General features: G+C 68.7%; 64 protein-coding genes and 1 pseudogene (1 of these 65 cut by a window edge). 23 read left to right on the top strand and 42 right to left on the bottom strand.

Going from position 1 to position 52,822, the window contains the following annotated elements; genetic code table 11:
* Positions 1 to 986: the 5' portion of an FAD-dependent oxidoreductase gene (locus tag FHR20_RS19350; protein ID WP_167301261.1), read on the bottom strand. It extends 676 nt beyond the left edge of the window; the window shows 986 of its 1,662 coding nt (coding positions 1-986); its start codon is at positions 984 to 986; its stop codon lies beyond the left edge, outside the window.
* A gap of 50 nt (positions 987 to 1,036) precedes the next feature.
* On the bottom strand, positions 1,037 to 1,408 hold the full coding sequence (locus FHR20_RS19345) for a hypothetical protein (protein ID WP_167301260.1): 372 nt from the start codon (positions 1,406 to 1,408) through the stop codon (positions 1,037 to 1,039).
* Between the two features lie 143 nt (positions 1,409 to 1,551).
* Between FHR20_RS19345 and FHR20_RS19340 the strand changes: the two genes are divergently transcribed.
* Entirely contained in the window at positions 1,552 to 1,953 is a 402-nt protein-coding gene (locus FHR20_RS19340) for an EVE domain-containing protein (protein ID WP_167301259.1), read from the top strand.
* A 19-nt stretch (positions 1,954 to 1,972) separates the two neighbouring features.
* On the opposite strand, the gene FHR20_RS19335 is transcribed toward FHR20_RS19340, so the two are convergent.
* The 4 genes from FHR20_RS19335 to typA form a co-directional block, all read right to left on the bottom strand.
* Entirely contained in the window at positions 1,973 to 2,830 is an 858-nt protein-coding gene (locus FHR20_RS19335) for a rhamnogalacturonan acetylesterase (protein WP_167301258.1), read from the bottom strand.
* 56 nt (positions 2,831 to 2,886) lie between these two features.
* The gene (locus FHR20_RS19330; protein ID WP_167301257.1) at positions 2,887 to 3,450 is read right to left on the bottom strand and encodes a hypothetical protein; all 564 of its coding nucleotides are present in this window, start codon (positions 3,448 to 3,450) and stop codon (positions 2,887 to 2,889) included.
* A gap of 80 nt (positions 3,451 to 3,530) precedes the next feature.
* On the bottom strand, positions 3,531 to 3,866 hold the full coding sequence (locus FHR20_RS19325; RefSeq protein WP_167301256.1) for a DUF805 domain-containing protein: 336 nt from the start codon (positions 3,864 to 3,866) through the stop codon (positions 3,531 to 3,533).
* A 28-nt stretch (positions 3,867 to 3,894) separates the two neighbouring features.
* Entirely contained in the window at positions 3,895 to 5,736 is a 1,842-nt protein-coding gene (gene typA / locus FHR20_RS19320; RefSeq protein ID WP_167301255.1) for a translational GTPase TypA, read from the bottom strand.
* A 311-nt stretch (positions 5,737 to 6,047) separates the two neighbouring features.
* Here typA and FHR20_RS19315 point away from each other — a divergent pair, with 311 nt between their 5' ends.
* Positions 6,048 to 6,623, top strand: a complete 576-nt coding sequence (locus FHR20_RS19315) for an NADPH-dependent FMN reductase (protein WP_167301254.1) — start codon at positions 6,048 to 6,050, stop codon at positions 6,621 to 6,623.
* 60 nt (positions 6,624 to 6,683) lie between these two features.
* On the opposite strand, the pseudogene FHR20_RS23245 reads toward FHR20_RS19315, so the two are convergent.
* A pseudogene (locus FHR20_RS23245) lies at positions 6,684 to 7,367 on the bottom strand (AraC family transcriptional regulator); the annotation flags it as partial.
* Between the two features lie 84 nt (positions 7,368 to 7,451).
* On the opposite strand from FHR20_RS23245, the gene FHR20_RS19300 reads away from it, so the two are divergent.
* The gene (locus FHR20_RS19300) at positions 7,452 to 7,838 is read left to right on the top strand and encodes a VOC family protein (protein ID WP_208413772.1); all 387 of its coding nucleotides are present in this window, start codon (positions 7,452 to 7,454) and stop codon (positions 7,836 to 7,838) included.
* 13 nt (positions 7,839 to 7,851) lie between these two features.
* Here FHR20_RS19300 and FHR20_RS19295 read toward each other — a convergent pair whose 3' ends face one another.
* Positions 7,852 to 9,567 (bottom strand): M61 family metallopeptidase, encoded by a 1,716-nt coding sequence (locus FHR20_RS19295; RefSeq protein WP_167301252.1) that lies wholly within the window; start codon positions 9,565 to 9,567, stop codon positions 7,852 to 7,854.
* Positions 9,568 to 9,706: 139 nt separating this feature from the next.
* On the opposite strand from FHR20_RS19295, the gene FHR20_RS19290 reads away from it, so the two are divergent.
* From FHR20_RS19290 to FHR20_RS19280, 3 genes are all read left to right on the top strand, one after another.
* A complete protein-coding gene (locus FHR20_RS19290; protein WP_144034393.1) occupies positions 9,707 to 10,054 on the top strand; it encodes a hypothetical protein in 348 nt (115 codons plus the stop codon).
* A 112-nt stretch (positions 10,055 to 10,166) separates the two neighbouring features.
* Positions 10,167 to 11,366, top strand: coding sequence for a toxic anion resistance protein (locus FHR20_RS19285; RefSeq protein ID WP_167301251.1), 1,200 nt, complete (start codon positions 10,167 to 10,169; stop codon positions 11,364 to 11,366).
* A gap of 3 nt (positions 11,367 to 11,369) precedes the next feature.
* Positions 11,370 to 12,080: a hypothetical protein gene (locus FHR20_RS19280; protein WP_167301250.1), complete on the top strand. Its 711-nt coding sequence runs from the start codon at positions 11,370 to 11,372 to the stop codon at positions 12,078 to 12,080.
* An 85-nt stretch (positions 12,081 to 12,165) separates the two neighbouring features.
* Here FHR20_RS19280 and FHR20_RS19275 read toward each other — a convergent pair whose 3' ends face one another.
* Entirely contained in the window at positions 12,166 to 12,636 is a 471-nt protein-coding gene (locus FHR20_RS19275) for an Rrf2 family transcriptional regulator (protein ID WP_167301249.1), read from the bottom strand.
* 87 nt (positions 12,637 to 12,723) lie between these two features.
* On the opposite strand from FHR20_RS19275, the gene FHR20_RS19270 reads away from it, so the two are divergent.
* Positions 12,724 to 13,512, top strand: coding sequence for a class I SAM-dependent methyltransferase (locus FHR20_RS19270; RefSeq protein ID WP_208413771.1), 789 nt, complete (start codon positions 12,724 to 12,726; stop codon positions 13,510 to 13,512).
* Here FHR20_RS19270 and FHR20_RS19265 read toward each other — a convergent pair.
* From FHR20_RS19265 to ubiA, 3 genes are read right to left on the bottom strand one after another with little or no spacing between them, the layout of a single operon-like run.
* Complete coding sequence (locus FHR20_RS19265) at positions 13,509 to 14,291, bottom strand: inositol monophosphatase family protein (RefSeq protein ID WP_167301247.1); 783 nt, start codon at positions 14,289 to 14,291, stop codon at positions 13,509 to 13,511. The two genes, FHR20_RS19270 and FHR20_RS19265, sit on opposite strands and share 4 nt — an antisense overlap.
* On the bottom strand, positions 14,284 to 15,630 hold the full coding sequence (locus tag FHR20_RS19260; protein ID WP_167301246.1) for a TldD/PmbA family protein: 1,347 nt from the start codon (positions 15,628 to 15,630) through the stop codon (positions 14,284 to 14,286). The genes FHR20_RS19265 and FHR20_RS19260 overlap by 8 nt, the downstream gene beginning before the upstream one ends.
* Positions 15,631 to 15,661: 31 nt before the next feature.
* Positions 15,662 to 16,579 (bottom strand): 4-hydroxybenzoate octaprenyltransferase, encoded by a 918-nt coding sequence (gene ubiA, locus FHR20_RS19255; RefSeq protein ID WP_167301245.1) that lies wholly within the window; start codon positions 16,577 to 16,579, stop codon positions 15,662 to 15,664.
* Between the two features lie 113 nt (positions 16,580 to 16,692).
* Between ubiA and FHR20_RS19250 the strand changes: the two genes are divergently transcribed.
* Together FHR20_RS19250 and FHR20_RS19240 are read left to right on the top strand one after the other, a co-directional pair.
* Positions 16,693 to 17,382, top strand: a complete 690-nt coding sequence (locus tag FHR20_RS19250; RefSeq protein WP_243857663.1) for an EF-hand domain-containing protein — start codon at positions 16,693 to 16,695, stop codon at positions 17,380 to 17,382.
* A gap of 32 nt (positions 17,383 to 17,414) precedes the next feature.
* Entirely contained in the window at positions 17,415 to 18,155 is a 741-nt protein-coding gene (locus FHR20_RS19240; protein WP_167301244.1) for a 16S rRNA (uracil(1498)-N(3))-methyltransferase, read from the top strand.
* Between the two features lie 12 nt (positions 18,156 to 18,167).
* Here FHR20_RS19240 and FHR20_RS19235 read toward each other — a convergent pair whose 3' ends face one another.
* A complete protein-coding gene (locus tag FHR20_RS19235; RefSeq protein ID WP_167301243.1) occupies positions 18,168 to 19,469 on the bottom strand; it encodes a methyltransferase family protein in 1,302 nt (433 codons plus the stop codon).
* Between the two features lie 208 nt (positions 19,470 to 19,677).
* Here FHR20_RS19235 and FHR20_RS19230 point away from each other — a divergent pair, with 208 nt between their 5' ends.
* From FHR20_RS19230 to FHR20_RS19210, 5 genes are all read left to right on the top strand, one after another.
* On the top strand, positions 19,678 to 21,585 hold the full coding sequence (locus FHR20_RS19230; protein WP_167301242.1) for a M61 family metallopeptidase: 1,908 nt from the start codon (positions 19,678 to 19,680) through the stop codon (positions 21,583 to 21,585).
* Positions 21,586 to 21,627: 42 nt separating this feature from the next.
* Positions 21,628 to 22,176 carry an inorganic diphosphatase gene (gene ppa, locus FHR20_RS19225; RefSeq protein ID WP_167301241.1) on the top strand — a complete coding sequence of 183 codons (549 nt, stop codon included), beginning with the start codon at positions 21,628 to 21,630 and terminating at the stop codon, positions 22,174 to 22,176.
* A 29-nt stretch (positions 22,177 to 22,205) separates the two neighbouring features.
* Positions 22,206 to 22,847, top strand: coding sequence for a hypothetical protein (locus tag FHR20_RS19220; protein ID WP_167301240.1), 642 nt, complete (start codon positions 22,206 to 22,208; stop codon positions 22,845 to 22,847).
* Positions 22,844 to 23,497 (top strand): DUF1345 domain-containing protein, encoded by a 654-nt coding sequence (locus FHR20_RS19215; protein ID WP_208413770.1) that lies wholly within the window; start codon positions 22,844 to 22,846, stop codon positions 23,495 to 23,497. The genes FHR20_RS19220 and FHR20_RS19215 overlap by 4 nt, the downstream gene beginning before the upstream one ends.
* Positions 23,498 to 23,658: 161 nt before the next feature.
* The gene (locus FHR20_RS19210; RefSeq protein WP_167301239.1) at positions 23,659 to 24,210 is read left to right on the top strand and encodes a hypothetical protein; all 552 of its coding nucleotides are present in this window, start codon (positions 23,659 to 23,661) and stop codon (positions 24,208 to 24,210) included.
* A gap of 60 nt (positions 24,211 to 24,270) precedes the next feature.
* Here FHR20_RS19210 and FHR20_RS19205 read toward each other — a convergent pair whose 3' ends face one another.
* From FHR20_RS19205 to ispG, 6 genes are read right to left on the bottom strand one after another with little or no spacing between them, the layout of a single operon-like run.
* Complete coding sequence (locus FHR20_RS19205) at positions 24,271 to 24,627, bottom strand: TfoX/Sxy family protein (RefSeq protein WP_167301238.1); 357 nt, start codon at positions 24,625 to 24,627, stop codon at positions 24,271 to 24,273.
* Positions 24,628 to 24,681: 54 nt separating this feature from the next.
* The gene (locus FHR20_RS19200; protein ID WP_167301237.1) at positions 24,682 to 25,155 is read right to left on the bottom strand and encodes a GNAT family N-acetyltransferase; all 474 of its coding nucleotides are present in this window, start codon (positions 25,153 to 25,155) and stop codon (positions 24,682 to 24,684) included.
* Complete coding sequence (locus FHR20_RS19195) at positions 25,152 to 26,054, bottom strand: DMT family transporter (RefSeq protein WP_167301236.1); 903 nt, start codon at positions 26,052 to 26,054, stop codon at positions 25,152 to 25,154. Before FHR20_RS19195 ends, FHR20_RS19200 begins: the two co-directional genes overlap by 4 nt.
* Before the next feature lie 2 nt (positions 26,055 to 26,056).
* A complete protein-coding gene (locus FHR20_RS19190; RefSeq protein WP_208413769.1) occupies positions 26,057 to 26,434 on the bottom strand; it encodes a type II toxin-antitoxin system VapC family toxin in 378 nt (125 codons plus the stop codon).
* Positions 26,434 to 26,679, bottom strand: coding sequence for an AbrB/MazE/SpoVT family DNA-binding domain-containing protein (locus tag FHR20_RS19185; RefSeq protein ID WP_167301235.1), 246 nt, complete (start codon positions 26,677 to 26,679; stop codon positions 26,434 to 26,436). Before FHR20_RS19185 ends, FHR20_RS19190 begins: the two co-directional genes overlap by 1 nt.
* 36 nt (positions 26,680 to 26,715) lie before the next feature.
* Entirely contained in the window at positions 26,716 to 27,840 is a 1,125-nt protein-coding gene (gene ispG, locus FHR20_RS19180) for a flavodoxin-dependent (E)-4-hydroxy-3-methylbut-2-enyl-diphosphate synthase (RefSeq protein ID WP_167301234.1), read from the bottom strand.
* Between the two features lie 112 nt (positions 27,841 to 27,952).
* On the opposite strand from ispG, the gene FHR20_RS19175 reads away from it, so the two are divergent.
* Entirely contained in the window at positions 27,953 to 29,173 is a 1,221-nt protein-coding gene (locus FHR20_RS19175) for an acyltransferase family protein (protein ID WP_167301233.1), read from the top strand.
* A complete protein-coding gene (locus FHR20_RS19170) occupies positions 29,173 to 30,009 on the top strand; it encodes a S1/P1 nuclease (RefSeq protein WP_167301232.1) in 837 nt (278 codons plus the stop codon). Before FHR20_RS19175 ends, FHR20_RS19170 begins: the two co-directional genes overlap by 1 nt.
* On the opposite strand, the gene FHR20_RS19165 is transcribed toward FHR20_RS19170, so the two are convergent.
* From FHR20_RS19165 to FHR20_RS19150, 4 genes are all read right to left on the bottom strand, one after another.
* Positions 30,006 to 30,968, bottom strand: coding sequence for an alpha/beta hydrolase (locus tag FHR20_RS19165; RefSeq protein WP_167301231.1), 963 nt, complete (start codon positions 30,966 to 30,968; stop codon positions 30,006 to 30,008). The two genes, FHR20_RS19170 and FHR20_RS19165, sit on opposite strands and share 4 nt — an antisense overlap.
* Positions 30,968 to 31,240, bottom strand: coding sequence for a hypothetical protein (locus tag FHR20_RS19160; RefSeq protein ID WP_208413768.1), 273 nt, complete (start codon positions 31,238 to 31,240; stop codon positions 30,968 to 30,970). Before FHR20_RS19160 ends, FHR20_RS19165 begins: the two co-directional genes overlap by 1 nt.
* Positions 31,241 to 31,463: 223 nt before the next feature.
* Positions 31,464 to 31,679 (bottom strand): type II toxin-antitoxin system antitoxin, encoded by a 216-nt coding sequence (locus tag FHR20_RS19155; protein ID WP_167301230.1) that lies wholly within the window; start codon positions 31,677 to 31,679, stop codon positions 31,464 to 31,466.
* A 17-nt stretch (positions 31,680 to 31,696) separates the two neighbouring features.
* A complete protein-coding gene (locus FHR20_RS19150; protein ID WP_167301229.1) occupies positions 31,697 to 32,602 on the bottom strand; it encodes an SPFH domain-containing protein in 906 nt (301 codons plus the stop codon).
* A gap of 131 nt (positions 32,603 to 32,733) precedes the next feature.
* On the opposite strand from FHR20_RS19150, the gene FHR20_RS19145 reads away from it, so the two are divergent.
* Positions 32,734 to 34,101: a serine hydrolase domain-containing protein gene (locus FHR20_RS19145; protein WP_167301228.1), complete on the top strand. Its 1,368-nt coding sequence runs from the start codon at positions 32,734 to 32,736 to the stop codon at positions 34,099 to 34,101.
* Positions 34,102 to 34,165: 64 nt separating this feature from the next.
* Here the strand turns inward: FHR20_RS19145 and pal are convergent, their stop codons facing one another.
* The 9 genes from pal to FHR20_RS19100 all read right to left on the bottom strand — a co-directional run bounded on the left by pal (position 34,166) and on the right by FHR20_RS19100 (position 40,525).
* A complete protein-coding gene (gene pal / locus FHR20_RS19140; protein ID WP_167301227.1) occupies positions 34,166 to 34,678 on the bottom strand; it encodes a peptidoglycan-associated lipoprotein Pal in 513 nt (170 codons plus the stop codon).
* 68 nt (positions 34,679 to 34,746) lie between these two features.
* Complete coding sequence (gene tolB, locus FHR20_RS19135; protein WP_167301226.1) at positions 34,747 to 36,120, bottom strand: Tol-Pal system beta propeller repeat protein TolB; 1,374 nt, start codon at positions 36,118 to 36,120, stop codon at positions 34,747 to 34,749.
* 2 nt (positions 36,121 to 36,122) lie between these two features.
* Positions 36,123 to 36,914, bottom strand: coding sequence for a TonB C-terminal domain-containing protein (locus FHR20_RS19130; RefSeq protein WP_167301225.1), 792 nt, complete (start codon positions 36,912 to 36,914; stop codon positions 36,123 to 36,125).
* Complete coding sequence (tolR, locus tag FHR20_RS19125) at positions 36,914 to 37,357, bottom strand: protein TolR (RefSeq protein ID WP_167301224.1); 444 nt, start codon at positions 37,355 to 37,357, stop codon at positions 36,914 to 36,916. The genes FHR20_RS19130 and tolR overlap by 1 nt, the downstream gene beginning before the upstream one ends.
* Before the next feature lie 4 nt (positions 37,358 to 37,361).
* On the bottom strand, positions 37,362 to 38,051 hold the full coding sequence (gene tolQ, locus FHR20_RS19120) for a protein TolQ (protein ID WP_167301223.1): 690 nt from the start codon (positions 38,049 to 38,051) through the stop codon (positions 37,362 to 37,364).
* Positions 38,052 to 38,058: 7 nt separating this feature from the next.
* Positions 38,059 to 38,505 carry a YbgC/FadM family acyl-CoA thioesterase gene (locus tag FHR20_RS19115; RefSeq protein ID WP_167301222.1) on the bottom strand — a complete coding sequence of 149 codons (447 nt, stop codon included), beginning with the start codon at positions 38,503 to 38,505 and terminating at the stop codon, positions 38,059 to 38,061.
* A 45-nt stretch (positions 38,506 to 38,550) separates the two neighbouring features.
* Positions 38,551 to 39,573, bottom strand: a complete 1,023-nt coding sequence (ruvB, locus tag FHR20_RS19110; RefSeq protein WP_167301221.1) for a Holliday junction branch migration DNA helicase RuvB — start codon at positions 39,571 to 39,573, stop codon at positions 38,551 to 38,553.
* Positions 39,570 to 39,974, bottom strand: coding sequence for a hypothetical protein (locus FHR20_RS19105; RefSeq protein WP_167301220.1), 405 nt, complete (start codon positions 39,972 to 39,974; stop codon positions 39,570 to 39,572). Before FHR20_RS19105 ends, ruvB begins: the two co-directional genes overlap by 4 nt.
* The gene (locus FHR20_RS19100) at positions 39,971 to 40,525 is read right to left on the bottom strand and encodes a DUF4337 domain-containing protein (protein ID WP_167301219.1); all 555 of its coding nucleotides are present in this window, start codon (positions 40,523 to 40,525) and stop codon (positions 39,971 to 39,973) included. Before FHR20_RS19100 ends, FHR20_RS19105 begins: the two co-directional genes overlap by 4 nt.
* A gap of 46 nt (positions 40,526 to 40,571) precedes the next feature.
* On the opposite strand from FHR20_RS19100, the gene FHR20_RS19095 reads away from it, so the two are divergent.
* Positions 40,572 to 41,501: a 2-hydroxyacid dehydrogenase gene (locus FHR20_RS19095; RefSeq protein ID WP_167301218.1), complete on the top strand. Its 930-nt coding sequence runs from the start codon at positions 40,572 to 40,574 to the stop codon at positions 41,499 to 41,501.
* Here the strand turns inward: FHR20_RS19095 and FHR20_RS19090 are convergent.
* From FHR20_RS19090 to FHR20_RS19065, 6 genes are all read right to left on the bottom strand, one after another.
* Entirely contained in the window at positions 41,473 to 41,871 is a 399-nt protein-coding gene (locus FHR20_RS19090; RefSeq protein ID WP_167301217.1) for a GFA family protein, read from the bottom strand. The genes FHR20_RS19095 and FHR20_RS19090 overlap by 29 nt on opposite strands.
* Positions 41,868 to 42,467 (bottom strand): Holliday junction branch migration protein RuvA, encoded by a 600-nt coding sequence (gene ruvA / locus FHR20_RS19085; RefSeq protein WP_167301216.1) that lies wholly within the window; start codon positions 42,465 to 42,467, stop codon positions 41,868 to 41,870. Before ruvA ends, FHR20_RS19090 begins: the two co-directional genes overlap by 4 nt.
* Before the next feature lie 242 nt (positions 42,468 to 42,709).
* Entirely contained in the window at positions 42,710 to 43,198 is a 489-nt protein-coding gene (gene ruvC, locus FHR20_RS19080) for a crossover junction endodeoxyribonuclease RuvC (protein WP_167301215.1), read from the bottom strand.
* 247 nt (positions 43,199 to 43,445) lie between these two features.
* Entirely contained in the window at positions 43,446 to 44,189 is a 744-nt protein-coding gene (locus FHR20_RS19075; protein ID WP_167301214.1) for a YebC/PmpR family DNA-binding transcriptional regulator, read from the bottom strand.
* A gap of 125 nt (positions 44,190 to 44,314) precedes the next feature.
* On the bottom strand, positions 44,315 to 44,551 hold the full coding sequence (locus FHR20_RS19070) for a DUF2312 domain-containing protein (RefSeq protein ID WP_167301213.1): 237 nt from the start codon (positions 44,549 to 44,551) through the stop codon (positions 44,315 to 44,317).
* Between the two features lie 64 nt (positions 44,552 to 44,615).
* The gene (locus FHR20_RS19065; protein WP_167301212.1) at positions 44,616 to 46,286 is read right to left on the bottom strand and encodes a serine hydrolase domain-containing protein; all 1,671 of its coding nucleotides are present in this window, start codon (positions 46,284 to 46,286) and stop codon (positions 44,616 to 44,618) included.
* Between the two features lie 164 nt (positions 46,287 to 46,450).
* On the opposite strand from FHR20_RS19065, the gene FHR20_RS19060 reads away from it, so the two are divergent.
* On the top strand, positions 46,451 to 47,260 hold the full coding sequence (locus FHR20_RS19060; RefSeq protein WP_208413766.1) for an SGNH/GDSL hydrolase family protein: 810 nt from the start codon (positions 46,451 to 46,453) through the stop codon (positions 47,258 to 47,260).
* Here FHR20_RS19060 and FHR20_RS19055 read toward each other — a convergent pair.
* Positions 47,223 to 47,585 (bottom strand): DUF1244 domain-containing protein, encoded by a 363-nt coding sequence (locus FHR20_RS19055; protein ID WP_167301210.1) that lies wholly within the window; start codon positions 47,583 to 47,585, stop codon positions 47,223 to 47,225. The two genes, FHR20_RS19060 and FHR20_RS19055, sit on opposite strands and share 38 nt — an antisense overlap.
* A 75-nt stretch (positions 47,586 to 47,660) precedes the next feature.
* Here FHR20_RS19055 and pyk point away from each other — a divergent pair, with 75 nt between their 5' ends.
* Positions 47,661 to 49,139, top strand: a complete 1,479-nt coding sequence (gene pyk, locus FHR20_RS19050) for a pyruvate kinase (RefSeq protein WP_167301209.1) — start codon at positions 47,661 to 47,663, stop codon at positions 49,137 to 49,139.
* Positions 49,140 to 49,175: 36 nt separating this feature from the next.
* On the opposite strand, the gene FHR20_RS19045 is transcribed toward pyk, so the two are convergent.
* Both FHR20_RS19045 and ykgO read right to left on the bottom strand, forming a co-directional pair.
* Positions 49,176 to 49,787 (bottom strand): HAD family hydrolase, encoded by a 612-nt coding sequence (locus FHR20_RS19045; protein WP_167301208.1) that lies wholly within the window; start codon positions 49,785 to 49,787, stop codon positions 49,176 to 49,178.
* A 5-nt stretch (positions 49,788 to 49,792) separates the two neighbouring features.
* The gene (ykgO, locus tag FHR20_RS19040; RefSeq protein ID WP_086130464.1) at positions 49,793 to 49,918 is read right to left on the bottom strand and encodes a type B 50S ribosomal protein L36; all 126 of its coding nucleotides are present in this window, start codon (positions 49,916 to 49,918) and stop codon (positions 49,793 to 49,795) included.
* A gap of 172 nt (positions 49,919 to 50,090) precedes the next feature.
* Between ykgO and FHR20_RS19035 the strand changes: the two genes are divergently transcribed.
* Genes FHR20_RS19035 through FHR20_RS19025 form a run of 3 tightly spaced genes read left to right on the top strand, consistent with a single transcriptional unit; the run spans position 50,091 to position 52,293 of the window.
* On the top strand, positions 50,091 to 50,690 hold the full coding sequence (locus tag FHR20_RS19035; RefSeq protein ID WP_167301207.1) for a DUF4136 domain-containing protein: 600 nt from the start codon (positions 50,091 to 50,093) through the stop codon (positions 50,688 to 50,690).
* Positions 50,687 to 51,805 carry a M14 family metallopeptidase gene (locus FHR20_RS19030; RefSeq protein ID WP_167301206.1) on the top strand — a complete coding sequence of 373 codons (1,119 nt, stop codon included), beginning with the start codon at positions 50,687 to 50,689 and terminating at the stop codon, positions 51,803 to 51,805. The genes FHR20_RS19035 and FHR20_RS19030 overlap by 4 nt, the downstream gene beginning before the upstream one ends.
* Before the next feature lie 32 nt (positions 51,806 to 51,837).
* Positions 51,838 to 52,293, top strand: a complete 456-nt coding sequence (locus tag FHR20_RS19025) for a GNAT family N-acetyltransferase (protein WP_167301205.1) — start codon at positions 51,838 to 51,840, stop codon at positions 52,291 to 52,293.
* A 4-nt stretch (positions 52,294 to 52,297) separates the two neighbouring features.
* Here FHR20_RS19025 and FHR20_RS19020 read toward each other — a convergent pair.
* Positions 52,298 to 52,822 (bottom strand): sigma factor-like helix-turn-helix DNA-binding protein (locus tag FHR20_RS19020; protein ID WP_279589466.1); only part of this gene is annotated, 525 nt, incomplete at its 5' end.

The raw sequence follows: 52,822 nt of genomic DNA, 5'->3' as shown, positions 1-52,822 counted from the left end.
GTTGCGGCGCAATCGAGCCCCACCGCGCCGCGCGAGACCAGCAGGCGCGCGCCGAACTTCTGCGCCTGCACCTGGGCCCGTCCGGCCAGCGCCTGGCCCGAGATGCCGGTGGGGAAGCCGAGATAATTCTCGATCTTGGAGCTGGTCCCCGCCTGCCCGCCCGGCGCGATCGATTCGACGACGATCGTGTCGAGCCCCTCCGAGGCGGCATAGACGGCGGAGGCAAGCCCGGCGGGGCCGGCACCGACCACGGCGACGTCATGGACATGGGCGGGATCGAGCTCGACGGTGAGGCCAAGCGCGTCCGCCACCTGGCCGTTGCTCGGCCGCCGCAGCGCCTGGCCCCGGACCACCACCACGGGCAGGTCCTCCGGTGCGAGCCGGAAGCATTCGAGGAAGCCGCCGGCATCGGCATCGGTCTCGGTGTCGATCTGGCGATGGGGCAGCCCGTTGCGGCGCAGGAAGCTCTCGATCCGGACAGTGGCCGCGCCGTGCGCGGGACCGATCAGCGCGATGCCTGCCTCGCCGTGCAGCATCATGCCCACCCGGCGCAGGATGAAGGCGCGCATCACGACCTCGCCGATGTCCGGCTCGGCGGCGATCAGGCGGCGAAACGCCAGCCGCTCGACCCGCACGAGGCGCGTGCCGGGCAGCACCCGGGCGGAGACGAGGATCTTGCGGTCGTTGAACAGATCGAGCTCGCCGGTGAACTGGCGAGCCCCATGGACATGCACGACATGCTCGCGGCCCTTGGCATCGACGTCAAGCACTTCGACCGCGCCGGCCAGCACCAGGAAGAAATCGACGCTGCGCTGCCCGCGCTCGAACAGGGCGCCGCCCTCCGGCCATTCCTCGACGCTGCCAAAGGCGGCGGCGCGCCCGGCCATGTCGTCGTCGAGTTCGGGGAAGGTCTGGGCTTCCCGGCGATAGGGATCGGAAGGATCGGCGGCGTGCTGCCGCGGCTGCAGGTGCGAATCGGTGCCCATGCCCGCAGCGTAGCGGAGGGGCAGCGCCAGGCTACCCCTCCCCGGAAACGTCAGCGGCAGTAGCGGACCCGCACCGGGCGATCGAGATAGGGATCCCACACCCGGCGGACCTCGCAATAGCCGCGATAGGAGCGGTAATAGTCGCGATAATAATAGCCGTCGGTCGGGTAATAGCCATGGTCGCGATAATAGCTGCGATCATAGTCATAGCGGCGGTCATAATGGTCGTAGCGGCGGCCGTCGCTGGCGATCGCGGCACCGATGGCGAGGCCGGCGATACCCGCGACGATTGCGGTGCCGGTATTGTCATGGCCGCGATAATGGCCGCGATAGCGCTGCGCCTCGGCCGCCGGCGCGACGGCGACCAGCACGGTCGCGCCCAGGACGGTGCCGAGCACGGCCTTCTTAACGAAATTGGTCATCACTTTCCTCCTCATTTGCGGGCGCCTGCCGGCCGTCCGAGGAGGGACGAGTCGCGGCGCTGAGGCTATGGAGATAACGCCCGGCGGCTGAACTGGTTCGGAATCGGTTGTTAAGCAGCCGTTTAGGCGGTTAAGGCGGCGGCATGCGCTACTGGCTCCTCCGCTCCGAACCCGACGCCTATTCCTGGGACGACCTGGTCCGCGACGGGGCGACCGAATGGAACGGCGTGCGCAACTACACTGCCCGCAACTTCCTGAAGGACATGGCGCCGGGCGACCAGGCCCTGTTCTATCATTCGAACACCGAGAAGGCGGCGGTGGGGATCATGGAGATCACCCGCGCCTGGCAGCCGGACGGCGATGACGGCAAATGGGCCAGCGTCGCGGTGAAGCCGGTGCGCAAGCTCGCCAGGCCGGTGACGCTCGCCATGCTCAAGGCCGAACCGCGGCTGGCGAAGCTCGAAGTGCTCCGCCAGTCCCGCCTCTCGGTCACGCCCGTCCGCGACGACGAATGGGCCGTGCTGCTCGCGCTGGGCGACGCCTGATCGGGCGGCGCCGCTAGTCTCAGGGTACCAGCAGCGGGCGCATCCCCGGCACGGCGACCGCCAGCGCGTCGGCCACCATCTTCGAGAAGAAATCGGCGCCTACCGGGCCGAGATGCGTATAGTCGAAGGCGAGCCTGGCATCGCCCAGCGGCTCGACCGCAGCATTGTCCTGCGGCAGGGCCTGGGCGACGGCCGCGACCGGGTTGGCGATCGTGGTGCCGGCAAGCGCCGCGGCGGCGACCTCGCGGGCCGGCGGCACCTGCGCGAAGCGGTTGGCCATCGACGGCCCCAGCGCCTCCACCGCATCGGCGCTGCGCCGGTTGAGATCGACCAGCGGCACCTTCAGCTCCGCCGCCACCTTGCGGATCGCCTCCGCCCAGGGATCGAGATCGCGCTCGAGCTTGCCTGCCTTGAACTGGCGCCGGGTGAGCGGCGTGAGAAGGATCGGCTCGGCGCCGGCGGCGCGGGCCTCCTGGACATAGAGGCGCAGGTTCGCCGGGAATTCGGTGGCGAGATCGGTCGAGCGGCCCGGCTTGCCCGGCTGGTCGTTATGGCCGAACTGGATGAGCACCCAGGTCTTCGCGAAGCCGCGCGTCTTCATCTCGGCCAGTGCCAGGTCCCAGCTGCCCTCGGCCCGGTAGCTATAGGTGCTGCGCCCGCCCCGGGCGAGGTTCACGCAGGCGGCGAAACTGGTGACGTGATAGGCGCAGAAGCTGCCGCCCCAGCCCGACAGCACCTGGGTGGTGGAATCGCCGACCAGGATGATCTTCGACGCCTTGATCGGCACCGCCGGGGGGCGGTCCTTCGGGGCAGTCTGCGCCTGTGCCGCGCCGGCCGACAGCACCAGAGCCAAACCGGCGAACATAGCCCCTCGCATCCAATCCTCCCCGATATCGTTTAGGAGTGGACGCTAGATGACACCGGTGGCAAAGGTCAAGGTAGCGGCAGGCGGACCTCGAGATCGCGCAGCCGGCGCGGCTCGGGCGGCGGCAAGTCGTCGAGCGGGATGGCGACGCGGCCGGCCTTGTCGGGTTTCTTCTTGAAGCTGCGCCCCACCCCGCCAATTGCATCGCCGATCAGCTTGACCGGGTTGGTCGCCTCGCCCGGCTCCTCGCAGCAGCTGTTCGGGTCGACCAGCTTGCCCACGCCGCGGATCAGGGCCGTGCCCATGCCGAGGATATTGATGCCCGTCGTGCAGCCCTCGGACCGGGTGGCGCAGGGCGCGATCGAGGCGTTGAGCGCGCCGATGCCGCTCACGTCCGGATTGCTCGGCATCGGCCGGTCGGGCGGACCCCGCTCGCCGGGGAGCGGCAGGCGGGGAACGGAATCGACGCCCTGGCCGCAGACCACGATCTCGTCCGGCTTGCGCGGCGGGCCGCCGGAGCAGGGATCGTTGAGGATCGACCAGCTCTGCTTGCCGTCCGCACCCTGTTTCGGCTGGTTGACCGTGCCCGGCGCTTCCTGCGCGGCGATCAGGGCCAGCACCGTGAGCAGCATAGAGAACTCCGTCCGACCTACTGGGACGAGACGGAGCTAATCATAGATACCCGTCCGTTGGAAAGCCCCGCCCCCCCAAATCACTCGAAGACCTCGGCCATCGCGTTCGGATCCAGGTCGCGCGGATCCTGGCCCTTCTCGTTCTCGCCCTTGGTTCCCGGAATCAGGCCGATCACGATCACGGCGAGGAACCCGAGATACGGGACGAAAGTCGTCCAAGCCCATTTGCCGCTGGCGTCGAAATCATGCAGCCGGCGGGCGAGCAGGACGATCGAGGGCACGAACGTCGCAAGCAGCCAGACGAGTATGATGATCCCGGCCGCTCCAACCAGCGCATCGACATCGGCACGATTGTCGCCCCGCGAACGAAGCCCATGAAAACTCCGCCCGATCCACTGGGGACCGGACGGAGCCAAACACAGATCGGTGCCTGCAGGAAAGGTCTTAAGCGGCGTGCTTCGCCCGCGAGGCGCGCTTGCGCTCGTGCGGATCGAGGTGGCGCTTGCGCAGGCGGATCTTGGTGGGCGTCACCTCGACCATCTCGTCATCGTCGATGTACGCGATCGCCTGCTCCAGCGTCATCTTCTTCGGCGGGGTCAGGCGGACGGCGTCGTCCTTGCCGCCCGAGGCGCGGAAGTTGGTGAGCTGCTTCGCCTTCATCGGATTGACCTCAAGGTCTTCCGTCTTGGCGTTCTCGCCGACGATCATGCCCTCATACAGGGCCTCGCCATGGCCGACGAACAGGATGCCGCGCTCCTCGAGCGGGCCCAGGGCATAGCTCTGCGCCTCGCCATTGCCGTTCGAGATCAGCACGCCGTTCTTGCGGCCTTCGATATTGCCCTTGTGGGGGCCGTATTTCTCGAACAGGCGGTTCATGATGCCGGTGCCGCGGGTGTCCGACAGGAACTCGCCATGATAGCCGATCAGGCCGCGCGACGGCGCCGAGAAGGTGATGCGGGTCTTGCCGCCACCCGAGGGGCGCATGTCGGTCATCTCGGCCTTGCGCTGGTTCATCTTGTCGACGACCGTGCCCGAGAATTCGTCGTCCACGTCGATCACGACGGTTTCGTACGGCTCGGTCTTCTTGCCGCTCTCGTCCTCGCCGAACAGCACGCGCGGGCGGCTGATGCCGAGCTCGAAGCCCTCGCGGCGCATCGTCTCGATCAGCACGCCGAGCTGGAGTTCGCCGCGGCCGGCGACTTCGAACGAGTCCTTGTCCTCGCTCTCGGTGACCTTGATCGCGACATTGCTCTCGGCTTCGCGCTCGAGGCGGTCGCGGATCATGCGCGACGTCACCTTGCTGCCCTCGCGGCCCGCCATCGGCGAATCGTTGACGGCGAAGCGCATCGACAGCGTCGGCGGGTCGATCGGCTGCGCCTGGATCGGCGTGCTGACCGACGTGTCCGCGATGGTGTTCGACACGGTGGCCACCGTCAGGCCGGCCAGCGAGATGATGTCGCCCGCCCTGGCTTCGTCGGTCGGCACGCGCTCCAGGCCCTGGAAGGTCATGATCTTCGAGGCACGGCCGGTCTCGATCACCTTGCCCTCGGCATCGAGCGCATGGATCGGCTGGTTGAGCTTGACCGTGCCCGACTGGACGCGGCCGGTGAGGATGCGGCCGAGGAAATTGTCGCGGTCGAGCAGCGTCACGAGGAAGCTGAACGGCGCGTCCTGGTCGAGCGCGGGCGGCGGCACATGCTCGACGATCTTCTCGAACAGCGGCTGCAGCGTGCCTTCGCGCGCATCGGCGTCGTCCGAGGCATAGCCGTTGCGGCCCGAGGCGTAGAGCACCGGGAAGTCGAGCTGCTCGTCATTGGCCTCGAGCGTGACGAACAGGTCGAACACCTCGTCGAGCACTTCCTGCACGCGCGCGTCCGAACGGTCGATCTTGTTGACGACCACGATCGGGCGCAGGCCGAGCTTGAGCGCCTTGCCGGTGACGAACTTGGTCTGCGGCATCGCGCCTTCCGACGAATCGACCAGCAGGATCACGCCGTCGACCATCGAGAGGATGCGCTCCACCTCGCCGCCGAAGTCCGCGTGACCCGGGGTGTCGACGATGTTGATGCGAACCGGCTCGCCGCCACCCGGAGGCGCCCACTCGACCGAGGTCGGCTTCGCCAGGATGGTGATGCCGCGCTCCTTTTCGAGGTCGTTCGAATCCATCGCGCGCTCTTCGACGCGCTGGTTGTCGCGGAAGGTGCCGGACTGGCGGAAGAGCTGGTCGACGAGCGTGGTCTTGCCGTGGTCGACGTGGGCGATGATCGCCACGTTGCGGAGGTTCATGGTGCTTTCCTGGAAAGAAGTTGGCGGGCCCGTACAGCAATTTGTGCGTTGCGGGAAGCCCGGTGATTCGGCAGCCCGCCGGACGAAGGCATTGACTCCGTTGCCTCTCCCGGTGCCCGGGCGGGAGCGACCGGCAGCGGAGGGTCGCAAGGCCCCCTGCCCCATCGCGCGCGATGGCGGCGGCGCGCCGGGCGCGGGCGGCGATCGCCGGAAGGGGCGCCAAATGGGTGGTTGGAGCACGCGCGCGCATCGGCCATCCTGAACCGCAAAGGCGCCGCGCCGGGCAGCGCGGCATGCACGAAGGGAAGACAATGACGCAAAAGCTGAAGATCCTCGTCATCCTCGGGTCTGTCCGCGAGGGACGGGTGGCGGAGCCGATCGGCAACTGGGTGATGGGCGCGGCGGATGCGGATCGCGACGATCTCGACTGCGAGCTGATCGACCTGAAGCAATGGGACCTGCCCTTCTATCCTCATCCCAAGCCGCCCGCGGCGGGCGACTATGCCGACGCCAAGCAGATCGCCTGGGGCGAGAAGGTGGCGAGCGCCGACGGCTTCATCCTGATCGCGCCCGAATATAATCACGGCATCCCCGCGGTGCTCAAGAACGCGCTCGACACCGTCTATGCCGAATGGAACCGCAAGCCGGTGGCCTTCGTCGCCTATGGCGGCATGGGCGGCGCGCGTGCGGTGGAGCAGCTCACCATGGTCTCGCGCGAGCTGCAGATGGCGCCGCTGGAAGGAGCGCTCCACCTGCAGGGCGTGTGGAACCGGCGCGAGGGCGGCCGCTTCGCCGCGGACACGCGCGAAGGCGCACGGCTGAACCATCTGTTCGACGAGCTGGCCTGGTGGGGCAAGGCGCTCAGGAACGCGCGGGCGGCAGGCTGAAAAGCATCCCGGCGTCTCGCCGAATGCGGCGCGGAAGGCGGCGACGAAGGCGCTGGGCGTGGCGAAACCGGCATGGGCGGCGACCGACTTGACCGGCTCGCCCGCGCCAAGCCGTTCCATCGCGGCCAGCAGCAGCGCATGGCGGCGCCAGCGGCCCAGGCTCAGGCCGGTTTCCGATCGGAAGCGGCGCTCGAGCGCGCGCAGGCTCATGCCGGTCGCCGTCGCGATCTCCGGCCCGCGCCTGCCCCTGCGGGCCAGATCGGCGGCGCGCCGCATCGCCTGGCTGGCCGGCTCGGGCAGATCGAAGGGCGGCGTATCGGAGCGCCGGAATTCCTCGCGGACCAGCAGCGCCACTGCCGCTTCGGCGGGGCGGCGGCCGTCGAGCATCCCCCAGGCCACGGCCCGCAGCACCAGCTCGCGCAGCAGCGGCGACACCGTGACGGCCACGCAGTCGCGCGGCAGCCCCTGCGCCCATTCCGGCTGGAGATAGAGGGTGCGGAGCGTGCTCGCCGCGGCAAAGCGGATGCCGTGCCGCACGCCCGCCGGCACCCACACCGCCCGGCCGCTGGGCGCGATCCACGAACCCCGCTCGGTCCAGATCTCCATCATCCCGGCAGCGGCATGGACCAGCTGGTGCCAGTCATGCGCATGCGGCGGGATCGCCTCGCCGGCATGATGGTCGCTCGCCGCCGTGCGGATCAGCAGAAAGGGCTCGTCGGCCACGCTGCGCCGGATTCGCGACATCATGCGCCGTTATAGCGGGATTGCGGCGAAGGCGCGAGCGCGACAAAATCCCGCCATGCCCTCCCCGATGCCGGAGCGATGCCGATGCCCGCCAACCTTGCTTCCTTCGCCCTCCATGTCGACGATGTCGATCGCGCCCGCAGCTTCTACGAAGCGGTGTTCGGCTGGGAATTCGAGCCCTGGGGCCCGCCGGGCTTCTACCTGATCCATACCGGCGACGCGGATGCGCCGGGCGTGCAGGGGCTGATGCACAAGCGGCATGTTCCGCGCAGCGGCGAGGGACTGAACGGGATCGAGCCGACCTTCGCGGTCGACGATGTCGATGCGGTGGCCGAGCGCGTCGTGGCGCATGGCGGCGCGATCACCCTGCCGCGCGCCGTGATTCCGACGGTCGGCACGCTGATCCGCTTCCTCGACACCGAAGGCAACGACATCGGCGCGATGCGCTATGAGGCGCGGCCGCGCGGATAGCCCCGGGGCCGTCCTATCCGGCCAGCGCCGCCTTGCACGTCTCCGGCTCGGCAGCGAAGCGCGCCGAATCGAGGACGATCTGCTGGGTGCGCAGCGTCTTCCCGCCGGCCGGGCGGAAGGTGACGCTGCGCTTCGTCGCGCCGTCCTGCACTTCCACCACGAAATCCACCGCCGAATTGCCCGGCTCGCCGGCGGTGCGCCGCAGGATCTTCATCCCGTCGCGCAGCCCGGCGGCATAGGCGTTGGAAGCGGGATCGACGCCGGTGAGCACGTTGCCGGCCCTTTGCGTGGCGGCATTGTCCCAGCCGCGATCGAACACCGGCACATCGGCGGTGACCAGCCGGGCGCAGGCGCCGAAGGCGTCCTCGGGCAGGAACAGCGGCTCGCCGCGCGCCAGATAGCGATCGACGTCGGGGCGGATATCGAGCCCCGCACGGTCCATCTCCGCAGCGAACGCGTCGGTAAGCCGGGGCAGTTCCGCCGCGCCGCGCAACCGGTCGCGCTGGGCGCGCAGCACCGTGTCGAGATCCCCCAGTCCCTTCGCCTGGAGCTGCCGGTCCCATAGCGCGGCGAGCATCGATCCGCGCTGATAGGGGATCTTCTCCGCATCCTGGCCGCCGGTCCAGAACTTGGCGGCGGCCTCGACATTGCCGGCGGTCCGGAAGGACGAGGCGGCATAGGCGCGCAGCATCTCGTTCCAGTCGGCGGCGAACTTCTCCGGCGTCCACAGGCCGGCGCGCAGCATCAGCCGGCGCGCATAGAAATCGGTGAAGCCCTCGCTCAGCCAATAGGCCTCGGCCTCGGCCGTTTCGGGGAAGCGGCCGAGCTGGCGCGCATTCCAGCTGTGGAAATATTCGTGCGCGAGCAGCCAGCCCAGGCCGGAGAGCGGCGCGTCGCGGTCGATCCAGGTGGCGAAGGCGTCGCTGCGGCCGGTGCCGCCATAGCTTAGCCGCCCGGGCATCGACGCCAGCGGGATCGCCGTGATCAGGAAGGGGCCGGCGCCGGTCTCGCGCCAGAAGTCGCGCTCGACTGCCACCACTTCGCCGGCCAGCCGGTCGAACGCCCGGACGTCGAAGCCGAAGCGGCCGACATGCGCGACGCGGACGGGCGCGCCCTTCACCATGATGGTGGTGACGGAGAGATCGCGCCCGCCGATCGCGATGCTCTCGAGGATGTCGCCCACGCTGCGGGGGCGGCCGCCAAGGCCGGTCGAATGCTCGGTATCCGAGGCGAAGCCGATGCCGGCGGGCCCCTTCCAGGCGAAGCGGGCCGGCGCATCGTCGCGCCCGACGGGGCGGGCATAGAGGATCTCGCCCACCGAATAGAACCAGCCGGGGCGCACGACCGGACGGGCCTGCTCGCTGTCCGCCACGCTGGGATCCGCGTCATAGGCAGAGACGATCCGATAGCGCATGACCAGCGGCGCGCCCGGGGCGGAACGGACGATGCGCCCGCCATGCGGCGCCGGGGTGGCGGACGTGCCGCCCTGGACGTGGATGTCGCGCGCCCATTGGCCGAGCTTGTCCTCGCCGGCCCAGCCATCGGCCCAATCGAGCGTAGTGACGCCCGATTTGTCGGCGCGCAGCCGGATCGTGACTTCGAGCGCGGCGATCGCATCGCCCTGCAGCACCGGCGCGAGTTCATAGGATATCGCGGGCGCGGGCGCCGCCGAGGCCGCGCCGAGCGCGAGCAGGACGGGCAGCGCCGCGATGCGCAACCAATGGTGCATGAAGATCCCCTTTTCCGTGCCCGACCCGATGTATCGCCGCAAAGGCTGACCGGCGGATGAACGGAATGCCACCCGGCGATCGCCGTGCCGGCTATTTCGGGCGCGAAACCGCGCTATGCTGGCGGCGAAGGAGATCGTGATGAACAAGGGTGTGCTGCTGGCGCTGGTGCTGCTCGCGGGCTGTTCGGGCAAGACCGAGAAGCGCAATATCAGCCTGGTGCTCGATGCCGATTTCGCCACCGGCAAGCTGCTGCTCAACTGCCGCGATTCGAGCAGCGGCACCTGCCATGTGCTGGTGGCCGGATCGGGCGAACCGGTGCGCCTCTCCGCCGCCAAGGGCGCGACCGCCACGGCCGCCAGCGGCGCGGCCGAGGGCGCGCGCTTCTGCGCGGGCGAAAGCGAGCCGCAAAATGGCTGCCAGCTCACCGTGCTGCGCAATGGCGAGCAGATCTATCGCTCGAGCCTGGTGAAGAGCGAAAGCCGCTGAGCCAGGGGCTTGGCCCTTGGCGCAGGCGCCCAGGTGTATTACATAAATCACACAGTTGGTTTGCCGTCCGGATGATCCTATGCTGGGGGCCGGACAGTTTGGAGACGTGGGAATGGCGAGCGAGACTGCGGTGGCCGAACAGGATCTGGTGCTCACCCCGCCCGAGCCGGTAAAGGCCGTCGCGCCCGAAAAGGCGGCGGGACTGGTGCCGGTGGACGACGGCAAGAAGTCCGAGCTGGAGGCGCGGGTCGACAGCTTCATCGACGATCTCGTCGCGCAGGACGTCAACTCGCCCGAGTTCGGCAAGCGCGTCGATGCGATCGCGGCGATGGGGCAGAAGGAGATCCGCGACGCGGCGGGCCAGTCCAACCGCTTCCTCGATCGCCCGGTCAAGGCGATGGGCAATGACGGCGTCGGCGCCGACCTGCTCGCGCTGCGCAAGAAGGTGGAGGAGCTCGACCCCAGCCAGAACGGCAAGCTGATCGGCGGGAGCCAGGGCTTCCTGTCGAAACTGTTCGGCGGCGGGATGCAGCAATATTTCCGCAAGTACCAGTCGTCGCAGACCCATATCAACGGCATCCTCAAGAGCCTGTCCAACGGCAAGGACGAGCTGCTGATGGACAATGCCGCGATCGATACCGAGCGGACCAACCTGTGGGCCGCGATGGGCCGGCTGGAACAGATGATCTATCTGTCCAAGGCGATGGACGCGAAGATCGAGGACAAGGCCAACGAGCTGGACCATACCGATCCCGCCAAGGCCAAGGCGCTGCGCGAGACCGCGCTCTTCTATGTCCGCCAGCGCACCCAGGACCTGCTCACCCAGATGGCGGTGACGGTGCAGGGCTATCTGGCGCTCGACCTGGTCAAGAAGAACAATGTCGAGCTGGTGAAGGGCGTCGACCGCGCTTCCACCACCACGGTCTCGGCATTGCGCACGGCCGTCACCGTGGCGCAGGCGCTGACCAACCAGAAGCTGGTGCTCGACCAGATCACCGCGCTGAACAGCACCACCGCGGGGCTGATCGATTCGACCGGCGCGCTGCTCAAGAGCCAGTCGGCCGCGATCCACGAACAGGCGGCGAACTCGACGATCCCGGTGGAGACGCTGCAGCGCGCGTTCCAGAACATCTATGACACGATGGACGCGATCGACACGTTCAAGCTCAAGGCGCTCGACAGCATGAAGACCACGGTCAACACGCTGTCGAACGAAGTCGAGAAGTCGAAGGGCTATATCGCCCGGGCCGAAGGGGCAGCGCAGAACCAGGTCGCAGGCGGGGCGGAGACGTTCAAGCTGGAGGCGATGTAGGCCGTGCCCACCGATGTCGATCGCGAACTGAACCGGATCGGAGGCACGCTCGATCGCGTGCGCGCGCGCACCGATCTGGCCGTGTCCGGCCGCAACCGCCAGCACCGGGAAACCGAAGTGGTCCGCCGGATCGGGCGGATCGCGGCGGCGGACGGGCTGATCCTGGCCGGCGCGATCATCTTCGGGCTGGCGGTGGCGCCGCTCGGCATGATGGGCGCGATGCTGGTGGCGCTGCTGCTGGTCGCGGCCACGCTGCTGTTCGCGCTGATGCCGGCAAGCGCGCCCGTGAATGTCGAGAAGCTGGCCGAGATCCCGCTCAAGGCCCTGCCGCGCAGCACCGAGCGCTGGCTCGAGACGCAGCGCCCGGCCCTGCCCTCGCCGGTGCGCGGCCTGGTCGATTCGATCGGGGTGAAGCTGGAGACGCTGACACCCCAGCTCGCCGCGCTGGACGAACATAGTCCAGCGGCAGTCGAAGTGCGCAAGCTGGTGGGCGAGCAGCTGCCCGAGCTGGTCAAGGGCTATCAGCGCGTGCCCGAGCCGCTGCGCCGCGTGGAGCGCAACGGGCTGACGCCGGACCAGCAGCTGGCCCAGGGCCTGCAGCTGATCGACGACGAGATCGCCGAGATGACCTCGCAGCTGGCCCAGGGCGACCTCGACGCGCTGGCGACGCGGGGGCGCTATCTGCAGATCAAATATCAGGGCGACGAAGGCTAGGCCGAGGACCCGAACAAGTATTTGATTTTCCTTCATCATTCCCGCGCAGGCGGGGATGATGAGGTTTGCTGAACGAGTCTCGATCCTAGGCCGGGGCCCCATATGCGTCACCGGTCCCGGGGTTCCAGCCGCCGGCCACGCACTGCGCATCGAAGCTGCGGGCCAGCTCGGCCAGGCTCACCGCGCCGAGCCGCGCGACCAGCAGCGCTTCCGCTTCGCGCAATGCGTCCTCCAGCGCCCCGTTGACTGCCCGCTCGACCGCGCAGGCGGGGTTCTCGTGCTCGGCCCCGATCGCGAACAGGCTCGGGCCGCCCACCGCGCGGTGGATGTCGAGCAGCGAGACCTTCTCCAGATCGGCGGCGATCACCCAGCCGCCGCCATGGCCCTTTTCCGAGCTGACGTAACCCGCGTCGCGCAAGCCCGCCATCGTCCGGCGCACCACCACCGGATTGGTCTGGAGCATCTTCGCGATGTGCTCCGACGTCATCGGCCCGTCATGCCGCGCCATGTGGAGCAGCACATGGAGCATCCGGGAGAGGCGGCTGTCCTTTCGCATCCTGTTTTCCTCGGGCCGCCGCACGCGATTGGCAAGCGCGCCATTTCACGATACTTATCATGTTACATGATTCGCGAAAGGCAGATAATGACCGAGCAGAAGCACGAGAACCCCGCGCATTGGGACGAAGCCGCCGCCCATTACGAGCGCACCGCCCACCCCTTCACGTCGCGTTTCGCCGAGGAGGCGCTGGCGCGAGTGACGCTGACGCCGGACATGCGCGTGCTCGACGTGGCCGCGGGGGCCGGCGCGCTGGCGCTGGCCGCGGCGCGGACGGGCGCGCAGGTCCTCGCCACCGATTTCTCGCCCGGCATGGTCGCGCGGATCGCCGCGTCGGCGCCGGCCAATGTCGAGGCGAAGGTGATGGACGGGCAGGCGCTCGACCTGCCCGACGCGGGGTTCGACGCCGCCTTCTCGATATTCGGCGTCATCATGTTCCCCGACTGGCGCAAGGGGCTGGCCGAGATGGCCCGCGTCACTCGGCCCGGCGGCCTGGGCGTGCTCGCCACCTGGCGCAGCGAAGGCGCGGCGACTTTCCTGCTGCTCTCGCAGATCCGCAGACGGCTGTTCCCGAAGCTCGACGGCAAGACGAAGCTGCCCGAGGGCGCGGTGGCGCTGGGCGATCCCGAATGGCTGTCGGCGGCGATGGCCGATGCCGGGTTCCAGGCGCCGGCGATCGACACGGTGGTGCATGATTTCGAACTGGACGTGCGCCAGCTCGACACGCCGGAGGCGCTGTTCGGGATGAGCCCGGACTGGGTGGCGCTCGACGACGCGCAGCGGACGGAAGTGGTCGCCGAGGTACGGCGGATGGCGGGGGAGCGCGCGGTGCTGCCGATCCCGTCGACGGCGCTGATCGCAGTGGCGAAGCGCTAGGCCTTCAGCACGTCCCGCGCGCGATCGGCGAGCCGCTCCACCGCGGCGGCATGGATGCCCGGCGCGCTGGCGAGCACGCCGAATGCCTGGCCGCTCGGCGTGTTGAAGGCGAGCGGGCGGCCGAGCGCATCGGTGATCGCCGCCCCCGCCTCGCGCGCGATGAGGACGGCGGCGGCGACGTCCCATTCATTGCCCCAGCGGATCGTGGCGAGCAGGTCGGCCTCGCCCGCCGCGACCATCGCGATACGCAGCGCGATCGAATTGGGCTTGGCGACCATGACCAGGTCGCTGTCGACCTTGGGCAGCTGATCGGCGGGGACGCGCGCGCCGGCCAGCCTGTCGCGCGCGGCGACATGGAGCCGCGCGTCGCCGCGCCACGCGCCCTTGCCGGCTTCCGCGGTCCAGCACTCGCTGCGCGCCGGCGCGTCGAGCACGCCGATCACCGGCGCCCCGTCGTCCACCAGCGCGACCGAGACGGCCCAGCCCGGACGGTGGCGCAGATAGTCGCGGGTGCCGTCGATCGGATCGACCACCCAGACGCGGCGGGCCGAGAGGCGCGCGCGATCGTCCGCCGTCTCCTCGGAAAGCCAGCCGGCATCGGGCAGCAGCGCGCCCAGCCGCTGGCGCAGCAGCGCGTCGACTTCCAGGTCGACGTCGCAGACCGGGCTGCCGGGCACTTTCTCCCAGCGCCGGAACTCCGTCTCCCAGCGCGCCATGGCGAGGCGCCCCGCCTCGGCGGCGATCGCCGCGACCCGGGAGGCGAGGCCGGGCTCAGGCACCGGCGATCGTCATCCCGTCGATGCGAAGGGTCGGCGCGTTGATCCCGTAGCGGAACTCGAGGTCGCTGGCCGGCGTGAGCGCGAGGAACATGTCCTTCAGATTGCCCGCGATGGTGATCTCGGAGACCGGACGCGTGATCTCGCCCTTCTCGATCAGGAAGCCGGCGGCGCCGCGGCTATAGTCGCCGGTCACGCCGTTGACGCCCTGGCCGATCAGTTCGGTGACGAGGATGCCATGATCGATCTCGCCGACCAGCGTCTCGGCGGGGATATGGCCAGCCTCCATATAGAGGTTGGAAGGCGCGACGCCCGGTGCGCCACCGATGCCGCGCGCGGCATGGCCGGTGGGCTCCAGGCCCAGCTGGCGCGCCGAGGCGCTGTCGAGCAGCCAGGTCTCCAGCATGCCGGCATCGACCAGCTTCACCGGCTGGACGGGCAGGCCCTCGCCATCGAACGGGCGCGAGCGCAGGCCGCGCGGGCGATGGGGATCGTCGCAGATCGTCACGCCCTTGGCGAAGACCTGCTGGCCGAGCCGGTCGAGCAGGAAGCTGGTCTTGCGCGTGATCGCCGCGCCGCTGATCGCGCCGAGGAAATGGCCAATCAGCCCCGCCGAGACGCGGTGATCGAACACCACCGGCATCGTGCCGCTGGGGATCCTGGCCGGATCGAGCCGGGCGACCGCACGCTCGCCGGCCAGCCGGCCGATCGCCTCCGGCGCCTCGAGCAGCGCGGCGTGCCGGGCGGAATGATGCGCATAGTCGCGCTCCATCCCGCCGCCCGCGCCGGCGAGCACGCTGGCCGAGAGGCCGTGGCTGGTCTGGGCATAGCCGCCGGTGAAGCCGTGGCTGGTGGCGAGCGTCATCACCGCGCGCGAGGCGCCCGCGCTGGCGCCCTCGCTGTTGGTGACGCCCGGCACGCTGCGCGCCGCTTCCTCGGCGCGGCGGGCGCGCTCCCTGAGGCTGGGCGGATCGACGCGGGCGCCGTCGTCGAGGTCGAGCATCGGCGCGCTGCCGTGGAGCAGCCGGTCCCCGGGCGCAAGGCCGGCCCATTTGTCCTCGGGCGCCTCGCGGGCCATGGCGACGACACGCTCGACGAGCATGTCCATCGCGGCGGCGCTGAGATCCGAGGTGGAGACGCTGGCCGAGCGATGCCCGATGAAGACGCGCAGGCCGAGCTCCTCGCTCTCCGAGCGCTCGACGTCCTCGAGCGCGCCCATGCGCACCGAGACCGATTGCGAACTGTCGGCGGCGAACACGGCATCGGCGGCGTCGGCGCCCGCGGCGCGCGCCCGTGCAACGGCATCGGCGGCGCGTTCACAGGCTTCGGATATGGTCAGCATCGCGCCGACTTAGGTATGCGCGGGCGCAACGTCAAAGCGTCTGGCCCACGACGAGGCACGCGGCGAACATCAGGAGGCCCGCATTGCGGTTCGCGCGGAAGCGGGCGAGCGCGTTGGCGCCGTCCTGCGGATCGAGCGTCGCGACCTGCCAGCCCAGGTGGAGCGCCATGGGCAGCAGCGCGGCCAGCGCGAGCGGGTCGGGGCGCAGCTGCCAGATCGCCGCGCCCCAGCAACCGAGCGCAGCAAGGTAGAAGAGCGAAACGCCGCCACGGACATGGCTGCCCATCGCGCGGGCCGAGGAACGCACCCCGACCAGCGCATCGTCCTCGATGTCCTGCACCGCATAGATCGTGTCATAGCCGATCACCCAGGCGATGCTGCCGGCATAGAGCAGCGCGAGCGGCAGCAGCGGCTGGCTGCCGATCTCCACCCAACCGACCAGCGCGGCCCAGGAGAAGACGAGGCCGAGCCAGGCCTGGGGCCACCAGGTGATCCGCTTCATGAAGGGATAGGCGGCGACCGGCGCGATGCTGGCGAGCGCGACCAGCCGGGCGGGCCAGTGGAGCCGGAACCAGACGACCAGCCCGACCAGGCAGAGCATGGCGAGCCATGCCGCGGCCGCCTTCACCGACACCGCGCCGCTCGCCACCGGGCGGCTGCGGGTCCGCGCCACCTGCCGGTCCAGGTCGCGATCGACGATATCGTTATAGACGCAGCCCGCGCCGCGCATCGCGATGCTGCCGAGCAGCAGCCACAGGATCAGCTCCCATTGGCGGACCGCGCCGCCCGAAAGCGCGACCGCCCAGGCGCCGGGCCAGAAGAGCAGCCACCAGCCGATCGGCCGGTCGAAGCGGGCAAGCAGCGCATAGGGCCGCCAGCCGGCGGGAAGCAGGCCCACCAGCCCGCGATGCTCGGTATCGGGAACGATCTGCTGCTGCGCCTCGGCCATGGCCCGTCCTCCGCGCAGGCGCGGCAAAGATCAAGCCCGCAACAATCTGGCATAATTTTGCGACAATCGGAGTACAGGGGCATGGTGAAACCATTTCACCCTGGAAACATCCGATGCGCCTCCTCTTCGCCAGCCTGACGCTCGCCGCGATCGCCACGCCCGCCCTGGCCGACGATCCGCCCGGTTTCTTCATCAGCCCGATGGGCGAACCGTTCCGCGGGCATGACGCGCCCAATATCTGGTTCGACCAGGCCGACACCAACCATGACGGCGTGCTCACCGTGGAAGAGATGGAAGCCGATGCGGCACGCTTTTTCGCGATTCTCGACAAGAACAAGGACGGCGAGATCGATCCGGACGAGATCGAGATCTACGAGACGCAGATCGCGCCGATGATCAGCGTCGGCAATGCCGGGCCCGAGGAAGCGCCGCCCAGCACCGGCGATTCGGACGCACCGGCGAAGAGGCCCGTCTATGTGCCGCAGGGCGCGGCGCGCTTCGGCTATTTCAACTATCCCGAGCCGGTGATCGTCGCCGACACCAATTTCGATCGCGGGGTGGATGCGCGCGAATTCCGCATCGCCGCCGACAAGCGCTTCGCGATGCTCGACAAGAATGGCGATGGCAAGCTGGAGAAATCCGAACTGCCCAAGCTCTCCCCGCCCAGCTTCAGGCAGGGCAAGCGCGGTGGCGGCGGTCGGGGTGGCATGGGCCGGCGTGGCGGCGGCCGGCACGGCGGCGGCGGCGGCTTCGGCGGCGGCGGGATGACTCCCGGCGGCGGCATGGACGGCATGGGGGAGTGACGGGAGCGCAGCGCGGGCGCTAGAGCGAGTCCATGCCCGCTACGCCCGCCTGGCCGCCCCAATCCGCTCCGCGCCTGTTCGTCGAGGCCACGCTCTCCCCCGGCGAGCTTCGCATCGACGGCGCGCAGGCCCATTATCTGATCGCGGTGATGCGGATCAAACTCGGCGAGGCGATCAAGCTGTTCGACGATCGCACCGGCGAATGGGCCGGGGTGGCGCGGCAGATCGGCAAGCGCGACCTGATCCTGGAAGTCACCGACCTGCTGCGCGAGCGCGAGGCGGTGCCCGATCTGTGGCTATGCGCCGCGCCGATCAAGAAGGGGCGGATCGACTGGATCGCCGAGAAGGCGTGCGAACTGGGCGTCGACCGGCTGGTGCCGGTGCTGACGCGGCGCAGCGTGGTCGACAAGCTCAATCCCGAGCGGCTGCGCGCGCACATGATCGAAGCGGCCGAGCAGTGCGGCCGCACCGCGCTGCCGGCGCTCGACGAAATGGTGAAGCTGCCCGCGTTGCTCCGCGACTGGCCCGAGGCGCGCACGCTGTTCTTCGCGGACGAAGCGGGCGGCGTGCCGGCGATCGAAGCGATGCGCGCGCATCCGGGACCCGCGGCGATCCTGGTCGGGCCCGAGGGCGGGTTCGACGATGCCGAGCGCGCGGCGATCAAGGCGCATTCCCGGGCGGTCGGGATTTCACTCGGGCCGCGGATCTTGCGGGCCGAGACCGCGACGGCGGCGGCGGTGGCGCTATGGATGGGGGCGGCCGGGGACTGGTGACGAGAGGCGCGCTCAGGCCGCGCGCAGCTTGCCCCCCACCCACGCGAAGAACCTGGGCACGGGCGCGTTGCGCTGCATCCAGGCGCTGTATTCCTGATAGGCGGGATCGGAGCCCAGATGCTCTTCCTCGGTGCGCGCGCGCCAATAATAGATGCCGCTCACCACCGCCATGATCGCGGCGTTGCGCAGGCCCTCCGCCCAGCCGGTAGTGGCCAGGAAGGGCAGGCCCGAGAGCCACCAGAACAGGTTCTTGGAGAGATAGGCCGGATGGCGGCTCCAGGCATAGGGCCCATGGGTCAGGATGCCGCGATGCGTCAGGTTCGAGAAGCGCAGGCCGAAGGCGATCGTCGCCCAGGCATAGATGCCGGTCAGCACCACCAGCACCGCGCCGAGGCCGCCCAGGATCCAGGGATGGCCGGCGAACCACCAGGTCCAGTCGGCGCTGCCCTGGTGATAATCGAGCACGCCGCCCTCGTTCATCAGCACGAACGGCGGATAGCAGATCAACGCCGCGGTCCAGCCCGCGGCAAGAGGCGTGGCGGTCCGGATGTGCGAATCGAGCGGCCGCATCGTCAGGATGTAGCCGGCCGTGGCGAAGGCGACGTCGATCACGAACATGAAGGCGATGCAATAGTTCGCGATCACTGCCGGGCTCTCGAACATGCGGTCGAAGTTCCAGCCGACGAAATCGGCGAAATTGGGCGGCACGATCGAAAGCATGAAGGCCAGGAAGAAGCCCTTCACCGCCCAGCTGCGCAGATGGTTGTGGATGGCGCCATGATCGATCGGCTCCTTCAGCCCCATCAGCCATGCGCCGAGATGCCAGGCCCCGTCCCGGGGCTGCACCAGCTTGCGGTCGAGCCACAGCACATAGGGGATGGAGAGCAGGAACAGCGCCGGCGCCGCCATCTCGATGCACCAGATCGACCAGGCGAAATTGGCGTAGCGCCCGCTCCACCAGAAGGGGAAGGTGGCATAGATCAGCGCGATCCCGCCCCAGGTGAGCCACAGGCCGGTTAGCTTGGTGACCGAGACGTCGAGCGTGTCCTTGAGCGTGCGCTTCGAGGACCAGTCGATGCCCGTCGAGGGGTTCCGATGCACCTTGTCGACCAGCAGCGACCAGAGCACCATCGGCACCGCGCAGGCAACGACGTTGACCAGCGCGCTATAGGGCCCGTCGAGCCGGTAGAGCGTGGCGATCGCGGTCCACAGCGCCATGCCGGCAAGCCCGGCCATGCCGACGCCGGTGCTCACCGCCGAGCGGGGACGCGGATCGGCCTTGGCCTCGGCCGCCAGCTGGGGATCGTGATACATGGCGGAAACAGCTAGCGCACAATGGTTAGCGCCTCGTTAGCACCTCCCTTTCCCCGCCGGCGGGGAGAGGGTCGGGGAAAGGGGCATATCCGATGGTGCGACGCTGCCCCTCTCCCCGGCCCACACCCCTGAGGGAGAGAGGGAGATTTACATGCCTGCCCGCGCAGTCCTATGACCCGTCGCTTCCAGAAGAGAGGTCGCTCCACTCATGATCCGTGCGCTCGCCGCAGCTGCCCTGCTCGCTTCCGTCTCCGCCCCCGCCCTTGCCCAGAACGCGACGGCCCAGAATTCGGCGCCGGCGCAGACCGCACCCTATCCCAGCACCATCCCCGATGCGCGCGACATCCCCTATCCGGGCACGCTGACGCTCGACATCGACGCGACCGACGTGGCGCGCGGCATCTTCAACGTGAAGGAGACGATCCCGGTCGCGAAGAGCGGGCACATGGTGCTGCTCTATCCGAAATGGATTCCCGGCAAGCACGGCCCGCGCGGCGAGATCGAGAAGCTGGGCGGCCTGGTGATCCGCGGCAACGGCAAGGTGATCCCGTGGAAGCGCGATCCCGTGGACGTCTTCGCCTTCCATATCGACGTGCCGGCGGGCGTGAGGAAGCTGGACCTGAGCTTCAACTTCGTCTCGGCCACGGTGGCGGACCAGGGCCGCATCGTGATGACGCCCAACCTGATGAGCCTGCAATTCTTCTCGCTCAGCCTCTATCCGGCCGGCTATTTCGTCCGCCGCGTGCCCATCCAGGCCAAGGTGACCTATCCCGAGGGCTGGACCGCCAGCTCGGCGGTGGACGCCAGGGTGAGCGGCAACGTCTACACCTATGACAAGACCAATTATGACGTGCTGATGGATTCGCCGGTGCTCGCCGGCCGCTATTACCGCCAGCTCAAGCTCACCGACCGCGTCTCGGTCGAGACCTATGCCGACACGGCCGAGGAACTGGCCGCCACGCCCGAGCAGGTCGACAAGCTCAAGAACCTGGTCGACCAGGCAGTGAAGACCTTCGGGGTCGAACATTACGACCATTACCGCTTCCTGTTCTCGATCAGCGACGAGCTGGGCGGGATCGGCGTGGAGCATCACCGCAGCTCGGAGAACGGCACCGGCCTGGGCTTCTTCACCAAATGGGACGAGAAGGCGACCAGCCGCAACCTGCTGCCGCACGAATACACCCATAGCTGGGACGGCAAGTTCCGCCGCGGCGCCGACCTGTGGACCCCCGACTATCGCGTGCCGATGCGCGGCTCGCTGCTGTGGGTCTATGAGGGGCAGACCCAGTTCTGGGGCTATGTCTTCCAGGCGCGCTCGGGGCTGGTGAGCAAGGCCGACACGCTCGACGCCTATGCCAACATCGCCGCCACGCTCGACAATCGCCAGGGCCGCACCTGGCGCCCGCTGGTCGATACCACCAACGACCCCGTCATCAGCCCGCGCGCGCCGAAGGGCTGGGTGAGCTGGCAGCGCAGCGAGGATTATTACAACGAGGGCCTGCTGGTCTGGATGGAAGCCGATTCCATCCTCCGGGAGAAATCCGGCGGCACCAAGTCGATCGACGATTTCGCGCGCATCTTCTTCGGCGGTCGCGACGGCGACTATGGCGAGCTGACCTACACGTTCGACGACGTGGCCGCGACACTCAACCAGGTCGTGCCCTGGGACTGGAAGAAATTCCTCGACGAGCGGGTGAACCAGGTTTCCGAGCGGGCGCCGCTGAAGGGCTTCGAGCGCAACGGCTACAAGCTGGTCTATACCGAGCATCCCAACAAGGCGACGCCGAAGACCGCCACCGACCTTTCCTATTCGCTGGGCCTGTCGATCGGCCCCAAGGGCATTTCCGGCGTGATGTGGGGCAGCCCGGCCTTCGACGCGGGCATCACCCTTGCCGACGAAGTCGTCGCGGTGAACGGCCAGGCCTTTACCGGCGACAAGCTGAAGGATGCGGTTAAGGCGGCGAAGGCCACGAAGGACCCGATCCGGCTCACCCTGAAACGCGGCTCGCGCTATCGCGACGTGGCCATCGACTATCATGACGGCCTGCGCTATCCGCACCTCGAGAAAACAACCGAAGGAGAGGCTGGCCTGGATAAGCTCCTCCAGCCGAAATAACGGCCTGGGGGGCGCAACCGCCCAGCTTAAGGAAAGCATAGCGTGCGTATCGATTTGATTCCGGTGGGTGACGATCCGCCGAACAGCCTCAACGTGATCATCGAGGTTCCCGTCGGCGGCGAGCCGGTGAAATATGAGTTCGACAAGGCCAGCGGCGCGCTGTTCGTCGACCGCATCCTGCACACGCCGATGCGCTATCCGGCGAACTACGGCTTCGTGCCGCACACCCTCTCGCCCGATGGCGATCCGCTCGATGCGCTCGTCATCGCGCGCTCGCCCTTCGTGCCGGGCTGCGTGGTGCGCGCGCGCCCGATCGGCGTGCTCAAGCTCGAGGACGAGGCCGGCGGCGACGAGAAGCTCGTCTGCGTGCCGGTCGATTCGACCTTCCCCTATTATTCGGACATCGGCGAGCGGCAGGACCTGCCCTCGATCGTGCTCCAGCAGATCGAGCATTTCTTCAAGCACTACAAGGACCTGGAGTCCGAGAAATGGGTGCGCATCGGCCAGTGGGGCGATGCGGAAGAGGCACGCAAGATCGTGATCGAGGCGATCGAAGCCGCAAAGAAGGCCAAGGAGGCCGAGGCCGCCTGACCGGCGCGCTGGCCTGGCGACTGTGCGCAGTGGCCGGGCTGGCGACGCTCGCGGCGTCGACGGGCTTTCCGCCCGTTCCTGCCTGCGGGCCTACCCAGGGCGCGGGGCCGATCATCGCATTCGAACTGGTGCGAAGCCCCGCCCAACTGGCCGAATTGTTCGGCCCGTCTTCCTGCTCCGGCGCTTTCCAGGCCGCGCAGATCCGCGCGAGCTGGTGGGACGCATTGGCCTTCATCCCGGCCTATGCCGCATTCCTCGCACTCGGCGCCTGGGCGCTGGGCGGAAATGCCCGCCGGCTCTCGCGGATCGCGATCGCGGTGCTGCTGGCCGGGGCGCTGCTCGACGAGATCGAGGGGCTGATCCTCCTCCAGCTGGCCCATCACTGGCAGAGCCCGCCCGACCTGTTCGGCGCCTTGTTCTTCGCCGTGCGCCCCAAATTCGCGCTGCTCGGGATCGGCTCGCTGCTGCTCGCGGCGCTTGCCTGGCGCGGAACGCCGATCGGGAAGATCGCCGCGCTGCCGCTCGCCGGGGGCGGCCTCGCTTCGCTCTGGTTCCTGTTCAGCGATCCGCACGAACCGGCGATGATGCTGGGCCATCGCTATGCCTGGATGGCGCTGCTCGCGCTTGCCGCCATCGGATCGATCCGTCCGCGCTGGGTAGGACGACCATGACGAAACGACATCATCGGGGCATCGGCAATGTCGTCGCCCCGCCGCGCTTCCTGCTGTTCCTCGCGGTCACCCTGGTCGCCGGCTGGCTGGCCATTCCCCCGCTCGGCCTGCGCTTCGGGCTGATGACCGGGTTCGACATCGGCGCGCTCACCTTCCTTGTCGCGATCGCCCCGCTCTTCCGGCAGGAAGCCGAGGGGATGCGCCAATCCGCCAAGCGCAACGACGGCAACCGCTTCCTGCTGCTGGTGATCACCGGACTGGTGAGCCTGGTGATCCTGGCGGCGGTCGCCAGCGAGCTGATGGAGAAGGAGCGCACGCAGAGCTGGGCGCTGGCGCTGATCGTCGGCACGCTGGCGCTCTGCTGGACCTTCAGCAACATGATCTATGCGCTGCACTATGCGCATCTCTTCTATTCGGAGAAAGCCGAAGGCGGCGGCGACAGCGGCGGCCTGACCTTTCCCGAGACTCCCGATCCCGATTACTGGGACTTCGTCTATTTCTCCTTCTGCCTGGGCATGACCTTCCAGACCAGCGACATGAACATCACCAGCCGCCGCATCCGGCGCGTGGTGACCGTGCACTGCCTGGCCGCATTCGTCTTCAACCTGGGCATCATCGCCTTCAGCATCAACGTGCTGGGCGGGGGTTAGGGAGAGGGCCCGAACATGGTTTCGGCGCCCACCCACCGGGCAATTCCGCAAGTATCCAAATCGGTCCCTTATCCACCTTCGCAAGACAGTTGCGAGCGCAGATAACATCTTTCCTTCGGGCGCGAGTCGGCTTTTCCATCTTCCCTTGAAGGAGGCAGATGATGCTGCAACTCCATGCCAATATTCGCGCAATACTGATCGGTTCCGTCGGCAGCATATTCCTGAGCGGATGCCAGAATACGGTGATCCTGCATTATCGCCAGCCGGCGAACTGCTACCTGTTCGATAGCAACCCCACCGGATCGCCGCACACGACCACGTCCGCCGGCTCGGGCATGTTCCTGTTCTACGACATCGTCTCGATCGAGAACAAAGCCTCGGGCGCGAAGGACTTCAACTTCAACCCGGCCAAGCTGTTCGCCAATGGCGATTCCAAGGGGAACACGGTGCCGGGCACGCCCGGCGCCTCGTTCACCTATCTGCTGACGGGCATTGCCGTGCCCAAGCTGGTTCCCAAGGGCACGACTTCGGGATCGCTGGGGCGCGTGGTGATCAACCTGCCGAGTGACGACCCTGCGGCGCTCAAGACGGCCCAGATGAACCTGCTCTACAAGAGCGCCTCGGGCGAAAGCGTGCTGCTGGCGCGCGATCCCGGGCCCGCGCCCAAGTTCCTCGATCCCTGCACTCCGGCGAACGTGAACGCGCTGCCCTAGCCGGCCAGCCCGCCATCCCCGCCTGGGCGGGGATGGCGGTGGAGAATATGCGTTCCCAGCCTAGGCCCGCTTCCGGGCCCTTGGCTTTTTCGGTGGCGCGCGCCGGGCGGCCTCCATCGCCAGCAACGCCCAGCGGCGCAGCGCGTCGGCATCGTCATAGGTCTCGTCTGGTGCCCGGCGATAGTTGAGCGACTGGACCCTGCCGTCCTCGCGCGTGACCGAGAAGCGCTCGGCATCGCCCCATTCGAGGGCGCTTTCCGCATCCGCCTTGAGCCATAGCGCATCGAAGGCGAGGATCGCGAAGGCCAGCCCGTCGAGATAGAGCGCCGCGCCGCCGAACAACCGCTTGGACGTGACGGTGCCGACCGGTTCCATCGCCTCCTTGACCCATTCGACCAGGCCCTGATCCACCGCCATCAGCGTCTCCCGTTATCGCACTGCGAAGGGCCGGCTCCCCTTCTCGCCCGATGCTCAGCGCCCGGCCAGCGCCACAAGCGCATCGCCGGTGACGCGCTGGACGGTCCATTCCTCCATCGCCTGCGCGCCCATCGCCCGGTAGAAATCGATCGCGGGCGTGTTCCAGTCGAGCACGGCCCATTCGAAACGGCCGCAATCCCGATCCAGCGCGATGCCGGCGAGATGGCGGAGCAGCGCCTTGCCCGCCCCCGCGCCGCGCGCATCGGGCGTGACGTACAGGTCCTCCAGATAGATGCCGGGCTTGCCTGTCCAGGTGGAGAAATTGTGGAAGAACAGCGCGAAGCCGACGGGCCTGCCGTCCAGCTCCGCGATCAGGCTCTCGGCGACGCGGCGTGCGAACAGCGCGTCGTGCAGCATCGCCTCGGTCGCCACCACGGCATCGGGCTCGCGCTCATAGAGCGCAAGCTCGCGGACGAGATCGAGGATAAGCGGGACGTCGTCCGGAGTGGCGGTGCGAATGGCGATCATGACAAGGCGGGCTCCACTTCGGGCTCGGCGATGCCGGGCCGGCTGCGCGCCGCCATCCAGCATCCCGCGACGATCAGCAAGGTGCCGGCGATCGTGAGCATCGTCAGCGGCTCCCTGAAGAACAGCCAGCCCATGAGTGCTGCCCAGACAAAGGCCGTATATTCCACGCTCAGCAGCACTTGGGCCTCGGCGCGCGCATAGGCCCAGGAGAGGAGCAGCAGCGACGTGATCGCCAGCGCTGCCGCGAGCACGACCAGCGGCCATTGCCCCGCTACGGGCATCGCCAGCAGCCAGGGGGCGGGCAGTGCGAACAGGGCGAGGATGAGCCAGTTCTGGAAAAAGGCGATCTCGATCGGCCCGGCCCGCTGCGCCTGGTGGCGCGCGATGACGAGATTGACTGCGTAGAACACCGCGGAGACGAGCACCGCCGCCATGCCGAGTGCCGAATCGGGCCGATGCGGCGCCCCCAGCTGGCCCGCCAGGATGATGCCGACGCCCGCCAGCCCCAGCAGCGAGCCGAGGACGGAGCGTGGGCCGATCCTCTCCTTCAGGAAGATCGCGGCAAGGGCCAGCGCGATCAGCGGCGCGATGAAGGTGAGCGCGATCGCCTCCGCCAGCGGCACGCGGGCGATGCCCCAGAAGAAGGCGATCGCCATCACTGCCATCACCGCGCTGCGGATCGCATGGATCGCCAGCACGCGCCGCGCCGGCAGGCGCGGCCGGCTGAAGGCGAACAGCGGCGTCATGATCGCGGCGCCGGCGACGAGCCGCCAGAACAGCGCGGCATAGGCGCCGATGGCGAGGCTGAGCCCCTTCATCACCGCGTCCATGATCGAATAGAGCGCGATGCCCGCACAGGCGGCGAGCAGGGCCGCGAGGATCGGAGTGGCACGCGCCATGGTCAGCGGATCATGCGGATGTCGAGGCCGATATCGGCGGATGCCATCCGGGCGTCCGCGGTGAGGATCGGCAATGCGCTGAATCTGCCTTGCGCCAGGCATGTCCGATCGCCGAGCGACAGGCCGAGATGCCTGGTGAGCGGGCGCAATCTCGCAACCTCTATCGCATGCGCCTCCCGAAAGGCTTGAACGCGAACCCCGTAGGAAATCGCGATTCCATATACTGCGCCCGGATCGGCGCCCCCTTCCGACAACCTGGTGACCACCTCGCACAGATTGACGATCGACATCTCGGCCCCGCGAACCACCGCCGCCACTTGCTGGGCGCCCGATTCCCCGAGCAGCAAGGCGAGAAGCACCGAGGCATCGAGGACGAACATTATTCGCGCTCGGCCTCCGCACGCTTGTCGGCAATGAAATCGTCCACCGTGACGGGATGCGTGATCATCGCGCGGATCTTCTGCTGCCCGTCCCGGATGACCTGCATATGCGTCCTGATCGCGAGCGAGCCATCGGCGGCGCGATCGAGCACCAGCACATCCCCATCCCTGATCCCAAGCTCGCGGCGCAGCTCCGCGGGGATGACGATCTTGCCGCCGGCGATCACCTTGGCGTGATAGGTCATATCAGGCCCTCCAGGACCTGACACATAGCATGGGACCTATTCCGCCGCCACCGCCGCGGCACCGTTTGCCGCCTCGATCTCCGCCGCCTTGGCCTCGACCAGCTTGACGATGTGATCGAGCATGTCGGCATCGTTCACCGTGTGATCGGTGATGCCCGACAGATAGACCATGTGCTTGCCGTTGCCGCCGCCGGTCAGGCCGATATCGGTCTCGCGCGCCTCGCCCGGGCCGTTGACCACGCAGCCCAGCACCGAGAGCGACAGCGGCGTGCGGATGTGCTGGAGCCGGTCCTCGAGCGCCTGAACGGTGCGGATCACGTCGAAGCCCTGGCGTGCGCAGCTGGGGCAGGAAACGACGCGGACGCCGCGGTTGCGGATGCCCAGCGCCTTGAGAATCTCGAAGCCGACGCGCACTTCCTCCTCGGGCTCGGCCGAAAGGCTGACCCGAATCGTGTCGCCGATGCCGAACCAGAGCAGCGAGCCGATGCCGATCGCGCTCTTCACCGTGCCGCCGACAAAGCCGCCCGCCTCGGTGATGCCCAGGTGCAGCGGGCAATCCACCGCATCGGCGAGCTGCTGATAGGCGGCGACGGCGAGGAACACGTCCGACGCCTTCACCGCGACCTTGAATTCGTGGAAGTCGCGGTCCTGGAGCAGCTTGATATGGTCGAGCGCCGATTCGACCAGCGCCTCGGGACAGGGCTCGCCATATTTCTCGAGCAGGTCCTTCTCGAGGCTGCCCGCATTTACCCCGATGCGGATCGCGCAGCCATTGGCCTTGGCGGCGTTGACCACTTCGTTCACGCGGTCCGCGCTGCCGATATTGCCCGGGTTGATGCGCAGGCAGGCGGCGCCGGCATCGGCGGCCTCGAGCGCGCGCTTGTAGTGGAAATGGATGTCCGCGACGATCGGCACGCGCGCGGCGCGGACGATCTGCTTCAGCGCCGCAGTCGATTCGACGTCGGGGCACGAGACGCGGATGATGTCGACCCCGGCATCCTCGCAGCGGCGGATCTGGTCGATGGTCGCGCGGGCATCGGAGGTGGCGGTGTTGGTCATCGTCTGCACCGTCACCGGCGCATCGCCGCCAACGGGGACGTTGCCAATCATGATCTGACGGCTGGGCCGCCGGACGATATCGCGCCAGGGACGTACGGACATGGGCGCCATATACGCCCGGCCCGCGCCCGCGCCAACCCGGTGCGGTTTACGCGATGCTAAGAGGCGCGGTGCTATTTCTCCGGCTCGTTTCCCGGATCAAGGCTCTCGCGCGTTGCAGCACGACCCACAATTTGCTGCCGCGCCGCGCACCAGCCAACGCCATTACGGCATGGACTGGCTGCGCATCGCCGCCTTCGCGCTGCTGATCCTCTATCACATCGCCATGGCCTTCTCGCCCTGGGACTGGGTGATCAAGACCAACTATGCCTTTGGGTGGCTGATCCCGCCCATGGCGCTGCTGACGCCCTGGCGCCTGCCCCTGCTCTTCGCGGTCTCGGGCTATGCCTCGCGCAAGCTGTTCGACCGCTCGGCCGGCACGCGCGACTTCGCCCGTTCGCGCGCGGTGCGGCTGCTGGTGCCGCTCGCCTTCGGCATGGTGGCGCTGGTGCCGCTCGAGATGTGGGTGCGGGTGATGGAGAATGGCTATCCGCATGGCTATCTCCATTTCTGGGCGCTCGACTATTGGCGCGCGGGCGACTTCTGGGGCCGCGAATTCCCGAGCTGGGAGCATCTGTGGTTCGTCGCCTATCTCGCCGCCTATACGCTGCTGCTCGCCGGCGTGCTGGCACTGGGCGGCAACCGGGCAATGCGCGCGATCGGCGCGGCGGCGGACTGGCTCGCCCGGGGACACAGGCTGCTCTGGGTGCCCGTGCTGGCGCTTGCCGCGGCGCGGCTGGCCCTGCTGTTCGTCGCGCCCGAACGCCAGGGATTGCTGCGCGACTGGGGCGGCCATGCCCAATATGTCCCGATCTTCCTGTTCGGCTTCGCCCTGGCCGGGGCGCCGCGGCTGTGGCCGGCAGTGGCGCGCAGCTGGAAACCGGCGGCCGCGATGGCGGCGCTGGCCGGCGCGGTGATCGTCACCGTCGAGCTGCTATGGCCGGGCACGCGCGTGCCGCCGCACGACGTGATGGCGCTCGACCGGGCCGCGCGCACCGCCATGGCCTGGGGCATGATCCTCGCGCTGTTCCACATCGCCGAGACCCGCTGGAACCACGACCACCGGCTGCGCAAGCCGCTCGCCGAGGCGGTGTTCCCCTTCTACATCGTCCACCATCCCGCGATCGTGCTGATCGCCTGGTATTCGCTGCCCCTGGGGTTGAGCGCGCCGGCGGAGTTCGCGCTGCTGCTCGGCGGCACCGGCGCCACTTGCGCGGCCGCCTATCTGATCGGCCGGCGCATCGCCTGGCTGCGGCCGCTGATCGGGCTGCGCCTCCGGCTGGCCAAGCCCGCCCGTTCTGCTAGGGAAGCGGCATCTGCCAGCGGAGTTGCCTGATGCGCCTTCTTCTCGTCCTCGCGGCCCTGCTCGGATTCGCCGCGCCCGCCAATGCCTATTGGGAATATGGCCATCAGACCGTCGCCGCGATCGCCTGGCGCAACGTGACTCCGGCCACCCGCGCGAAGATCGGCCAGTTGCTCCGCCACACCGACCTGCTCAAGACCGAGGGCTGCCCGGCGACCAATATCGAGGAAGCCTCGGTCTGGGCCGATTGCATCAAGAAGCTGGGCAGCGACTGGCGCTACGCGTCCGTCTGGCATTATCAGGACGCGGACGTCTGCAAGCCGTTCGACGTGACCGCCGAGTGCAAGGACGGCAATTGCGTCTCCGCCCAGATCGAGCGCGACGTGAAGATCCTCAAGGACCGCAAGGCGCCGCAGGTCGAGCGCGTGAAGGCGCTGCTCTTCCTCGTCCATTTCGTCGGCGATATCGGCCAGCCGCTCCACGGCGCCGAGCACGACCATGACGCCGGCGGCAACAAGGCGATGGTGAGCTACGGCATCTACACCACCGACCGGCTGAACCTCCATTCGGTGTGGGACGGGCTGCTCGCCGAGCGCGCGATCACCTCGGGCCCCGACATCGTACGCACCTATAGCCGCAAGGACCGCGCCGCGCTGGGCGGCGGCACCGTCCAGGACTGGGGCAAGGACAGCTGGGAACTGGCCAGGACCGTCTATGCCGATCTCAACGGCGGCGACGCCTGCAAGCCGATCACCGGCCGCGTCGCGATCAGCGAGGCGATGATCGAGAAGTGGGTGCCCGAGGCCCGGACCCAGGTGATCAAGGGCGGCCTGCGCCTGGCCCGGCTGCTCGACGCGGCGCTGGCCTAGCGCTTCGCGGTCACGAACCCGGCAATGGCTTCGGCCAGCGCCGGGGCCACGGGGAGCGCGCCATCCGAATAGGTGGCGGTGCTCGCCGCGCGGCCCTCGCCGGCCGCCATGCGCAGAACATGCGTCATGCCCGGCACGATCACCAGCTTCGCGCCAGGCCTGGCGCCGGCAAGGGCCTGCGCATCGGCAACGCCGATCTGGACATCGCGATCGCCCTGGGTGACGAGCAGCGGCGGCGCGAGGCGCGCGGCGAGACGGGCCGGATCATGGCGGAACTCGTCGATCAGGAAATCCTGCACCGCATCCGGGAAGAGCGAGGGGAGCGGCGCCGGCATCGCAGCGGTATCCGCATGCTTGCCGGCCTCGAGCGTGTCGACCAGCGCAAGCAGCGGCGCAAGCAACGGCGCATTTGCCGGATTGGCCCGGAACTGCTCGCGCATGATCGTGCCGAGGGGCCGGCCCGCGGCGCTGACCAGCACCACGCCGCAAATCCCCGCGGGCCGCTGGGCGGCGGCCAGGACCACCAGTCCGCCCTCGCTATGCCCGAGCAGCCAGATACAGGCGCGGCCGGTGCGCTTGCGCGCGGCATCGACCCAGGCGCGGACATCCGCAGCATAGTCGGTGATCGTCACGCGATTGGCATCGGCGACCGCGCCGGCACTGCCGAACATGCCGCGCTTGTCGATCCGCAGCGTGGCGACGCCGCGCCGCGCCAGCGCTTCGGCAAGCTGGCGATAGGGGCCGCCGGCCACGCCGTAGCGGTTGTTGCCGTCTCGATCGGTGGGGCCGGAACCCGGGACCAGCAGCACCAGCGGGGCGCCGGGATCGGGATCGAGCAGCGTGCCGGCGAGGTTCCCCAGCGGCCCAGGCGCAGTCACCTCGGTGCCGGCGGGAAGCGCCTGCGCGAGCGCCGAGGGCACCGCGGCGCATGCGGCGAACGCCAGGATCGCCCGGCGCATCACGCGTCACCGCCCCAGCGGAAGCGCCACTCGCCGTCGGTCTTGACGGCAATGAGCCAGAGGAAGGCGGCGATCAGCGGCACCAGCAGCACCAGCCACAACCGGTCCCGGTGCATGGCGAAATTGACGATCAGCCCGATGGCCGCGCCGAAGAGCAGGGTCGCCGCCCAGCCCTGCCAGGTGACCGGCTTCGCGCCGAAGCCGAAGCGCTTGGGCCGGAACCAATAGCCCGGGCGGACCTGCGCCGCGTCGCGGAAAAGCCTGCCCATCATTGGAACAGCACCACCGCGATGCCGGCGAGCAGCCCCGCCCCGGGGATCGCAAGGACGAAGGGCAGCCGCGCGCGGCGGACATGCATGGCAAGGAACATCTGCTTTCTCCTCCAGTCTTCGACGCGAACCGCGCGCCGGGCGCGCCCCAACCTGTCCGTTCCCGCAAGGGTCCATGCCGGCCAGGTGCCGGGACCCACCGGCATTGGCCGGCGAGACGGACTCGTCATTCCCCGCCTTCCTGCACCTTGGGCGGGCGCCCGCGCTTGGGCCGCACCGGCTCCGCCAGCTTCACGCCGCGCCGCGCCAGCGCCTCGCGCAACAGGCATTCGACCTGGGCGTTGACGCTCCTCAGGTCGCTCGCCGCCGAGCGCTCGATCGCCGCGTGCAGGGCAGGATCGAGACGCAAGGGAAAGGCTTTCTTTAGCGGCGGCTGGGACACGGGTTACGCCTCGCGCATCACTGATAGAGCGAGCCCGTGTTGACCACCGGCTGGGTATCGCGCTCGCCGCACAGCACCACCATCAGGTTCGAGACCATCGCCGCGCGGCGCTCGTCGTCGAGATCGACCACCTGCTTGGCGGAAAGCTGGGCGAGCGCCATCTCGACCATGCCCACCGCGCCCTCGACCAAGGTCTGGCGAGCGGCGACCACCGCCTGCGCCTGCTGGCGGCGGAGCATCGCGCCGGCAATCTCCTGCGCATAGGCCAGGTGCGTGAATCCGCATTCGTCGACGGTGATGCCGGCGACGCGCAGGCGGGCGATCAGTTCCTCGCGCAGCTCCGAACCGACCTGGTCGTGATTGCCGCGCAGCGTGACTTCCTGATGCTCGAAATCGTCATAGGGATAGCGCGAGCCGATCGTGCGCACCGCCGCCTCGATCTGGACGTTCACGAACGCCTTGTAGTCGTCCACGTCGAACAGCGCCTGCGCGGTGTCGGTCACCCGCCACACCACCTGCGCCGCCATTTCGATCGGATTGCCGCGCAGGTCGTTCACCTTGATGCGCTCCGAAATGATGTTGTTGGCGCGCACCGAAACCTTCTTCTTGCTCATCCAGGGCCAGGTCCAGCGCAGGCCCGTGGTGCGGTCCGTGCCCCGATAGTCGCCGAACAGCGTGATCACCGCCGCCTGGTTGGGCTGGAGCAGGTAGAAGCCGCAGAGCACGAACAGCTCGACCAGGATCGAGACCAGCAGCCAGGAAATCACGATCCAGTCCACCATCCGGTCGATCTGGGTGAGCGCCCCCACCGTGGCGGCAAGCGCGACGAGCAGCACGAGAAGCATGCCATAGCCGCTCATGGTGATTGCGGTCTTCTCGCTGCTCTGGCGCAGTGCCGGAGCGGCGCTACGAACGTCGGTCATCATTACCTCCCGAAATTATGATATCTTATTTATATCGTTTCGGAGCGCGTCGCAAGACGGAATCGCGCGCCGTTCAGGCAGGGCTCATCCGGGCGACGCGACGATCCGCCGATCTCGATCGGGGGAAATCGATGCGACTGCTCCTGCCCGCCCTTTGCGTGGTCCTGCTGCTGCCCGCCGCACCGGCCCTGGCGCAGCCCGCCACCGCGGCGATCCCGCACGAAGCGGATGCGGCGCTGGCCGCCACCGTCTCTCCCAAGGGCTCCGGCGCCACCGTGCTGATCGCGCGCGGCGACACGATCCTCTATCGGCGCGCGCGCGGCATGGCGGAGGCCGAGCTCGGCATGCCGATGGCACCGGACCAGATCTTCCGGATCGCCTCGATCACCAAGAGCTTCACCGCCGCGCTGATCGTGCAGATGGCCGAGCGTGGCGAAGTGGCGCTCGATGCGCCGGCGGCGCGCTACCTGCCCGAGCTGCCGCTCGATCCGCGCATCACGCTGCGCCAGTTGCTCAGCCATACTGCCGGGATCGCAGAGAATGACGCCACGCCCCAGCCGCCCTTCGGCCCGGGCGAAGTCCCGCTGGCGCAACAGGTCGCGCGGATCGCGGCGCGTCCGCTGCGCTCCGCTCCGGGCAGCGAGCAGCGCTATTCCAACTCGGGCTATATGCTGCTCGGCGCCGTGATCGAGAAAGTGACCGGCCAGTCCTGGGACGAGGCGATGCGCACGCGCCTGTTCGTGCCGCTCGGGCTCGCCGACACCGCCTATGACCGCCGGGACGCGATCGTGGCGCGGCGCGTCGCGGGATACACGCTGGCCGAGGGGCAGCTCCGCAACGCCGCCGCCTTCAACATGTCGCTCCCCAAGACCGCGGGATCGCTGCGATCCTCGGCAGCGGACCTGATGCGCTGGATGCGGGCACTGGCGCATGGCTGGGTGGTGAGCGCGGCCGGCTTCGCCCAGATGGCACAGCCCGCGCTTGCCGGCGTGCCGCTGCAACAGCGCTACGGGCTCGGCCTCTATATCTGGCAGATCCGCGGGCAGACGGCGATCGGGCACACCGGCCAGATCGACGGCTTCGCATCCGCGCTGCTCTATCTGCCCGTGTCGGACACGGTGATCGTGGTACTCGCGAACAACGACACGTTCGATGCGCAGACGCTCGCCCGGCGCATGGCGGCGATCGCCCTGGGCAAGCCCTATCCGCTGCCGGGCGCCGGGCGGGCCCTGCCGCCGGAGGCGGCCGCGCTGGCCGGGACCTATGGCAGCGATCCGGCGACGTCGCGCACCCTGGCGTTCGCGGGAGGCCGCCTCACCCTCGTACGCGAGGGACGCCCGGCGATCCCCCTCATGCTCGACGCGCGGGGCGACATCCGCTTCGTGCCCGACGAGATCAGCTATTTCACTCCGGTCCGCGACGCGGCCGGCAAGGTGATCCGGCTCGATTATTTCGCCAAGGGCGAGGGCCCGGCATTGGCGCTGGAACGGGTGAACTAGCGCCAGGCACGAAAGGGGCCGCCGGAGCTTCCCCCGGCGGCCCCTTTCCCAAAGCGCGAACGCCCTAGCTGATGACGATCGTCACCGCGCGGCGGTTCTGCGCCCAGCTGGCATCGTCCGAGCCCAGCGCGATCGGGCGCTCCTTGCCATAGCTGATCGTGGTGATCCGCGCGGGCGAGATGCCGCGCGAGGCAAGATAGTTCTTGGCCGCATTGGCACGGCGATCGCCCAGCGCGAGATTATATTCGCGGGTGCCGCGCTCGTCGCAATGCCCCTCGATCGTGATCCGGGTGTTCGGGTGGCTGTTCAGCCACTGTGCCTGGCTGTCCAGGATCGCCCGCGCCTCGGGATCGATGTCATATTGGTCGAACGCGAAATGCACGGTGTCGCTCGACACTTCGCGGCGGAACTGCTCGTTGATCGGCGCCGCGACCGTGTCGCTGTCGCCCTCGCCCGGATTGACCGGGCCGGTCTCCGACGGCGCGGGCGGAATCGTGTTCGCATCGCGCTTCTTGGCGCAGCCCGCGGTGGCGAGCAGCGCGACGCCGAGCACCAGGCCGGTCGTGATCTTGGACATGGTCTTTTCTCCTTTTCTCATCGCACCCGGTCCGCTTGCCAGGGCCTTAGCACGAATGCCGTTACGTTTCAGGGACGAATCGGTCCCCAACTGGGATCCGACCCGTCGAGCGGCGTGGGAATCCGCCGCGCGTTGGTGCCGGTGAGGTCCACCGACCACAGGTCCGGCCGGCCCGAGCCCTGGGCCGAGCGGAAGAACATCAGCACGCGGCCATTGGGCGACCAGCTCGGCGCCTCGTCGCCCCAGCTGTTGGTAAGCAGCTTCTCGCCGCCGCCGCCCGGATTCATCACGCCGATCCGGAACGCACCGCCGCCGGTGCGGGTGAAGGCGATCAGATCGCCGCGCGGGCTCCACACCGGCGTGGCATAGCGCCCGCCGCCGAAGCTGATCCGGTGCTGGTTCGAGCCGTCCGCGTTCATCACATAGAGCTGCTGCGTGCCGCTGCGATCGCTCTCGAACACGATCTTCGAGCCGTCGGGCGAATAGCTGCCGCCGGTATCGATGCCCGGCGAGTTGGTGAGCCGCTGCGGCTCGCCGCCGGCCGATGCGATGCGGTAGATATCGGTATTGCCGGCCTGCGCCATCGAGAACAGCACATGGCGCCCGTCAGGCGAGAAGCGCGGCGCGAAGCTGAGGCTGACGTTGGAGACGAGCAGCCGGTTCTCGCGCGTCCCCATGTCGTAGACATAGATGGCCGGCTTGCGCTGCGTGTAGCTCATATAGACGATCGCGTTCTGCTTCGGGCTCATGCGCGGCGTGAGCACGATCGACTGGCCGTTGGTCAGGAAGCGGTGATTGGCCCCGTCCTGGTCCATGATCGCCAGCTGCTTGCGGCGCTTGTTCTTCGGGCCGGTCTCCGCGACGTACACCACCTGGCTGTCGAAATACGGCCCTTCGCCGGTGAGCTTCGAATAGACCGCGTCGGCGCATTTGTGCGCGGCGCGGCGCCAGTCGGCCGGCGAGACGACGAAGCCCTGGCGGACCAGCTCGCTCTGCAGCAGCACGTCGTAGAGATAGCAGCCCACGGTGAGCGAGCCGTTGCCGTTGGCGCGGACATAGCCCTGGATGATCGCCTGGTTGCCGTTCCAGCTGCCGTAATTGGGCGCGGTGACTTCGCTATAGGCGATGCCGCGGCTGGCCGAGGGCCCGCGCGTCTTGAACAGGCCGGTGTTGCGCAGATCGTCCTCGACCACCTGGGCGAGCTTCGCCCCGAGCTGGTCGGTGGGGCCGGCGGGCGTGGACACGTTCTCGGAAGTGGGCATCGCCGGAATCGCGATGACCAGGTCCTTGGCGGCAGTGTTGGTCACGTCGACGCTGAGCGGCTGGTCCTGCGCCTGGGGCGGCTGCTGCTGCGGAGCGGGCGCCGGCACGTCCTGCGCCTGCGCGACGGTGGCGGCGGTGCTCGCCAGCAGGGCCGCGATCGTCAGATGGGCAAATTTCATCTTCACAGGTCCTCGTACAAAACCGGGGCTATGACTTTCCACGCATCATAGAATTGCGCGGGCAGCTTGAAGGGAGCGGCAAGCTTCACCGCGCGGATCGCCCGATCCTTGGCGAGATCGGCCTGGGCGCGGTTGCTGTCGGTGATGCCCGTCTGCGTCACTTGCGGCTCGCTGGCGAGCGAGCCGTCCTGGTTGAGCCTGACGGTCACCTTGGTGCGCAGCTTGTCCGAATCGGCGCCGCTGGGCGGGGCCCAGTGCGGGCGGATCTGGCGGATGATCGCGGCGCTCAACGCAGCCTTGACCTCGGGCCCGGCAGTTGCGGCCGGCGGCGTGATGGATGCGCTCTTGCTCGGCTTGTCGTTGATGCCGTTGAGCAGGCCATCGAGCCGGCCGGTCGGCGCGACGGGGCGCTGGGCCGGGCGCGACGGCGCCTGGGCCGGGGCGGCCCTGGGTGGCGCCTTCGGCGCGGGCTTCACGGCATCGGGCGCGGGCACCGGCTTGGGCGGCGTCGGTTGCGGCTTGGCGATCGGCTGCGGATTGGGCGCCGGCTCGGGCGGGGCGCTATCCGGCTCGATCGGCGCTTCCACCGGCGCGAGCCTGGCGGCCGGCGCCTCGCTGGTCGGGTTGGGCGAAGTGCTTTCCAGCGCGACCTGATCGACCAGCGCCACCTCGATCGGCGTCGGCTTCAGCTTCAGGGGATTGGGCGTGGCGAGGAAGCCGACCGACAACAGGCCGAAGAGCACGACATGCCCCAGCACCGCAACCGTCAGTCCCGCACCCTCGGCCCGGTTCATCACGGCTTGGCGCTCGCGTCGGTGATCAGCGAGACGCGGTTGAGCCCGGCATGGTTGAGCTCGCCCATCACCTTCATGACCTTGCCATAGCCCAGGCCCTGGTCGGCGCGCAGGAACACCGCCGCCGGCTTGCCGTCCGGCCCCGGCGCACGGCCGGCGATCTCCTCGAGCTTGCCGGGCAGCGCGGCGTCCGACGTCAGTTCGTTGTCGACGAAGATCTGGCCCTTGTCGTCGATCGCGATCTGGACGGGCTTCTGATCCTGGTCGAGCGCCTTGGCGCGGCTCTCGGGCAGGTTCACCGGCACGCCGGCGGTGAGCAGGGGCGCCGTCACCATGAAGATGATCAGCAGCACCAGCATCACGTCGACCAGCGGCGTGACGTTGATCTCCGCCATGGGCTGGCGGCGGCCGCGGCCCTTGTTCGAGGGGAGGTGCATCGCCATCGGCTCAGGCCTCCATCTCCAGGCGGCGGCTCAGCGTCGCGTGGAAGCCGTCGGCGAAGCGGTTGAGCCGCGCCTCGACCCGGTTCACGCCGTGCGAGTAGCGGTTGTACGCGATCACCGCCGGAATGGCGGCGAACAGGCCGATCGCCGTGGCGAACAGCGCCTCGGCGATGCCCGGCGCGACGACGGCGAGCGACGAGCTCTGCTCCTTGGCGATGCCGGTGAAGCTGCGCATGATGCCCCAGACCGTGCCGAACAGGCCGACGAACGGCGCGACCGAACCGACCGTGGCGAGGAAGTTGAGGCGATCGGCGAGCTTGTCGATCTCCTGCGCGATCGTGGCGCCCATCGCGGTGGCCAGGCGCTCGCGCGTGCCCTCGCGGTCGATCGCCTTGCCGCTGGTCGAGCGGCGCCATTCGGTGACGCCGGCGGCGAAGACGCGGGCGATCGGCTGGTCGCGGCCGGCGGCGCGGCGATGGAACTCGTCGATGTCGTCGGCTTCGCGATATTCCGCCTCGAACCGGTCGATCGCCTTCTTCACTGCGCTCACCTTGAAGCCGAACGACAGGATGATCGCCCAGGTCCAGAGCGACGCGAGCAGCAGGCCGATCATCACGGCGCGCACCACCCAGTCCGCCTGCAGGAACAGGCCGATCGGCGACATGGTGGCGGCGTCGGTGCTGATGAATTCCATGATCGGTTCAGTTCCCCTTGAAGAGCAGCGGTGTGAAACGCTCCATCCACGCCGCCGGCTGGCGGCGCGGACGGCCGGACGGGGCGACGAACACCGCCTCGATCTCCGCTTCGGCCACTATGGTAACGTCGCGCATGACTCGTTGATGAATGTCCACTGCGGCGGGGCGCAGCCGGACCAGCCGGCTGACCACCACCAGTTCGTCGCCCAGGCGCGCCGGCGCCCGGTAGCGAATGTTCGCCTCGCGCAGCGCATAGGCGCCCTCGCCCGCTTCGTGCGCCGCGCGCTGATCGATCCCGGCAAGCGCCAGCATATCCGAGCGGGCCCGCTCCATGAACCTGAGATAGTTGGCGTGATAGACCACGCCGCTCAGGTCGGTGTCCTCGAAATAGACACGCAGGACGAAATGATGCTCGAGGCCCGCGAAGCGGCCAGGGGCGAAGGATACGTCCATGGCCGGCCACCTAACCCAGCGATTCCGCCGGGGGAACCCCTCACCTCAGTCGAACAGCCCTTCCTGCGCGGTGGACGGCGGCGTGAGGCCCAGATGCTTCCACCCCGCCGCGTTGAGACAGCGCCCCCGCGCCGTGCGCGCGATCATCCCGATCTGGATCAGATAGGGCTCGATCACTTCCTCGATCGTGTCGCGCGGCTCGCTGAGCCCGGCCGCCAGCGTCTCCACGCCCACCGGGCCGCCCTTGTAGATGTCGGCGATCATGGTGAGGTAGCGCCGGTCCATCGCGTCGAGCCCGAGCGCATCGACTTCGAGCCGGGTGAGCGACTGGTCCGCCACCCGGGCATGCACGGTCTCCTCGCCCAGCACATTGGCGAAGTCGCGCACCCGGCGGAGCAGCCGCCCGGCGATGCGCGGCGTGCCGCGCGAGCGCCGCGCGATCTCGTGCGCGCCATCGGGCGCGACATGCAGGTCGAGCAGCCGGGCGGCGCGGGCGACCACGCGCTCCAGCTCGTCGACCGCGTAGAAATTCAGGCGCACCGGGATGCCGAACCGATCCCGGAGCGGCTGGGTGAGCAGCCCCTGGCGGGTGGTCGCACCGACCAGGGTGAAGCGCGGCAGATCGATCCGCACGCTGCGCGCCGACGGCCCCTCGCCGATCATGAGATCCAGCGCGCGATCCTCCATCGCCGGATAGAGGACTTCCTCGACCGCGGGATTGAGCCGGTGGATCTCGTCGATGAAGAGGACGTCGCCATCTTCGAGATTGGTGAGCAGGGCCGCGAGATCGCCCGACTTGGCGATCACCGGGCCCGACGTGGCACGGAAGCCGACGCCCATCTCGCGCGCGATTATCTGGGCGAGCGTGGTCTTGCCCAGCCCCGGCGGGCCGAAGAACAGGACATGGTCCAGCGCCTCGCCGCGCGAGCGGGCGGCATCGATGAACACGCGCAGATTCTCGCGCGCCGCCCGCTGGCCGACGAACTCGTCGAGGCTCTTGGGGCGCAGCGCGGCGTCGACATCGTCGATGCGGCGGGCGGAGGAGAGGAGGCGATCGGAATCCGTCATGCTGCCGTCCAAAGCTCGCAATATCCCTCGCCGGTCAACACCTCGATTGCGTGGAAGCGCCGCCGGAGATAGCGAAGGGCATCTTCGGGGAAAGCTGCGCGCGCCTGCGCCAGATTCGCATCCTCCGGCAAGCCGGGAAGATAGACGGCCACGCTGCGCTCGCCCAGATAATGCCGCGCACGCACCGGCGCGGCGGGATCGCCGAAGAAATAATCGAGGAAGTTATAGTCCTGCACGAGCTCGCCGTGATCGAACATCATGTCGCGCCCATGCGCGATGCGGAAGGGCGCGCCCAGGTCGCCCGCCTCGAACGTCACGAACGCCGACGGCGGCTCGCCCGGCGCGGTCCAGCTGCGATCGCCCTGCCAGCCGGGGACGAAAGGATGATCGACCCTGTTCACCCCAATACCCCGCTCAGCAGCGCCGGATGGAAGCTCCAGCCCAGAAACCCGCACAGCCCCATGAACAGCCCGAAGGCGCCAAAGGCCCAGGCGGCCCAGAGCAGCCAGCCGCTTTCCACCAGCGCGGCGACGGCGGCGATCGAGATGGCGGTGGCGACCGACGCGTCGCTCGCATCGAACTGGTCGTCATGCACGTTCAGCGCATCGTAGAGATCGCTCCGCGCCTTCGCCTCGGCGGCCAGACCCGGCGCCTCCGCCTTGTATTTCGCGATGTCGCGGTCGAGCCCGGCAAGCACCGGCGCGGCGCGCCCGGGATCGGCCAGCAGGGCGATCTGGAGGCGGCTCGCCTCGGCGACGTGCAGCTTGGTCTTGGCCGCCTGATACTGGTTCCACTTGTCGACCGAATCGGACTGGGCCTGCTGCATCGCCTGGACGATGTTGCCGTCCTTGATCCCGCACACCCCCATGAACACCGAAAGCATCACCACCGTGATCGCCACATTCCGGTTGAGCGACTTGTCCTTGGCCTCGGCACTGACTTCGATTTCCATGGGTCCCGACCTATTCCTCTCGCGGCGACGCGGCTAGAGCAGGGACATGGCCGGCCCGGACCTGCTGCTCGCAACGCCCATTCCCGCGCCGCTGCGCGCGGCGCTCGCCGAACGCTTCACGCTGCACGAAGGCGATCCTCCCCCCGGTATCCGCGCCGTGGTGGGCGGCGGCGCAATGAAGATCGATGCCGCCCTGCTCGCCCGCCTGCCCGCGCTGGAGATCGTCGCGATCCACGGCGTCGGCCATGACCGGCTCGATCTGGACGCTCTCGATGCCCGCGGCATCTGCGTCACCACCACGGCGGGCGCCTTGACCGAGGACGTCGCCGACCAGGCGATCGCGCTGATGCTGGCGGTGCAGCGGCGCGTGGCGGCGAACGACGCGCTGGTGCGCGGCGGGGGCTGGGCCGCGCCGCTCGGCCGCCGGGCCAGCGGGCGCCGCATCGGCATTTTCGGGTTGGGCCGGATCGGCCATGCGATTGCGCTGCGTGCCGCGCCCTTTGCCGGCGCGCTGCTCTATTGCGCCCGCGCCGAAAAGCCGGTGCCATGGCACTTCGTGCCCGACATCGCCGCGCTGGCCGAAGCGAGCGAGGTACTGATCCTCGCCGCACCGGGCGGACCGGAAACCGATCGCATCGTCGATGCCGGGGTGCTCGACCGGCTGGGCCCCGACGGCGTGCTGATCAACATCGCCCGCGGCAGCCTGGTCGACCAGGACGCGCTGATCGCGGCGCTGGCGGAGCAGCGCATCGCCGGCGCGGGGCTCGACGTGTTCGCGCAGGAACCGAATGTGCCCGAGGCGTTGCGCACGCGCGATACCGTCGTGCTCGCCCCGCACCAGGGCAGCGCGACCGGGGAAGGCCGCGCCGAGATGCGCGACCTGGTGCTCGCCAATCTCGATGCGCATTTCGCGGGGCGCCCCCTGCCCACGCCCCTGATCCGACCGGTCAGCCATGACGCTCGACCGGGCCGGTGATCTCCAGCCAGGTGCATTGCCGCTCCTCCCACACCGACACGGTCGGCGCCGGGAAGCCGGGGTCCGCAAAATGGCCGACGGGGATCGCGATCGTGTCGGGAATGCCGCCGCCGCTATACCAGACATTGCCGCCGCAGATCGGGCAGAAGTGAAAGCTGGCCGGCAACCCGCCACTCTCCGACGCTGCGATCCATTCGGTCGACCGGCCGGTGATCGTCACCTGCCCCACCGGAAAGCGCGCCTGCACCGCGAAGGCCGATCCGCTGCGCTGCTTGCAGTTCAGGCAATGGCAGACCGAGATGCGCACCGGCTCGCCCACGCATTCGGCGCGGAGCTGGCCGCAGCGGCAGGCAGCGGTTCGGCTCGTCATTTCGCCGCCTTGCGCAGCGCCAGCCGCACCAGCGCATCCAGCGTCGCACCGGCACCCAGTTCGTCGGCGGCGGCATTGACCGCGGCGCTCGCCTCGGCCGGCTTGAACCCCAGGTTGAGCATCGCCGAGATCGCATCCTGCGCAGCGCCACCCGCCGCCGCCACGCCCGGGGCGCCGCCGCTGCCGAGCGCCACGCCGCCGGCCTTGTCCTTGAGTTCGTTGACGATGCGCTGGGCAAGCTTGGGCCCCACCCCATTCGCCCGCGCGATCATCGCCGAATCGGCACGCGCCACGGCAGTCTGCACTTCCTCGGGCGACAGGATCGAGAGGATCGCGAGCGCTACCTTGGCACCGACACCCTGCACGCTGGTGAGCAGGCGGAACCAGTCGCGCTCGCTCGCGGTGGCGAAACCCATCAGCCGGATCGAATCCTCGCTCACCAGCATCTCGGTGTGGAGCGTGACCAATCCGCCGGTGGCGCCGAGTGCGGTGATCGTCCTGCCCGACGCGCCGGCGAGATAGCCGACGCCGTTCACGTCGATCACGACATGGTCGAGCCCCGTCGCCTCCAGCCGGCCCTTCAGGTGCGCGATCATGCCCGGTCCTCCGCGCGGAAGCATATGGCGTCGAGGCCCCCTCCCCATTCCCCGCGCCGCGCACGGCATCGGGCGAATGGCAGCCAGGCGGGGCAGGAGCGGAGGCGCGCACGCATGCGCGGTACATAAGCAGAACAAGCAGGCCTAGGAAAGCGAAATCACCCGCCCCGCTGGCACGTTGCCGCGCGGTTCCCCAATTCGAGCGGGGAAACGGGGGAAGAAATGATCGTCGCGCTGGCCGCCTAGCGCAACCCGAAGCGGGCGCTTGCCAGATGGTGGGCGTGGCAGATGGCGACCGCCAGCGCATCGGCGGCGTCGGGCCCGGCGATCTTCACGCCAGGCAGCAGCACCTGCACCATCGCGTGCACCTGCGCCTTCTCGGCATTGCCCATGCCGACCACCGACTTCTTGACCGTGCTCGGCTTGTACTCGCCGACATCGATGCCGGTCCGCGCCGCCGCGCACAGCACCACACCGCGGGCCTGGCCGAGCTTGAGCGTCGACTGGGCGTTGGAATTGACGAATACCTCTTCCACCGCCGCCGCCTCGGGGCCGTGATCGGCGATCAGCGCGGCCAGCATGGCGTCGAGATGCGCGAGGCGGCGCGGGAGCGGCGCCTGGGTATCGGTCTTCAGCCGCCCGTTGGCGAGGTGCGACAGGCGATTGCCCTCCGCACGGATCAGCCCCCAGCCGGTGGTGCCGAGGCCGGGATCGAGGCCGAGGATGATCATTTCCGGCGCGCGCAACGGCGCGCCGGCGCGACGATGGGGAAGGAAGGAGATCGGTTCGCGCAGAGGCGCGGAGGCGCGGAGGGACTCCCCGGCCGCGACGGCGGCAATCTGCCAGCCCGTGCCATTCGCTGCCTGCGCGGGAGCGTTCCCGCGCCGCGCGCAACGACCGAAATCCTCGCGCCTTCGTGCCCTTGCGCGAACGACATGCTTCGCTCGTCGCCTCGTCGCGTCGTTGCGCGATCCCGAATCAGCCCAGCTTCTCCATCACGTCGTCCGAGACTTCGTAATTCCCCCACACCGTCTGGACGTCGTCGTCGTCGTCGAGCGCATCGATCAGCTTGAACAGCTTGGCCGCGTCCTCCTCGCCGACATCGACCATGGTCTGGGGCCGCCAGGCGAGCTTGGCGCCCTCGGCCTCGCCCAGCACCGGCTCCAGCGCCTTGGCGACTTCGTGAAGCGCGTCCTGCGCGGTCCAGATCTCATGGCCGTCCTCGGAACTGGCCACGTCCTCCGCCCCCGCCTCGAGCGCGGCCTCGAACACCTTCTCGGCGTCGCCGGCCTTGGCCGGATAGTTGATCAGGCCCATCCGGTCGAAACCATGGCTTACCGAGCCGGCGGTGCCGAGATTGCCGCCATTCTTGGAGACCGCGGTGCGCACGTTGGTGGCGGTGCGGTTGCGATTGTCGGTCAGCGCCTCGATGATCAGCGAGACGCCGCCCGGACCGAAGCCCTCGTAGCGGATCTCTTCGTAATTCTCGCCGTCGCCCTTGCTCGCCTTGTCGATCGAGCGCTGGATATTGTCCTTGGGCATCGACTGCGCCTTGGCCGCGGCGATCGCGGCGCGCAGGCGCGGGTTCATGTCGGGATCGGGCAAGCCCATCTTGGCGGCGACAGTGATTTCGCGGCTGAGCTTGGAGAACATGCTCGAGCGCTTCTTATCCTGCGCGCCCTTGCGGTGCATGATGTTCTTGAACTTGGAATGGCCTGCCATTGCGCTCTCGTATGAAACTGATCGCGCGGCTTTAGGCCAGGCGCGGGGCCATGGGCAATGCTTGCCCGAACATCGTCACCCGGCGGCCCCGGATCCGAGCCGGGACGCCGGGGACGACGTCAGCCCTAGATACCGAGCGCCTGCTTGTAGGTTTCGAGCAGCATCTCCGCCTCGTCGCGGTGATGCTTTTCCATCTTCCGCAGGCGGACGATCGAGCGCATCGTCTTCACGTCGAAGCCGGTCGCCTTGGCTTCGGCATAGACGTCCTTGATGTCGTCGGCGATGCCCTTCTTCTCTTCCTCGAGCCGCTCGATCCGCTCGATGAGAAGGCGCAGTTGCTCGGCGGAAATCGAATCGGACAAGGTGGAAGCTCCTGGAAGAATCTGGTTCGGAAAGGGGCGCGATTATCGGAGCGGGCGGCTCCGCTCAACCCCCAACCGCGCCGAGCCGAGGCAGGCCCGTCACGCGCAGAAAGCGCAGGTCGACGATGCGGCCATTGGTGCTGCGCAGCTCCGTCACCCTGCCCCGCGCATCGCGGCGGAAGCGGACCGTGCCGGTGACCGTGTCGGTATCGAAGGAATCGCGCTCGCGATATTTTTCGGGCGGCTGGCTGATCCGGCTCTCCCAGCCCGGCCCCAGGATCCAGAGCGCGCCGTTGCGCCGCGCGACCGTCACCAGAACGGCGAGCTCGGGGCTGTAATAGGTGCCGAGATAGTCGGTCATGCGCGCGGGCGTGAGTGCCGTCGCCGGCTGCCGGACATAGCGCGTCGCCACCAGGAGGCCGCCGGGGCCGTCGATCGTCAGCGTCCGCGCCGGCACCTCGCCCGAAAAGCGGATGGCGACCGGCGCGCCCTTCATGCCGAAGGCGCCCGCGCCGTGAGGGATCATCGGGTCGAAGCCCTGCATCCAGAGCCTACCTTCGCGCGCCTCGATCAGGAAGCCGGTGCCGAGCCGGTCGCGATAATTGCCGGCGAGGCGCAGCAGTTCGGCAGGGGCCAGCGCGACTTCGGGGCGCGGGGCGGGATCGGCGGGAGCCTCGCCCAGATAGAGATCGGCGATCCCGCGTGCGAGCGGCGCCGGATCCTCCCCCTCGACATTGCAGATCAGCGCGACCGACAGGCGCCGCTCCGGCAGCATCAGGAAATGGCCGACGAATCCGGGATCGATGCCGCTGTGCCCGACGATCGGCGCGCCGCGATGGCGCCCGATATGGAGCCCGCCGCCATAGCCGGTGACGGGATCGGCCTTCAGCATCTCCGCGATCACCGCCTTCGTCCCCACGACCGGCTCGGCGAAGTTGCGCGCCCAGCGGGCGAGGTCGGCCGCGGTGGAGCGGATACCGGTCGAGCCATAGGTGGCATAGGGGAGGAAGCGGCGCTCCGGCGCGCCTTCCTTCCCGCCGGGCGCATAGGGCATCGCCTGGCCGGCGCGCATGCGGTGATAGTCGTCGACGATATAGCTATGGTCCATGCCGAGCGGCCGGAACACGCGCTCCGCGAGGAAGTCGGCAAAGGACTTGCCGGAAACGCGCTCGACCACCAGCGCGAGCAGCGTGTAGTTCGAGTTGGAATAGCCGAAGGCGGTGCCGGGCGCGAAGTTGAGCTCGCGCTGGCCGAAGATCACCCGCAATGCGTCCTGCTGGGCAATGCTGTCCTCGCCGCGCCGGCCCTGCAGCCAGAACAGGCTCAGCTGGTCGCGCAGCCCGCTGCTGTGGTGCATGAGCTGGGCGAGCGTGATCGGCCGCGCGAAGCGGTGCAGCTCGGGGACATATTTGCGCACGTCGTCGGCGAGCGCGAGCCTGCCCTCCGCCTGGAGGAGCAGCACCGCGAAGGCAGTGAACTGCTTGGAGAGCGAGGCGATGTGGAAGGCCGTGTCGGGCGTGTTGGCGATGCCCGCCTCGACATTGGCGGCGCCATAGCCGCGGGCATGGAGCAGCTGTCCGGCGCGTGCGACCGACACGGCGCATCCCGGCGCGTCCGGCCTGCTCCACGGAGCGAGCAGCTTGTCGACCTCGCCCGCGGGGTCGGCGGCGCGCGCCGATACGATGCCGGGGACCAGGAGGAGCGAGCAGGCAAGGAGCCGGGCGAGACGTCGCATGCCCATCGACTACAAGTGTAATCACAATCTCGCAATCGATCCGCCCCGGCTCCGTCGCAACGCGGTCCGCTTCCGTCGATTACCCGCGAATTGCCCCTGGCGGCCGGTGCGGTTATCTGCCGGCCATGCCCCTTTCCCGCCGAATCGCGCTTTTCGCTGCCGCCATGCTCGCTCTCCTGCCGGCCACCGCGCCCGCGCAGAACCGGCCGCCGGCCCCGGTTCCGGCAAAGCCCGCCGCGCCGGTCCAGCTTCCGCCCGCCATGCGGGTGCCGGCCCATCTCCGCCCCGCGCCGATCCCGGCGGACAAGGCGCCCTTCGCCGCCGAGATCGCCGCGTTCGAGGCGCGCGACGCCATCACCAGGCCGGCAAAGGGCGGGGTGCTGTTCCTCGGCAGCTCGAGCATCCGGATGTGGCCCGACCTCGCGCGCGAGTTCCCCGGCCACAATGTGATCAATCGCGGCTTCGGCGGCTCCACGATTCCCGACAGCGTCCGCTATGCCGATCGGATCGTGACGCCCCACGCACCGAAGACGATCGTCTTCTATGCCGGCGACAACGACCTGGAGGCCGGGCACACGCCCGAGGAAGTTCTCTCCGATTTCCAGGCACTGGTGACCAAGGTGCATTTCAGGCTGCCTGGCACCCGCATCCTGTTCATCGCGATCAAGCCCAGCCCGTCGCGCTGGCGGCTGATCGACGGAATCCGCGAGGCCAACGCGCTGGTGCGCGACTATGTCGCGACCGACCGGCGGCTCGGCTATGTCGACATCTTCCCCGCGATGCTGGGACCGGACGGCAAGCCGCGCCCCGAACTCTATCGCGAGGACGGCCTGCACATGACTCGCGCCGGCTACGACATCTGGCGCGCGGCGGTAGCGAAGGCGATGAAGTGGAAGCTCTCTCCGGCCCCGGCCGCGAATCCGGCCCGGCCGGCGGTCAGCGCCCCGGCTCGGTCATCGCGGGCGGATCGCTAGCCGGGAAGCTCTCGTCGAGCGCTTCGTCCAGCGCTTCGTTCCGCTTCACGCTCGCTTCCATCCGCGCGATCTGCTCGGGCGTGGCTTCGCCCTGGTGGCGCGCCTTCCATTCCGGGAACGGCATGCCGTAGACGATATGGCGCGCCTCGTCCCTGGCGATCGACGGATCGGCCTCGACGATCCAGTCGGCCAGGCAGTTGCGGCAAAAGCCCGCCAGGCCCATCAGATCGATGTTCTGCACGTCGGTGCGATGGCGGAGATGGCGGACCAGGCTGCGGAACGCCTTGGCGGCGGTAGCGTCATCCAGCTGGTCGAGTTCGTCCATTATCACACCTCCACGGTTGATCCTCCGGGATATGAGGCTAGAGGCACCGAGGCACAAGCCGAGGATATGACAACGATGACAAAGGCAATCAGCCCCCGCACGCGCAAGGTTCGCATCCTCGCCACGCTCGGCCCCGCCAGCGCGACGCCCGAGATGATCGCCAAGCTGTTCGAAGCCGGCGCCGACGCGTTCCGGATCAACATGAGCCATGGCGACCAGGCATCGAAGGTGCCGCTGTTCGAGGCGATTCGCGGGCTCGAGCAGAAATATGGCCGCCCGACCACGATCCTGGCCGACCTTCAGGGCCCGAAGCTGCGCGTTGGCAAGTTCGCCGACGGCAAGGTACAGCTGGTCACCGGCCACGAGTTCATCCTCGATCGCGACAAGACGCCCGGCGACGCCACCCGCGTCGAGCTGCCGCACCGCGAGATCTTCGAGGCGGCGCACGAGAATGCCCGCCTGCTGCTCGACGACGGCAAGCTGGTGCTGCGCGTCGTCTCGGTCGCGCCCGACCGGCTGACCACGATCGTCGAGGTGGGCGGTCCGCTGTCGAACAACAAGGGCCTGAACGTGCCCGACATGGTGCTGCCGCTCGCCGCGCTCACCGAGAAGGACCGCAGCGACCTCGCCTTCGCCGTCGAGCAGGGCGCCGACTGGATCGCGCTCAGCTTCGTCCAGCGCCCCGAGGACCTGATGGAGGCCCGCCGCCTGATCGGCGGCAAGGCGGCACTGCTCGCCAAGATCGAGAAGCCTTCGGCCATCGCGCGGCTCGACGAGATCGTGGAGCAGTGCGACGGCGTGATGGTCGCGCGCGGCGACCTGGGCGTCGAGCTGCCGCCGCAGACCGTGCCGCCGCTCCAGAAGCGCATCGTCGAGACCGCGCGCCGCCTGGGCCGCCCGGTGATCGTCGCCACCCAGATGCTCGAATCGATGATCGAGAGCCCGTCGCCGACGCGCGCCGAAGTCTCGGACGTCGCCACGGCAGTCTATGACGGTGCCGATGCGATCATGCTCTCGGCCGAGAGCGCCGCCGGCAAATGGCCGGTCGAATCGGTTTCGATGATGAACTCGATCGCCGACGCCGTGGAGCGCGACCCCGCGCATGGCGACCGCGTCCACTTCACCGTGACGCGCCCCGACCCCACTACCGCCGACGCGCTGGCCGAGGCCGCGAAGAACATCGCGCGCACCGTCTCCGCCTCCGGCATCACCTGCTTCACCAGCTCGGGCTCGACCGCGCGGCGAATCGCGCGCGAGCGCCCCTCGGTGCCGATCCTGGTGCTCACCCCCAAGATCGAGACGGCGCGCCGGCTCGGCCTGCTCTGGGGCACGCACGCGGTCCACACCCGCGACGTCGATTCGTTCGAGGAGATGGTCGCCAAGTCGAAGCGGATGGCGCTGCGCCACCACATCGCCGCGGCGGGCGACCGCGTCGTGCTGTGCGCCGGCGTACCCTTCCGGACGCCCGGCTCGACCAACGTGCTGCACGTGGTGACGCTGGTCGGCGACGAGTTGAAGAACCATCCGGGCCGCGAAGGGCCGGACGCGATCTGATCCGGACCGATTCCCCTCCCGTCGCGGGAGGGGAGTCTAGAGCAGCCCCAGGCCTTCGAGATCCGCCCGCAGCTTCGCCGCCCCGGTGAAGTGCAAGGCGTGGATTCCGGCGTCCGCCGCCGCGACGACATTGGGCAGGCTGTCGTCGATGAACACCGCGTCCGGCCCCTCCAGGCCGAATCGGCGCAGCGCGAGCGCGTAGATCGCGGGATCGGGCTTCACCAGCTTCTCGTCGCCCGAGACGACGATGTCGCGGAAACGATCGAACAGCGCGGCTTCGCGCGCACGGAACGGCGGCCAGAACTCGCCGGAGAAATTGGTGATCGCGAAGAGCGGCACGCCGGCGGCATCGAGCGCCTCGACGAGCGCGGTCATGCCGGGAATCGCCGGCCCCAGCGTTTCGTTGAAGCGCGGCGCCCAGGCGGCGATCAGCGCCGCATGCTCGGGAAAGCGGGCACGCAACTCCGCCGAGGTTTCCGCGAACGGACGCCCCGCATCGTGCTGGAAATGCCATTCCCTGGTGACGACGTTCGCCAGAAACGCTTCGAGCGCCCGATCGTCCTCGATCAGGCGCTCGTAGAGGAACCGAGGTTCCCAGTCGAACAGCACCTTCCCGACATCGAAGATGACGGCATGGGGCTGGACCACGCGAATCAGCCCTGGCGGGCCTTGAAACGCTTCTGGGTCTTGTTGATGACGTAGATGCGCCCACGACGGCGGATCACGCGGTTGTCGCGATGCCGATCCTTGAGCGACTTCAATGAATTCACGATCTTCATGACCGATTCGCTTCTCAAACTATAGGAATGCCGGAAAGAGGGGCTCGCCTAGTGGCCGACGCCCGCCAAGTCAAGGCAGGAGTCGCCCCGCAACGCTGCGGAACCGACTCGACCTGATCCGTGTTGGAGGGCAAAACCGAGACGTTCCGTCCGCGAAACAGGAGTTCCTCGCGTGAAGAAGCCGCTCAGCATCGCCCTGCTCGCCGCGCTGGGGGCCTGCGCCCCCAGCTATCGCCCCCAGCCGATCGACGTCACCCGCTATCATCTGGGCGCGCCGATCGAGCGCACCACCGTCGCGGTCGAGCCGATGGCCAACACCGATTCGTTCGGCCCCGAATATCAGACCTATGCCGATGCGGTGCGCGCCGAGCTGGAGCGGCTGGGCTATGTCCAGTCGGTGAGCAGCACGCCTTCGGGCTATATCGCGGCGGTCGGCTTCCGCCGCACGAGCAAGGGGGCATTCAAGGAACCGCCGCCGGTCAGCATCGGCCTGGGCGCCGGCAGCTTCAGCGGCGGGCGCCGCGGCGGCGTGGGCGTCGGCGGCGATGTCGGCTTCGGCATCGGCGGCAAGACGCGCGAGCTGTATCAGACCGAGCTGTGGGTGCAGCTGCGCCGCCGCAGCGACAACACCACCGTTTGGGAAGGCCGGGCGCAGAGCGGCAGCGTGAGCGGCACCGATCCGGACCAGCCCGGCGCCGCGGCCGCGCGCATGGCCAAGGCACTCTTCAAGGACTTCCCCGGCGAGTCCGGCATCACTATCACGGTGAAATGACCATCCAGATCAATTCCGGCTTCGATTCCGGCAACATCCGCCTCGTGGGGATCGAGGGCGACCGCGTCGACCTCGAGATCGTCACCGATCACCTCTCGGACTTCTACCAGTGGTTTTACTTCCGCGTGGCCGGAGCGAAGGGACGCACCCTCACCTTCCGCCTGCTGAACGCGGGCGGAGCCGCCTATGCGTTCGGCTGGCCGGGCTACAAGGCCCGCTGGTCGACCGACCGCGAAGCGTGGCGCACGGCCGAATCGAGCTATGCCGACGGCGTGCTGAGCTTCACCAAGACGATCGACACCGACCTGGTCTGGTTCGCCTATTTCGCGCCCTATTCGATGGAGCGGCACCACGACCTGGTCAGCCGCATCGCGCTGATGCCGGGCGTGTCGCACCGCGAGCTGGGCAAGACGCTCGACGGCCAGCCGATGGACCTGCTGACGCTCGGCACGGGGCCGAAGACGGTGTGGCTCTATGCGCGCCAGCATCCGGGCGAGACCATGGCCGAATGGTGGATGGAAGGCGCCCTCGAATTCCTGACCGACCCGACCAACGCGACGGCGCGGGACCTGCGCGAGAAGGCCGTGTTCCACATCGTGCCCAACATGAATCCGGACGGTTCGCGCCGCGGGCATCTGCGCACCAACGCCGCCGGCATCAACCTCAACCGCGAATGGCATGCTCCGACGATGGAGAAGAGCCCCGAGGTGTTCCTGGTCCGCGCGGCGATGGACGAGACCGGCGTCGACTTCGCGATCGACGTGCATGGCGACGAGGCGATCCCCGCCAATTTCCTCGCCGGCTTCGAAGGCATCGCCTCCTGGACCGATGCGCATGGCGAGAAATTCTACGAATATGCCCGCCGCCTCGCCCGGACGACGCCCGATTTCCAGCTCGACCTGGGCTATGAGAAATCGGCGCCGGGCCAGGCCAATCTCTCGATGTCGACCAACCAGCTCGCCGAGCGTTTCGGCGCGGTCTCGATGACGCTGGAAATGCCGTTCAAGGATCATGAGGCCAACGCCGATCCGGAATTCGCCTGGTCGCCCGCGCGCTGCAAGACGCTGGCGCATTCCTGCCTTGAGACTTTGGCAGGATTTATCGACGAGATCTGACCGGGAACGAAAACGACAAAGAGGGGTCGAACATGGAAATCCGCGAGGGCGGGCTCGACGATGCGCGGGTCCGCGGGCTGCTGGAGCAGCATTTCGCCGGGATGCTGACCAATTCGCCGAAGGACAGCACCCATTTCCTCGACTTCTCCGGCCTCGCCGCGCCCGACGTGACCTTCTGGACCGTGTGGGACGGCGAGGACCTGCTGGGCTGCGGCGCGCTGCGCGAGCTCGATCCGGAGCATGGCGAGATCAAGTCGATGCGCACCGCGTCGGAGCATCTGCGCCGCGGCACCGGCGCCAAGCTGGTCGGGCATATCCTGAGCACCGCCCGCTCGCGGGGCTATCGGCGCGTGAGCCTGGAGACGGGATCGGGCGATTCCTTCGATGCCGCCCATGCGCTCTACCGCCAGTTCGGCTTCACCGAATGCGGGCCGTTCGGCGACTATCGCGAGGATCCGTTCAGCCGCTTCCTGTCGCGGGTGGTCTGAAGGATCAGTGCAGCACCAGCCGGGCGACCGGCAGGGCCGGCGTGACATAGGCCGTCCGCTCCGCCTCGATCGCCTCGACATGGGCAAGGCGGTTGTGGAGCGCGCCCGGATCGGGGAGCAGCGGCACTTTCGCAGCGCCGCCGCGGCGCGGGCGGGCCGGCGGCATCGCGCGGCGTGCGTCTTCGGCCATCGGGGTGAAGCGCGGCGCTTCGGCAGCGATCTCGGTCAGCAGCCTGGTCGCCTGCCTGCCGATCTGGCGGATGCGTTCCTTGGTCACGCCGGTTGCGAGCGAGACCTCGTCGAGCGTGGCGCCGTCGAAGACGCGGCGCGCGACGATCTCGCGGTCGCGGCGCAGCTTGGCTTCGAGCTTCTCCAGTTCGGCGGAGTCGACGGTCTTGAAACGCGGGCCCTCGCCGCGCACCACGGCCTTGCCCCGCGGCCGGCGGCGCAGTGCCTCGATGCCGACCTTGCGGAGCTGGTCGACATAGGCGTCGATGAGCTGGGAGACGGCGCCCTCGGCGAGATAGTC

This window comes from Sphingomonas leidyi, assembly GCF_011761945.1.
Classification (GTDB): domain Bacteria; phylum Pseudomonadota; class Alphaproteobacteria; order Sphingomonadales; family Sphingomonadaceae; genus Sphingomonas; species Sphingomonas leidyi.
The sequence above is the reverse complement of the archived record's forward strand: the minus strand, read 5'-3'. Positions and strand labels throughout refer to the sequence as shown.

Excerpts from the sequence above, each read along its gene's own strand:
- FHR20_RS19345 (WP_167301260.1), bottom strand. The coding sequence starts at position 1,408 with ATGACCAATTTCGTTAAGAAGGCCGTGCTCGGCACCGTCCTGGGCGCG.
- FHR20_RS19340 (WP_167301259.1), top strand. The coding sequence starts at position 1,552 with ATGCGCTACTGGCTCCTCCGCTCCGAACCCGACGCCTATTCCTGGGAC.
- FHR20_RS19335 (WP_167301258.1), bottom strand. The coding sequence starts at position 2,830 with ATGCGAGGGGCTATGTTCGCCGGTTTGGCTCTGGTGCTGTCGGCCGGC.
- FHR20_RS19330 (WP_167301257.1), bottom strand. The coding sequence starts at position 3,450 with ATGCTGCTCACGGTGCTGGCCCTGATCGCCGCGCAGGAAGCGCCGGGC.
- typA (WP_167301255.1), bottom strand. The coding sequence starts at position 5,736 with ATGAACCTCCGCAACGTGGCGATCATCGCCCACGTCGACCACGGCAAG.
- FHR20_RS19315 (WP_167301254.1), top strand. The coding sequence starts at position 6,048 with ATGACGCAAAAGCTGAAGATCCTCGTCATCCTCGGGTCTGTCCGCGAG.
- FHR20_RS19300 (WP_208413772.1), top strand. The coding sequence starts at position 7,452 with ATGCCCGCCAACCTTGCTTCCTTCGCCCTCCATGTCGACGATGTCGAT.
- FHR20_RS19295 (WP_167301252.1), bottom strand. The coding sequence starts at position 9,567 with ATGCACCATTGGTTGCGCATCGCGGCGCTGCCCGTCCTGCTCGCGCTC.
- FHR20_RS19290 (WP_144034393.1), top strand. The coding sequence starts at position 9,707 with ATGAACAAGGGTGTGCTGCTGGCGCTGGTGCTGCTCGCGGGCTGTTCG.
- FHR20_RS19285 (WP_167301251.1), top strand. The coding sequence starts at position 10,167 with ATGGCGAGCGAGACTGCGGTGGCCGAACAGGATCTGGTGCTCACCCCG.
- FHR20_RS19275 (WP_167301249.1), bottom strand. The coding sequence starts at position 12,636 with ATGCGAAAGGACAGCCGCCTCTCCCGGATGCTCCATGTGCTGCTCCAC.
- FHR20_RS19270 (WP_208413771.1), top strand. The coding sequence starts at position 12,724 with ATGACCGAGCAGAAGCACGAGAACCCCGCGCATTGGGACGAAGCCGCC.
- FHR20_RS19260 (WP_167301246.1), bottom strand. The coding sequence starts at position 15,630 with ATGCTGACCATATCCGAAGCCTGTGAACGCGCCGCCGATGCCGTTGCA.
- ubiA (WP_167301245.1), bottom strand. The coding sequence starts at position 16,579 with ATGGCCGAGGCGCAGCAGCAGATCGTTCCCGATACCGAGCATCGCGGG.
- FHR20_RS19250 (WP_243857663.1), top strand. The coding sequence starts at position 16,693 with ATGCGCCTCCTCTTCGCCAGCCTGACGCTCGCCGCGATCGCCACGCCC.
- FHR20_RS19240 (WP_167301244.1), top strand. The coding sequence starts at position 17,415 with ATGCCCGCTACGCCCGCCTGGCCGCCCCAATCCGCTCCGCGCCTGTTC.
- FHR20_RS19235 (WP_167301243.1), bottom strand. The coding sequence starts at position 19,469 with ATGTATCACGATCCCCAGCTGGCGGCCGAGGCCAAGGCCGATCCGCGT.
- FHR20_RS19230 (WP_167301242.1), top strand. The coding sequence starts at position 19,678 with ATGATCCGTGCGCTCGCCGCAGCTGCCCTGCTCGCTTCCGTCTCCGCC.
- FHR20_RS19215 (WP_208413770.1), top strand. The coding sequence starts at position 22,844 with ATGACGAAACGACATCATCGGGGCATCGGCAATGTCGTCGCCCCGCCG.
- FHR20_RS19210 (WP_167301239.1), top strand. The coding sequence starts at position 23,659 with ATGCTGCAACTCCATGCCAATATTCGCGCAATACTGATCGGTTCCGTC.
- FHR20_RS19205 (WP_167301238.1), bottom strand. The coding sequence starts at position 24,627 with ATGGCGGTGGATCAGGGCCTGGTCGAATGGGTCAAGGAGGCGATGGAA.
- FHR20_RS19200 (WP_167301237.1), bottom strand. The coding sequence starts at position 25,155 with ATGATCGCCATTCGCACCGCCACTCCGGACGACGTCCCGCTTATCCTC.
- FHR20_RS19195 (WP_167301236.1), bottom strand. The coding sequence starts at position 26,054 with ATGGCGCGTGCCACTCCGATCCTCGCGGCCCTGCTCGCCGCCTGTGCG.
- FHR20_RS19190 (WP_208413769.1), bottom strand. The coding sequence starts at position 26,434 with ATGTTCGTCCTCGATGCCTCGGTGCTTCTCGCCTTGCTGCTCGGGGAA.
- FHR20_RS19185 (WP_167301235.1), bottom strand. The coding sequence starts at position 26,679 with ATGACCTATCACGCCAAGGTGATCGCCGGCGGCAAGATCGTCATCCCC.
- ispG (WP_167301234.1), bottom strand. The coding sequence starts at position 27,840 with ATGTCCGTACGTCCCTGGCGCGATATCGTCCGGCGGCCCAGCCGTCAG.
- FHR20_RS19170 (WP_167301232.1), top strand. The coding sequence starts at position 29,173 with ATGCGCCTTCTTCTCGTCCTCGCGGCCCTGCTCGGATTCGCCGCGCCC.
- FHR20_RS19165 (WP_167301231.1), bottom strand. The coding sequence starts at position 30,968 with ATGCGCCGGGCGATCCTGGCGTTCGCCGCATGCGCCGCGGTGCCCTCG.
- FHR20_RS19160 (WP_208413768.1), bottom strand. The coding sequence starts at position 31,240 with ATGATGGGCAGGCTTTTCCGCGACGCGGCGCAGGTCCGCCCGGGCTAT.
- FHR20_RS19150 (WP_167301229.1), bottom strand. The coding sequence starts at position 32,602 with ATGACCGACGTTCGTAGCGCCGCTCCGGCACTGCGCCAGAGCAGCGAG.
- FHR20_RS19145 (WP_167301228.1), top strand. The coding sequence starts at position 32,734 with ATGCGACTGCTCCTGCCCGCCCTTTGCGTGGTCCTGCTGCTGCCCGCC.
- pal (WP_167301227.1), bottom strand. The coding sequence starts at position 34,678 with ATGTCCAAGATCACGACCGGCCTGGTGCTCGGCGTCGCGCTGCTCGCC.
- tolB (WP_167301226.1), bottom strand. The coding sequence starts at position 36,120 with ATGAAATTTGCCCATCTGACGATCGCGGCCCTGCTGGCGAGCACCGCC.
- FHR20_RS19130 (WP_167301225.1), bottom strand. The coding sequence starts at position 36,914 with ATGAACCGGGCCGAGGGTGCGGGACTGACGGTTGCGGTGCTGGGGCAT.
- tolR (WP_167301224.1), bottom strand. The coding sequence starts at position 37,357 with ATGGCGATGCACCTCCCCTCGAACAAGGGCCGCGGCCGCCGCCAGCCC.
- tolQ (WP_167301223.1), bottom strand. The coding sequence starts at position 38,051 with ATGGAATTCATCAGCACCGACGCCGCCACCATGTCGCCGATCGGCCTG.
- FHR20_RS19115 (WP_167301222.1), bottom strand. The coding sequence starts at position 38,505 with ATGGACGTATCCTTCGCCCCTGGCCGCTTCGCGGGCCTCGAGCATCAT.
- ruvB (WP_167301221.1), bottom strand. The coding sequence starts at position 39,573 with ATGACGGATTCCGATCGCCTCCTCTCCTCCGCCCGCCGCATCGACGAT.
- FHR20_RS19100 (WP_167301219.1), bottom strand. The coding sequence starts at position 40,525 with ATGGAAATCGAAGTCAGTGCCGAGGCCAAGGACAAGTCGCTCAACCGG.
- FHR20_RS19095 (WP_167301218.1), top strand. The coding sequence starts at position 40,572 with ATGGCCGGCCCGGACCTGCTGCTCGCAACGCCCATTCCCGCGCCGCTG.
- FHR20_RS19090 (WP_167301217.1), bottom strand. The coding sequence starts at position 41,871 with ATGACGAGCCGAACCGCTGCCTGCCGCTGCGGCCAGCTCCGCGCCGAA.
- ruvA (WP_167301216.1), bottom strand. The coding sequence starts at position 42,467 with ATGATCGCGCACCTGAAGGGCCGGCTGGAGGCGACGGGGCTCGACCAT.
- ruvC (WP_167301215.1), bottom strand. The coding sequence starts at position 43,198 with ATGATCATCCTCGGCCTCGATCCCGGCCTCGGCACCACCGGCTGGGGG.
- FHR20_RS19075 (WP_167301214.1), bottom strand. The coding sequence starts at position 44,189 with ATGGCAGGCCATTCCAAGTTCAAGAACATCATGCACCGCAAGGGCGCG.
- FHR20_RS19065 (WP_167301212.1), bottom strand. The coding sequence starts at position 46,286 with ATGCGACGTCTCGCCCGGCTCCTTGCCTGCTCGCTCCTCCTGGTCCCC.
- FHR20_RS19060 (WP_208413766.1), top strand. The coding sequence starts at position 46,451 with ATGCTCGCTCTCCTGCCGGCCACCGCGCCCGCGCAGAACCGGCCGCCG.
- FHR20_RS19055 (WP_167301210.1), bottom strand. The coding sequence starts at position 47,585 with ATGGACGAACTCGACCAGCTGGATGACGCTACCGCCGCCAAGGCGTTC.
- pyk (WP_167301209.1), top strand. The coding sequence starts at position 47,661 with ATGACAAAGGCAATCAGCCCCCGCACGCGCAAGGTTCGCATCCTCGCC.
- ykgO (WP_086130464.1), bottom strand. The coding sequence starts at position 49,918 with ATGAAGATCGTGAATTCATTGAAGTCGCTCAAGGATCGGCATCGCGAC.
- FHR20_RS19030 (WP_167301206.1), top strand. The coding sequence starts at position 50,687 with ATGACCATCCAGATCAATTCCGGCTTCGATTCCGGCAACATCCGCCTC.
- FHR20_RS19025 (WP_167301205.1), top strand. The coding sequence starts at position 51,838 with ATGGAAATCCGCGAGGGCGGGCTCGACGATGCGCGGGTCCGCGGGCTG.